Origin of the sequence: Kineococcus rugosus (assembly GCF_050871975.1) — a bacterium.
In the GTDB taxonomy this organism is placed as follows: Bacteria; Actinomycetota; Actinomycetes; order Actinomycetales; family Kineococcaceae; genus Kineococcus.
Genome location: NZ_JBJLSJ010000022.1, coordinates 1 through 55,690, shown reverse-complemented (window position 1 = coordinate 55,690; position 55,690 = coordinate 1). Strand labels below are relative to the sequence as shown.

At 73.6% G+C, this 55,690-nt stretch carries 58 protein-coding genes and 1 riboswitch (1 of these 59 cut by a window edge); of the genes, 30 read left to right on the top strand and 28 right to left on the bottom strand.

The features are described from left to right. The 3 genes in view from ACRYM6_RS13980 to ACRYM6_RS13970 are tightly spaced (at most 32 nt apart) and all read right to left on the bottom strand, a layout consistent with a single transcriptional unit that may run on beyond the window. A protein-coding gene (locus tag ACRYM6_RS13980; RefSeq protein ID WP_432543492.1) for a carbohydrate ABC transporter permease crosses the window boundary here: on the bottom strand, positions 1-121 show its beginning. 800 nt of this gene lie to the left of the window's left edge; 121 of the gene's 921 nt are visible here — the first part of the coding sequence; its start codon is at positions 119-121; its stop codon lies off the left edge, out of view. After that, positions 118-1,443, bottom strand: coding sequence for an ABC transporter substrate-binding protein (locus ACRYM6_RS13975; RefSeq protein ID WP_432543491.1), 1,326 nt, complete (start codon positions 1,441-1,443; stop codon positions 118-120). Before ACRYM6_RS13975 ends, ACRYM6_RS13980 begins: the two co-directional genes overlap by 4 nt. 32 nt (positions 1,444-1,475) lie before the next feature. After that, the gene (locus ACRYM6_RS13970; RefSeq protein ID WP_432543490.1) at positions 1,476-3,419 is read right to left on the bottom strand and encodes a glycoside hydrolase family 127 protein; all 1,944 of its coding nucleotides are present in this window, start codon (positions 3,417-3,419) and stop codon (positions 1,476-1,478) included. A gap of 139 nt (positions 3,420-3,558) precedes the next feature. On the opposite strand from ACRYM6_RS13970, the gene ACRYM6_RS13965 reads away from it, so the two are divergent. From ACRYM6_RS13965 to ACRYM6_RS13950, 4 genes are all read left to right on the top strand, one after another. After that, positions 3,559-4,554 (top strand): LacI family DNA-binding transcriptional regulator, encoded by a 996-nt coding sequence (locus ACRYM6_RS13965; RefSeq protein WP_432543489.1) that lies wholly within the window; start codon positions 3,559-3,561, stop codon positions 4,552-4,554. Between the two features lie 122 nt (positions 4,555-4,676). After that, entirely contained in the window at positions 4,677-5,483 is an 807-nt protein-coding gene (locus ACRYM6_RS13960) for an amino acid ABC transporter substrate-binding protein (protein WP_432543488.1), read from the top strand. 28 nt (positions 5,484-5,511) lie between these two features. Further along, positions 5,512-6,180, top strand: a complete 669-nt coding sequence (locus ACRYM6_RS13955) for an amino acid ABC transporter permease (protein ID WP_432543487.1) — start codon at positions 5,512-5,514, stop codon at positions 6,178-6,180. Continuing rightward, positions 6,177-6,950, top strand: a complete 774-nt coding sequence (locus tag ACRYM6_RS13950; RefSeq protein ID WP_432543486.1) for an amino acid ABC transporter ATP-binding protein — start codon at positions 6,177-6,179, stop codon at positions 6,948-6,950. Before ACRYM6_RS13955 ends, ACRYM6_RS13950 begins: the two co-directional genes overlap by 4 nt. Before the next feature lie 21 nt (positions 6,951-6,971). Here ACRYM6_RS13950 and ACRYM6_RS13945 read toward each other — a convergent pair whose 3' ends face one another. After that, positions 6,972-8,201, bottom strand: a complete 1,230-nt coding sequence (locus ACRYM6_RS13945) for an MFS transporter (protein WP_432543485.1) — start codon at positions 8,199-8,201, stop codon at positions 6,972-6,974. A 114-nt stretch (positions 8,202-8,315) separates the two neighbouring features. On the opposite strand from ACRYM6_RS13945, the gene ACRYM6_RS13940 reads away from it, so the two are divergent. After that, on the top strand, positions 8,316-8,918 hold the full coding sequence (locus ACRYM6_RS13940) for a TetR/AcrR family transcriptional regulator (protein ID WP_432543484.1): 603 nt from the start codon (positions 8,316-8,318) through the stop codon (positions 8,916-8,918). A gap of 30 nt (positions 8,919-8,948) precedes the next feature. On the opposite strand, the gene ACRYM6_RS13935 is transcribed toward ACRYM6_RS13940, so the two are convergent. Further along, positions 8,949-9,743, bottom strand: coding sequence for a MerR family transcriptional regulator (locus ACRYM6_RS13935; protein WP_432543483.1), 795 nt, complete (start codon positions 9,741-9,743; stop codon positions 8,949-8,951). A gap of 78 nt (positions 9,744-9,821) precedes the next feature. Here ACRYM6_RS13935 and ACRYM6_RS13930 point away from each other — a divergent pair, with 78 nt between their 5' ends. The 4 genes from ACRYM6_RS13930 to ACRYM6_RS13915 all read left to right on the top strand — a co-directional run bounded on the left by ACRYM6_RS13930 (position 9,822) and on the right by ACRYM6_RS13915 (position 13,688). Beyond that, positions 9,822-10,181 (top strand): nuclear transport factor 2 family protein, encoded by a 360-nt coding sequence (locus ACRYM6_RS13930; RefSeq protein ID WP_432543482.1) that lies wholly within the window; start codon positions 9,822-9,824, stop codon positions 10,179-10,181. A gap of 30 nt (positions 10,182-10,211) precedes the next feature. Then, positions 10,212-11,000, top strand: coding sequence for an SDR family oxidoreductase (locus ACRYM6_RS13925; RefSeq protein ID WP_432543481.1), 789 nt, complete (start codon positions 10,212-10,214; stop codon positions 10,998-11,000). 87 nt (positions 11,001-11,087) lie between these two features. After that, positions 11,088-12,194, top strand: coding sequence for an alpha/beta hydrolase (locus tag ACRYM6_RS13920; protein ID WP_432543480.1), 1,107 nt, complete (start codon positions 11,088-11,090; stop codon positions 12,192-12,194). 87 nt (positions 12,195-12,281) lie between these two features. Beyond that, on the top strand, positions 12,282-13,688 hold the full coding sequence (locus ACRYM6_RS13915; RefSeq protein WP_432543479.1) for a TonB-dependent receptor: 1,407 nt from the start codon (positions 12,282-12,284) through the stop codon (positions 13,686-13,688). 460 nt (positions 13,689-14,148) lie between these two features. Here ACRYM6_RS13915 and ACRYM6_RS13910 read toward each other — a convergent pair whose 3' ends face one another. Beyond that, positions 14,149-14,949 (bottom strand): hypothetical protein, encoded by an 801-nt coding sequence (locus ACRYM6_RS13910; RefSeq protein ID WP_432543478.1) that lies wholly within the window; start codon positions 14,947-14,949, stop codon positions 14,149-14,151. 222 nt (positions 14,950-15,171) lie between these two features. On the opposite strand from ACRYM6_RS13910, the gene ACRYM6_RS13905 reads away from it, so the two are divergent. Further along, the gene (locus tag ACRYM6_RS13905; RefSeq protein WP_432543477.1) at positions 15,172-16,368 is read left to right on the top strand and encodes an endo-1,4-beta-xylanase; all 1,197 of its coding nucleotides are present in this window, start codon (positions 15,172-15,174) and stop codon (positions 16,366-16,368) included. An 85-nt stretch (positions 16,369-16,453) separates the two neighbouring features. Beyond that, a complete protein-coding gene (locus ACRYM6_RS13900) occupies positions 16,454-17,476 on the top strand; it encodes a LacI family DNA-binding transcriptional regulator (RefSeq protein WP_432543476.1) in 1,023 nt (340 codons plus the stop codon). A gap of 30 nt (positions 17,477-17,506) precedes the next feature. On the opposite strand, the gene ACRYM6_RS13895 is transcribed toward ACRYM6_RS13900, so the two are convergent. Beyond that, positions 17,507-18,187: a GNAT family N-acetyltransferase gene (locus ACRYM6_RS13895; RefSeq protein ID WP_432543475.1), complete on the bottom strand. Its 681-nt coding sequence runs from the start codon at positions 18,185-18,187 to the stop codon at positions 17,507-17,509. Between the two features lie 145 nt (positions 18,188-18,332). On the opposite strand from ACRYM6_RS13895, the gene ACRYM6_RS13890 reads away from it, so the two are divergent. The 4 genes from ACRYM6_RS13890 (at position 18,333) to ACRYM6_RS13875 (ending at position 22,029) form a co-directional block, all read left to right on the top strand. Then, positions 18,333-19,001, top strand: a complete 669-nt coding sequence (locus ACRYM6_RS13890) for a TetR/AcrR family transcriptional regulator (protein WP_432543474.1) — start codon at positions 18,333-18,335, stop codon at positions 18,999-19,001. Between the two features lie 504 nt (positions 19,002-19,505). Beyond that, complete coding sequence (locus ACRYM6_RS13885; protein WP_432543473.1) at positions 19,506-19,928, top strand: hypothetical protein; 423 nt, start codon at positions 19,506-19,508, stop codon at positions 19,926-19,928. 245 nt (positions 19,929-20,173) lie between these two features. Then, a complete protein-coding gene (locus ACRYM6_RS13880; RefSeq protein WP_432543472.1) occupies positions 20,174-20,671 on the top strand; it encodes a flavoprotein in 498 nt (165 codons plus the stop codon). Positions 20,672-20,835: 164 nt separating this feature from the next. After that, positions 20,836-22,029: an erythromycin esterase family protein gene (locus ACRYM6_RS13875; protein ID WP_432543471.1), complete on the top strand. Its 1,194-nt coding sequence runs from the start codon at positions 20,836-20,838 to the stop codon at positions 22,027-22,029. A gap of 282 nt (positions 22,030-22,311) precedes the next feature. Here the strand turns inward: ACRYM6_RS13875 and ACRYM6_RS13870 are convergent, their stop codons facing one another. The 3 genes from ACRYM6_RS13870 to ACRYM6_RS13860 all read right to left on the bottom strand — a co-directional run bounded on the left by ACRYM6_RS13870 (position 22,312) and on the right by ACRYM6_RS13860 (position 24,301). Then, positions 22,312-22,878 carry a GNAT family N-acetyltransferase gene (locus ACRYM6_RS13870; protein ID WP_432543470.1) on the bottom strand — a complete coding sequence of 189 codons (567 nt, stop codon included), beginning with the start codon at positions 22,876-22,878 and terminating at the stop codon, positions 22,312-22,314. A 161-nt stretch (positions 22,879-23,039) separates the two neighbouring features. Next, the gene (locus tag ACRYM6_RS13865) at positions 23,040-23,435 is read right to left on the bottom strand and encodes a hypothetical protein (RefSeq protein ID WP_432543469.1); all 396 of its coding nucleotides are present in this window, start codon (positions 23,433-23,435) and stop codon (positions 23,040-23,042) included. A 215-nt stretch (positions 23,436-23,650) separates the two neighbouring features. Then, positions 23,651-24,301 (bottom strand): maleylpyruvate isomerase family mycothiol-dependent enzyme, encoded by a 651-nt coding sequence (locus ACRYM6_RS13860; protein WP_432543468.1) that lies wholly within the window; start codon positions 24,299-24,301, stop codon positions 23,651-23,653. Between the two features lie 238 nt (positions 24,302-24,539). On the opposite strand from ACRYM6_RS13860, the gene ACRYM6_RS13855 reads away from it, so the two are divergent. Then, positions 24,540-25,658 (top strand): hypothetical protein, encoded by a 1,119-nt coding sequence (locus ACRYM6_RS13855; protein ID WP_432543467.1) that lies wholly within the window; start codon positions 24,540-24,542, stop codon positions 25,656-25,658. 136 nt (positions 25,659-25,794) lie between these two features. Here the strand turns inward: ACRYM6_RS13855 and ACRYM6_RS13850 are convergent, their stop codons facing one another. Both ACRYM6_RS13850 and ACRYM6_RS13845 read right to left on the bottom strand, forming a co-directional pair. Next, positions 25,795-26,001: a hypothetical protein gene (locus tag ACRYM6_RS13850; RefSeq protein WP_432543466.1), complete on the bottom strand. Its 207-nt coding sequence runs from the start codon at positions 25,999-26,001 to the stop codon at positions 25,795-25,797. A 252-nt stretch (positions 26,002-26,253) separates the two neighbouring features. Continuing rightward, positions 26,254-26,595 carry a hypothetical protein gene (locus tag ACRYM6_RS13845; RefSeq protein ID WP_432543465.1) on the bottom strand — a complete coding sequence of 114 codons (342 nt, stop codon included), beginning with the start codon at positions 26,593-26,595 and terminating at the stop codon, positions 26,254-26,256. A 161-nt stretch (positions 26,596-26,756) separates the two neighbouring features. Here ACRYM6_RS13845 and ACRYM6_RS13840 point away from each other — a divergent pair, with 161 nt between their 5' ends. Both ACRYM6_RS13840 and ACRYM6_RS13835 read left to right on the top strand, forming a co-directional pair. Beyond that, entirely contained in the window at positions 26,757-27,008 is a 252-nt protein-coding gene (locus tag ACRYM6_RS13840; protein ID WP_432543464.1) for a type II toxin-antitoxin system Phd/YefM family antitoxin, read from the top strand. Then, on the top strand, positions 27,005-27,379 hold the full coding sequence (locus ACRYM6_RS13835; protein ID WP_432543463.1) for a type II toxin-antitoxin system VapC family toxin: 375 nt from the start codon (positions 27,005-27,007) through the stop codon (positions 27,377-27,379). Before ACRYM6_RS13840 ends, ACRYM6_RS13835 begins: the two co-directional genes overlap by 4 nt. 5 nt (positions 27,380-27,384) lie before the next feature. Here the strand turns inward: ACRYM6_RS13835 and ACRYM6_RS13830 are convergent, their stop codons facing one another. Together ACRYM6_RS13830 and ACRYM6_RS13825 are read right to left on the bottom strand one after the other, a co-directional pair. Continuing rightward, positions 27,385-27,738: a hypothetical protein gene (locus ACRYM6_RS13830; RefSeq protein WP_432543462.1), complete on the bottom strand. Its 354-nt coding sequence runs from the start codon at positions 27,736-27,738 to the stop codon at positions 27,385-27,387. 284 nt (positions 27,739-28,022) lie between these two features. Continuing rightward, positions 28,023-29,072, bottom strand: a complete 1,050-nt coding sequence (locus tag ACRYM6_RS13825; protein WP_432543461.1) for a LacI family DNA-binding transcriptional regulator — start codon at positions 29,070-29,072, stop codon at positions 28,023-28,025. A 144-nt stretch (positions 29,073-29,216) separates the two neighbouring features. On the opposite strand from ACRYM6_RS13825, the gene ACRYM6_RS13820 reads away from it, so the two are divergent. Genes ACRYM6_RS13820 through ACRYM6_RS13805 form a run of 4 tightly spaced genes read left to right on the top strand, consistent with a single transcriptional unit; the run spans position 29,217 to position 33,278 of the window. Further along, positions 29,217-30,539 (top strand): ABC transporter substrate-binding protein, encoded by a 1,323-nt coding sequence (locus ACRYM6_RS13820; protein WP_432543460.1) that lies wholly within the window; start codon positions 29,217-29,219, stop codon positions 30,537-30,539. Continuing rightward, a complete protein-coding gene (locus ACRYM6_RS13815; protein ID WP_432543459.1) occupies positions 30,539-31,528 on the top strand; it encodes a carbohydrate ABC transporter permease in 990 nt (329 codons plus the stop codon). Before ACRYM6_RS13820 ends, ACRYM6_RS13815 begins: the two co-directional genes overlap by 1 nt. Then, a complete protein-coding gene (locus tag ACRYM6_RS13810) occupies positions 31,525-32,424 on the top strand; it encodes a carbohydrate ABC transporter permease (RefSeq protein WP_432543458.1) in 900 nt (299 codons plus the stop codon). The genes ACRYM6_RS13815 and ACRYM6_RS13810 overlap by 4 nt, the downstream gene beginning before the upstream one ends. Positions 32,425-32,456: 32 nt before the next feature. After that, on the top strand, positions 32,457-33,278 hold the full coding sequence (locus ACRYM6_RS13805; RefSeq protein WP_432543457.1) for a PhzF family phenazine biosynthesis protein: 822 nt from the start codon (positions 32,457-32,459) through the stop codon (positions 33,276-33,278). Positions 33,279-33,302: 24 nt separating this feature from the next. Here ACRYM6_RS13805 and ACRYM6_RS13800 read toward each other — a convergent pair whose 3' ends face one another. Then, positions 33,303-34,697 (bottom strand): FAD-binding oxidoreductase, encoded by a 1,395-nt coding sequence (locus ACRYM6_RS13800; protein ID WP_432543517.1) that lies wholly within the window; start codon positions 34,695-34,697, stop codon positions 33,303-33,305. A 149-nt stretch (positions 34,698-34,846) separates the two neighbouring features. Between ACRYM6_RS13800 and ACRYM6_RS13795 the strand changes: the two genes are divergently transcribed. The 4 genes from ACRYM6_RS13795 (at position 34,847) to ACRYM6_RS13780 (ending at position 40,167) form a co-directional block, all read left to right on the top strand. Beyond that, on the top strand, positions 34,847-36,277 hold the full coding sequence (locus ACRYM6_RS13795; protein WP_432543456.1) for a GGDEF domain-containing protein: 1,431 nt from the start codon (positions 34,847-34,849) through the stop codon (positions 36,275-36,277). Between the two features lie 80 nt (positions 36,278-36,357). Continuing rightward, positions 36,358-38,676 (top strand): putative bifunctional diguanylate cyclase/phosphodiesterase, encoded by a 2,319-nt coding sequence (locus tag ACRYM6_RS13790; protein ID WP_432543455.1) that lies wholly within the window; start codon positions 36,358-36,360, stop codon positions 38,674-38,676. Beyond that, on the top strand, positions 38,673-39,335 hold the full coding sequence (deoC, locus tag ACRYM6_RS13785) for a deoxyribose-phosphate aldolase (protein WP_432543454.1): 663 nt from the start codon (positions 38,673-38,675) through the stop codon (positions 39,333-39,335). Before ACRYM6_RS13790 ends, deoC begins: the two co-directional genes overlap by 4 nt. A 52-nt stretch (positions 39,336-39,387) precedes the next feature. Then, entirely contained in the window at positions 39,388-40,167 is a 780-nt protein-coding gene (locus tag ACRYM6_RS13780; protein ID WP_432543453.1) for an HAD-IIA family hydrolase, read from the top strand. Positions 40,168-40,237: 70 nt separating this feature from the next. Here ACRYM6_RS13780 and ACRYM6_RS13775 read toward each other — a convergent pair whose 3' ends face one another. Both ACRYM6_RS13775 and ACRYM6_RS13770 read right to left on the bottom strand, forming a co-directional pair. Continuing rightward, positions 40,238-40,555: a tetratricopeptide repeat protein gene (locus tag ACRYM6_RS13775; protein WP_432543452.1), complete on the bottom strand. Its 318-nt coding sequence runs from the start codon at positions 40,553-40,555 to the stop codon at positions 40,238-40,240. Then, the gene (locus ACRYM6_RS13770) at positions 40,552-41,274 is read right to left on the bottom strand and encodes a TetR/AcrR family transcriptional regulator (protein WP_432543451.1); all 723 of its coding nucleotides are present in this window, start codon (positions 41,272-41,274) and stop codon (positions 40,552-40,554) included. The genes ACRYM6_RS13775 and ACRYM6_RS13770 overlap by 4 nt, the downstream gene beginning before the upstream one ends. Positions 41,275-41,320: 46 nt before the next feature. Here ACRYM6_RS13770 and ACRYM6_RS13765 point away from each other — a divergent pair, with 46 nt between their 5' ends. Beyond that, positions 41,321-42,112 carry an alpha/beta fold hydrolase gene (locus ACRYM6_RS13765; RefSeq protein ID WP_432543450.1) on the top strand — a complete coding sequence of 264 codons (792 nt, stop codon included), beginning with the start codon at positions 41,321-41,323 and terminating at the stop codon, positions 42,110-42,112. 24 nt (positions 42,113-42,136) lie between these two features. Here ACRYM6_RS13765 and ACRYM6_RS13760 read toward each other — a convergent pair whose 3' ends face one another. The 4 genes from ACRYM6_RS13760 to ACRYM6_RS13745 form a co-directional block, all read right to left on the bottom strand. Next, positions 42,137-42,493, bottom strand: coding sequence for a metallopeptidase family protein (locus tag ACRYM6_RS13760; RefSeq protein ID WP_432543449.1), 357 nt, complete (start codon positions 42,491-42,493; stop codon positions 42,137-42,139). A 4-nt stretch (positions 42,494-42,497) separates the two neighbouring features. Continuing rightward, entirely contained in the window at positions 42,498-42,779 is a 282-nt protein-coding gene (locus ACRYM6_RS13755) for a hypothetical protein (protein ID WP_432543448.1), read from the bottom strand. Positions 42,780-42,882: 103 nt separating this feature from the next. Then, positions 42,883-43,059 carry a CstA-like transporter-associated (seleno)protein gene (locus ACRYM6_RS13750; RefSeq protein WP_432543447.1) on the bottom strand — a complete coding sequence of 59 codons (177 nt, stop codon included), beginning with the start codon at positions 43,057-43,059 and terminating at the stop codon, positions 42,883-42,885. Beyond that, positions 43,056-45,266, bottom strand: coding sequence for a carbon starvation CstA family protein (locus tag ACRYM6_RS13745; RefSeq protein WP_432543446.1), 2,211 nt, complete (start codon positions 45,264-45,266; stop codon positions 43,056-43,058). The genes ACRYM6_RS13750 and ACRYM6_RS13745 overlap by 4 nt, the downstream gene beginning before the upstream one ends. Before the next feature lie 130 nt (positions 45,267-45,396). Between ACRYM6_RS13745 and ACRYM6_RS13740 the strand changes: the two genes are divergently transcribed. The 3 genes from ACRYM6_RS13740 (at position 45,397) to ACRYM6_RS13730 (ending at position 49,589) form a co-directional block, all read left to right on the top strand. Further along, the gene (locus ACRYM6_RS13740) at positions 45,397-47,688 is read left to right on the top strand and encodes an SDR family oxidoreductase (protein ID WP_432543445.1); all 2,292 of its coding nucleotides are present in this window, start codon (positions 45,397-45,399) and stop codon (positions 47,686-47,688) included. 118 nt (positions 47,689-47,806) lie between these two features. Then, complete coding sequence (locus ACRYM6_RS13735) at positions 47,807-48,556, top strand: lysophospholipid acyltransferase family protein (protein ID WP_432543444.1); 750 nt, start codon at positions 47,807-47,809, stop codon at positions 48,554-48,556. Between the two features lie 140 nt (positions 48,557-48,696). Beyond that, positions 48,697-48,887, top strand: a riboswitch (cyclic di-AMP (ydaO/yuaA leader). Next, a complete protein-coding gene (locus ACRYM6_RS13730) occupies positions 48,885-49,589 on the top strand; it encodes a transglycosylase family protein (protein ID WP_432543443.1) in 705 nt (234 codons plus the stop codon). Its footprint overlaps the riboswitch before it by 3 nt. 76 nt (positions 49,590-49,665) lie before the next feature. On the opposite strand, the gene ACRYM6_RS13725 is transcribed toward ACRYM6_RS13730, so the two are convergent. The 7 genes from ACRYM6_RS13725 to ACRYM6_RS13695 are packed head-to-tail and all read right to left on the bottom strand — an operon-like array spanning position 49,666 to position 55,496. Beyond that, positions 49,666-50,304: a TrmH family RNA methyltransferase gene (locus ACRYM6_RS13725; RefSeq protein WP_432543442.1), complete on the bottom strand. Its 639-nt coding sequence runs from the start codon at positions 50,302-50,304 to the stop codon at positions 49,666-49,668. 19 nt (positions 50,305-50,323) lie between these two features. After that, positions 50,324-51,499, bottom strand: a complete 1,176-nt coding sequence (locus ACRYM6_RS13720; protein ID WP_432543441.1) for an ABC transporter permease — start codon at positions 51,497-51,499, stop codon at positions 50,324-50,326. Then, positions 51,496-52,386 carry an ABC transporter ATP-binding protein gene (locus tag ACRYM6_RS13715; RefSeq protein WP_432543440.1) on the bottom strand — a complete coding sequence of 297 codons (891 nt, stop codon included), beginning with the start codon at positions 52,384-52,386 and terminating at the stop codon, positions 51,496-51,498. Before ACRYM6_RS13715 ends, ACRYM6_RS13720 begins: the two co-directional genes overlap by 4 nt. Before the next feature lie 59 nt (positions 52,387-52,445). After that, entirely contained in the window at positions 52,446-53,516 is a 1,071-nt protein-coding gene (locus tag ACRYM6_RS13710; RefSeq protein WP_432543439.1) for a sulfate/molybdate ABC transporter ATP-binding protein, read from the bottom strand. Next, complete coding sequence (locus tag ACRYM6_RS13705; RefSeq protein WP_432543438.1) at positions 53,513-54,310, bottom strand: ABC transporter permease; 798 nt, start codon at positions 54,308-54,310, stop codon at positions 53,513-53,515. The genes ACRYM6_RS13710 and ACRYM6_RS13705 overlap by 4 nt, the downstream gene beginning before the upstream one ends. Beyond that, the gene (gene modA / locus ACRYM6_RS13700) at positions 54,307-55,083 is read right to left on the bottom strand and encodes a molybdate ABC transporter substrate-binding protein (RefSeq protein WP_432543437.1); all 777 of its coding nucleotides are present in this window, start codon (positions 55,081-55,083) and stop codon (positions 54,307-54,309) included. The genes ACRYM6_RS13705 and modA overlap by 4 nt, the downstream gene beginning before the upstream one ends. Next, positions 55,080-55,496, bottom strand: coding sequence for a TOBE domain-containing protein (locus tag ACRYM6_RS13695; protein ID WP_432543436.1), 417 nt, complete (start codon positions 55,494-55,496; stop codon positions 55,080-55,082). The genes modA and ACRYM6_RS13695 overlap by 4 nt, the downstream gene beginning before the upstream one ends. Between the last annotated feature and the right edge of the window lie 194 nt (positions 55,497-55,690).

The following is a 55,690-nucleotide window of genomic DNA, read 5'->3' as shown; positions in this document are numbered from 1 at the left end:
ACACCACGACGAACGCCAGCGCGGGCAGGGTCAGCAGGAACCCCGTGCGGGCCGGGTGGGTGAGGGACTTCGGACGGTGGTCCAGTGCGGGTGAGGAGCCCGTTCTCGTCAGTGTCGTCACAGCTGCGCCTGTTCCAGGATGCGGTCGAAGTCCTTCTGGCCCTGCTCCAGCGCCCCGTCGAGGTCGCCGTCGAAGACGGCGCGGCGGAACGCGGCGATCCAGGGCGAGTCCTGCTGGTTGAACAGCAGGTTGTAGGCCAGCGTCACCGGCGCGTAGGCCCCGTCGATGCCGTCGAGGGGGGCCACCGCGAGCGGGAACTCCTCGCGGTACTCGGGGGTGGCGGCGTCGGAGCGGACGGGGATGTACCCGCCGGCGGGCAGGTTCGTCTGCTGCGGCAGGTCGAGGGCGAACTTCACGAACTTCCAGGCGGCCGAGGCGTTGGCGGCGCCGCGCGGGATGCAGAGGTTGTCCCCGCCGGCGAAGGTGGCCCGGCCGCCGTCGGGGCCGGGCAGCAGCACGACCCCCGTCTTGGCCCGCATCTCCTCGGAGGCGTTCAGGACGGCGAGGGAGAAGTTCGCCGGGAACATCCCCACGGTGCCGTCGCGGAAGTCCGCCCCCCAGCGGGCCCCGTCGCCGGAGAAGTTGGCCTGCGGCAAGAGCTCCTCGTCCCACATCGTCCGGTAGAAGCCGAAGGTGCGCCGGACGGCGTCGTTGTCGGCCATCGACCCGCGCTGCTCGCCCACCTCCCCGACGATGTTCGGGGCGTCGGCGGCCCACACGTGGGGCTGGACGACGAACCCGAGGATGCCGGCGGCGTTCCCCTCGATGGTCCAGCCGTGCACGTCGTCGCCGAGGCCGCTGATGGCGCGGGCCGCCTCGAGCAGCCCGTCGAGGTCCTGCGTGTGCTCGACGGGGTCCAGCCCGGCCCGCTCGAACAGCTCGGTGTTGTAGAACAGCGCCGAGTTGTCCGCGATGTAGGGGACGCCGTAGGTCCGCCCGTCGCGGGTCGCCAGCCCCAGCTGGCCGGGGTTGAGCCGGTCGGCGAAGCCGAGCTGCTCGACCAGCGGGGTGAGGTCGGTGAAGGAGTCGCGGTAGATGAACAGCATCGAGTTGATGTCGTCGATGTCCACCACGTCCGGGACGTTCCCGCCGCGGATGGCCGTGGCGAGCTTGGTGACGTACTGCCCGTCCAGGACGGGGGTGACCTCGACGGTCACCTCGTCCTGGGAGGCGTTGAAGGCGTCCACGACCTGCCGGACGGCGACGACGGTCGCCGCCCGGCACCACAACCGGACGGTCCCGGTCGCGTCCTGCCCGAAACCGGCCGCCGTGACGTCCGGTTCGGGCAGCTGGGACGCGCAGCCGGCCAGCGCCGGGGTCAGCGCGGCGCCGAGGGCCGCGAGCCCGCCCAGGCCCAGCACTCTCCTGCGGTGGAGCTCCATCGCCACTCCTCCAGGGTCGTCGGTCGGTTCCGTCAGGCCCGCGGCAACCAGACGCGCATGGCGCCCAGGTCGCGGTTCGCCCACGCGTAGTACGGGATCGCCGGCACGTGCCGGGTCTCCTCCGCGGCCTGCGGCGCGGGCTCGTCCCCGGCCGGGCGGTACAGCGGGCCGGTGGCGGCGGCGAGCGCCGCGTGCACGGGCAGCTGGAGCACGGTGACCCCTTCGAGGAGGTCGGGGCGGTGCTCGGCGGTCGCGCCGCGCAGCTCGGCGACGCGGACCCGCACGTCGTCGGCGGGCAGGTCGGCGGGCAGGTCGGCCTGCTCGACGGCGTAGACCAGCGGGCCGCGCTCGACGACGACGCAGCCGCGGGCGGCGTCGACGCGCGGGTCGGCCTCGACGACGCGGACGGTCATGGGCAGGACGAGCTCCACGACGTCGCCGACGGCGAAGGCGCGCCGGACCCGCAGGTACTCCCCCGCGGTCACCTCGACGGCCTCGCCGCCGACGGTGGCGGTGGCGCCCTGCGCCCAGCCGGGGACGCGCAGCGCGAGCTCGAACTCCCCGGGGGTGGCGGTGACCTCGACGCGGACGGTCCCGTCCCACGGGTAGTCGGTGGTCACCGACAGCGCGGCCCCGGCGGCCTCGATCGTGCCGGTGGTGAACTGGTGGACCTGCACCCCCGCGACCCCGTCCCGCTCGGAGCTGGTCGCGACGAGGGCGTCGAGGCTGGACAGGGTCCGCATGATGTTCGGCGGGCAGCAGGCGCAGTCGAACCAGGGGCGGCGGCCGTGGGCGACGCTGCGCTCCTCCTCGGGGTGCGCGCCGTGGCGCAGCTGGAGGGCGTTGACGTAGAAGTACTCCGTCCCGGCCAGTGACACCCCGGGCAGGAAGGCGTTGTAGAGGGTGCGCTCGACGAGGTCGGCGTAGCGGGCCTCGCCGGTGGCCAGCAGCATCCGCCACGTCCACTGCACGCTGCCGATGGCGGCGCAGGTCTCGGCGTAGGCGCGGTCGGGCCCGAGCTCGTAGTGGTCGCCGAACTGCTCGAAGTCCCAGCGCGAGCCGATGCCGCCGGTGACGTAGGTCTTGGAGGCGAGCATGCCCTCCCACTGGCGGGCCAGGGCGTCGAGCAGGCCGGTGTCGCCGGTCTCGGCGGCGACGTCGGCGGCCCCGGCGGTGAGGTAGACGGCGCGGACGGCGTGCCCCTCGGGCGAGGTCTGCTCGCGCACGGGGACGCGGTCGGAGAAGTAGGTGGGTTCCTTGCCGTGCAGGCGCTCGATGATGCCGGTGCCGCGGGCGTCGACGAACCAGCGGGCCAGGTCGAGGTAGGCCCGGGTGCCGGTCTCGCGGTACAGCTCCACCAGGCCCATCTCGACGACGGGGTGCCCGTCGACCTCCTCGACCTTGCCGGGGCCGAAGGTGGCGACGAGGTGGTCGGCGAGCTTGACGGCGACGTCGAGCAGGCCGGTCTCGCCGGTGCCGCGGTGGACGGCGACGGCGGCCTGGAACAGGTGCCCGGCGCAGTAGTGCTCGTGGCTCCAGGGCAGGTCGACGTAGCGGGCGCCCCGCCCCCGGACCTGCTGCACGGAGTCGAGGTAGCCGTCGGGGGCCTGGGCGGCGGCGACGACGTCGGTGATCTCGCGGATCCAGCCGAGGATCTCCTCGTCGGGTTCGCGGCCGTGCTCCCAGCCGGCGGCCTCCAGCCACTTGTAGACGTCGGAGTCCATGAAGATCGGGCCCTTGGCCTCGCCGTCCTCGACCCCGGCGGCGATCCGCAGGTTGCGCAGGTTCCCGGCGCTCTCCAGCTTCTCGTGGCCGGTGCGGAGGGCCTGGCGCCGGTTGGCCTGCATGCGGTCGAACCAGAACCCCGAGGTGGTGCGCGAGGCCCCCAGCGGGACGGGGCGCAGCGTGACGGCCGCGGTGGGCGTGGGGGCGGCGGGCGCGGTGGGGGTGGCGGGTCCAGCGGTGGTGCTGGTCATGGAGCTCTCCATCGAGTCGTCTGCGGGAAGCCGTGCCCGGAACGGACGGAACACGTTTTCTGCGTCGACCGTAGGAGTCCGCCCCGCCGCCGTCAAGAGCGCGGTACCGTGCTGCGATCCAGGCAGTCAGGAGTTGCAGATGACGGAAAGCCTCGTTCCGGTGCGGATCGTCGACGTCGCCGCGTTGGCCGGCGTGTCGCCCGGCACGGCCTCCAAGGCCCTCAACGGCACCGGCCAGCTGCGCGCCGAGACGCGCGAGCGGGTCCGCCGCGCCGCCGAGCAGCTCGGGTTCACCCCCGACCCCCTCGGGCGCGGCCTGTCCTCCGGGCGCAGCTACACCGTCGGGCTCATCACGACCGACAGCTTCGGCCGGTTCTCCATCCCGGTGATGCTGGGCGCCGAGAACGCCCTCGGCGCCGGGGAGATGAGCGTCCTGCTGTGCGACAGCCGCGACGACCCGCTGCGCGAGCAGCACTACCTGCGGACCCTGCAGGCCCGCCGGGTCGACGCCATCATCGTCACCGGCCGCCGCACCGACCCCCGGCCGCCGCTGGCGGCGAGCGTCCCGGTCGTCTACGCCTTCACCCCCTCCCAGGACCCCCGCGACACCTCCCTGACCGTCGACCAGGCCGGCGGTGCGGCGGCCGCCGCCACGCACCTGCTCGACCTCGGCCGCCGCCGGATCGCGCACGTCACCGGGCCCGAGGACCACCACGCCGCCCAGGTGCGCCGCGCCGCCGTGGAGACCACGACCGGGGACGCGCTCGTGGGCCCGGCGCTGCACGGGGACTGGAGCGAGCGCTGGGGCCGGCTCGCCGCCGACCTGCTGCTGCGCCGCCACCCCGACCTCGACGGCGTCACCTGCGGCAGCGACCAGATCGCCCGCGGCGTCTGCGACGGCCTGCGCGACGCCGGGCGCCGGGTCCCCGAGGACGTGGCCGTCGTCGGCTTCGACGACTGGGACGTCATCGCCCTGGCCTCCCGCCCGCCGCTGACCACGGTCAACCTGGGGCTGGAGGCGCTGGGCCGGCGCGCCGGGGAGCTGCTGCTGCGCGCCGTGGCCGGGTCCCCCTCCCCCGGCACCACGACGATGCCCACCCGCCTCGTCGTCCGGCAGTCCACCGTCCCCGCCTGAGCGCCGCCCGGCCGCTCCCCCCGCGCCCGACCGGGGGGCGCCGGGAATGCGGAGCCCCTAGGTTGTCGCTGCACGGACGGGCGCCCACGGTGGGCGCCCACCCACAGGAGGACACCCCACCCATGCGTCGCAGGACCCTCGGCACCCTCAGCGCCCTCGCCCTCACCGGCCTCCTCGCCGCCTGCGGCGGCGGTGGCGACGACACCACCGGCAGCGGCGACTCCGCCGGGTCCTCGCAGGAGGCGCTGACCTTCGGCACCGAGGGCACCTACGCCCCCTTCAGCTACCACGACGAGAAGACCAACGAGCTCGTCGGCTACGACATCGACGTCGCGAAGGCCGTCGGGGAGCAGCTGGGCCGCGACGTGGAGTTCTCCGAGAACAACTGGGACTCCCTGTTCGCGGGCATGGAGGCCAAGCGCTACGACGGCATCGCCAACCAGGTCTCGATCACCCCCGAGCGCGAGGCCAAGTACGTCTTCTCCAGCCCCTACACCGTCTCCACCGGCGTCGTGGTGACCCGCGCCGACGACACCTCGGTGACCTCGCTGGCCGGCATCGCCGGCAAGACCTCCGCGCAGTCCACGACGAGCAACTGGGCGAAGACCGCCACCGAGGCGGGCGCCAAGGTCGAGGCCGTCGAGGGCCTGACCCAGGCCATGACGCTGCTCAAGCAGGGCCGCGTCGACGTCACGGTCAACGACCAGCTCGCGGTCCTGGACTACCTCAAGACCTCCGGCGACACCGGCGTGAAGATCGCCGCCGAGACCGACGACCGGACCGAGCAGGGCTTCGTGTTCCGCAAGGACGAGGCCGAGACCGCCCAGCAGGTCAGCGACGCCCTCGACGCGCTGCGCGCCGACGGGACGCTGGCGGAGATCTCGCAGAAGTGGTTCGGCCAGGACGTCTCGGGGCCGGCCGCCGGCTGAGGCCGGGCGGGACGAGGAGGGCGGCGCGGTGGACCAGAGCACGTGGGACCTGGTGCGGGACTCCCTGCTGCCGCTGGCGAGCGGCCTGGTCCGGGGGACCATCCCGCTCACGGCGATCAGCTTCGCGGCCGGTCTCGTGCTCGCGCTCCTCGTCGCGCTCATGCGGCTGTCCAGCATCGGCGTCCTGTCGGCGGTCGCCCGGTTCTACGTCTCGGTCATCCGCGGGACGCCGCTGCTGCTGCAGCTGTTCATCATCTACTACGCCCTGCCCGAGTTCGGGGTGGTGATCGACCCCTTCCCCAGCGCGATCGTCGCCCTCAGCCTCAACGTCGGCGGCTACGCCTCGGAGGTCATCCGCGCCGCGATCCTCTCGGTCCCCAAGGGGCAGACCGAGGCCGCGCTGACCATCGGCATGAGCTACCCGACGACCATGCGGCGGATCGTGCTGCCGCAGGCGACCCGGGTCGCGGTGCCGCCGCTGTCGAACACCCTCATCTCCCTGGTCAAGGACACCTCGCTGGTGGCGAACATCCAGGGCGTCGAACTGCTGCGCAAGGCGCAGGAGATCGCCGCCCCCACCTACGAGTTCTTCGCGCTCTACAGCGTCGCCGCGGTCTACTACTGGATCGTCTGCCTCGTGCTGTCCTTCGGCCAGACCCGCGTGGAGACGCGGCTGAACAGGTTCGTGGCGAGGTGAGCGCGGTGGAACCCCTGGTCGAGGTCCGCGGGCTGCACAAGTCCTTCGGCGACCACCACGTCCTGCGCGGTGTCGACGTCCGCGCCGCGGCGGGCTCGGTGACCGTCCTCATCGGCCCCTCGGGGTCGGGCAAGACGACGGTGCTGCGGTCGCTGAACGCCCTGGAGGTCCCCGACGCCGGGTCCGTCCGCATCGGCGACGTGAGCGTCGAGTTCTCCCCCGCGCTGCGCGGCCGGGCGCTGCAGCGCGCGGCGACCCGGCTGCGGGCGCAGAGCGGCATGGTCTTCCAGTCCCACAACCTCTTCCCGCACCTGTCGGTCCTGCAGAACGTGATCGAGGGCCCGGTCGTGGTGCAGGGACGGCCGCGCGAGCAGGCCCGCGCCGAGGGTCTGGCCCTGCTGGAGCGGGTGGGGCTGGCCGAGAAGGCCGACCAGCACCCGCACCAGCTGTCCGGCGGGCAGCAGCAGCGCGTGGGGATCGCCCGGGCGCTGGCCGTCCGGCCGCAGGTCGTCCTGTTCGACGAGCCGACGTCGGCGCTGGACCCCGAGCTGGTCGGGGAGGTCCTGGCCGTCATGAAGGACCTCGCGGCCGAGGGCTGGACGATGGTGGTGGTGACCCACGAGATGCGGTTCGCCTCCCGGGTCGCCGACCAGGTGCTGTTCCTCGACGGCGGCGTCATCGTCGAGCAGGGTCCCCCGGCGGCGGTGCTGGAGGACCCCCGCGAGGAGCGGACCCGCCGGTTCCTGCACCGGCTCGTCGACCCGATCTGAGAGCCGTCGAGGCGGCGTGGTTCAGGCCCGTCCGGCGAGCTGCCCGGCCCGGGTCCGCCGCGCGACGACCCGGTTGAGGCGCTCGGACATGAGCAGGCCCAGGGCGACGAGCGCGGCGAGGAACAGCGGGAGGGTCCACATCCCCGCCCAGGTCGAGACGAGGCCGAAGGTGGGCGGCGCGAGGGTGGAGCCGGTGTAGGCGGCGGCCATCTGGACGCCGATGACGGCGTGGGAGTTGCCGCGGCCGAAGTTGACCGGGGTGGAGTGGATGATCGCCGGGTAGATCGGCGCGCACCCGAGCCCGGCGACGACGAGCCCGGCGAGGACGAGCACGTCGGTCCCCACGGGCAGCACGAGCAGGACGACCCCGAGGGCGACCACCGCGAAACCCCCGCGGATGAGCTGCCGGTCCCCGGCCCGGTCGGCGAGGAAACCGGTCAGGAAGCGGCCGGCGGTGATGCCCAGCAGGAACAGCGAGGCGAACGCGGCCGCCGTGGAGGGGGCGACCCCGCGGTCGACGACCAGGTACGTCGAGGCCCACAGGATCGAGGTGCTCTCCAGCGCGCAGTACGCGGCGAAGGCGACGAGGACCGGGACGACCCCGGGGATGCGCAGCGCGCGGGTGAGCGGGACGTGGGTGGGCGCCCCCGACGGCCCGGCACCGGGTTCCCCGCCGTCGGCGGGCGCGGCCGGCGGGACCGGGTTGACCCTCCCCCACAGCGGCAGGCTGGCGACCAGCACGACGGCGAGCACGGCCTGGGCGAGCCCGATGCTCAGGTAGGCGCTGGGCCAGCCCCGGCCGGAGGTGATCGCGTGGCTCATGATGAACGGGCTGATCGAGGCGCCCAGGCCCCAGAAGCTGTGCAGCCAGTTCATGTGCCGCGCGGCGTAGTGCAGCGCGACGTAGTTGTTCAGGGCCGCGTCGACCGCACCGGCGCCCAGGCCGTAGGGGACGGCCCACAGGCACAGCACCCAGAACGAGCCGGAGGCGGAGAAACCCACGAGGGCGGCCGCGGTCAGTCCGACGCTGACGGCGGTGACGAGCCCGGCGCCGAACCGGCGCGTGAGCCGTTCGGAGGCCAGGCTGGACAGGATGGTGCCGCCGGCGACGATCGTGGTCACGATGCCGGCGAAGGCCACGGGGACGTCGAGGTCCCGGTGCACGACCGGCCAGCCGGCGCCGACGAGGGAGTCCGGCAGCCCGAGGCTGACGAAGGCGACGTACACGATCGCCAGCAGGAGCGAGTACACGGCGAGGGGTCTGCCTCTCACGGGCGCGGGCGGGCGCGGGGATCCACGACCCGGTGGCCCGAGCCTACGCACTCTGTGGACGCTCGTACACACCCGTGGGTAGGGTCGGCCCCCGTGGACGCCGGGGGACGCACGCCGGGCTCGCGGCTCGGCCGCCGCAACGACCCCGACCGGCGCGACCGGATCATCGACGCCTGCCTGGAGGTCGTCTCGCGCGCCGGGGTCGCCGGCACCTCCCACCGCAAGGTCGCCGCCGAGGCCGGCGTCCCCCTCGGGGCGACGACCTACTACTTCGAGGGCATGGACGACCTCCTGGCGGAGGCCTTCACCCGGTTCGCCACGACCGTCAGCGACCGGTTCGAACGCCGCATGGCCGCCGCCGCCGACCCCGACGCCGCCCGGGGGGCGGTCGTCGCGATCGTCCTGGAGGGCGTCCTCGGCGACGACCGGGAACTCGTCCTGTCCCACGAGCTGCACACCCTCGCCGCGCGCGAACCGGCCTACCGCTCGATCACCACCGCGTGGGTGCGGCGCAACCGGGCCGCCCTCGGTCGCCACTTCGACCCCGTCACCGTGCGCGCGCTCGACGCCCTCATCGAGGGCCTGACCACCCGCCGCGCCCTCGACCGCGAGGCCCGCGACCCGGGCGAGGTCGCGCTCGCCGTCGCGCGCATCACCCGCGACGACCGGCCCGGCCCGGCCCCGGCGGGGGCCTGAGCCGCAGCGGGCCGGGCTGCCGCCGGGTCCTCACGCCACGCGGAACACCGGCCACCCGATCTCCGTGCGCCAGGCGGCCGGGTCGGCCGTGTCCCGGGGGCCGACGCGGTAGACCTCCCGCACCGCTCCCGCCACCGACATCGCGTTCTGCACGACCCAGGTGCCGAGCTCGCCGTAGGTCACCTCCACCCCGTCGTGCTCGCCGACGTGGGTGGTCACCGCGAGGTCCGCGGCGGGCAGCGTCACGGCGCGCACCCGCCCGGTGCGGGGCGGGCTGGGGGTCGGCAGGTAGACCAGCACCCGGCCACGGCCCTCCTCGAACAGCGCGTTGTCGTAGGTGCCGCCCGGCGGCCCGCTCGCGCCGTCGCCCACGGCCGCCTCCAGCTCGGCCATCGCGCCGGCGAACCACGCCTCGACCTCGCGCTCACCGATCACCGCCCCCACCGCCGCGACCGTGCGGGCGGGCTCGGCGCGCAGCTCGACCTCGATCGGCGCGGGGTCGGGCCGCAGCAGGCGGCGCAGCGAGGTGACCGCCACCCGGGTGCGGTCCAGCTGCTCCTCCAGGCGCTGGAGGTGCTCGGCGACCAGGGCCGAGCGGGCACCCGGGTCCGGGGTCCGCAGGATCCGCTGCACGTCGCTCAGGGGGACGTCGAGCTCGCGGAGGCGGTGGATGACCTGGGCGGTCGGGATCTGCTCGACGGAGTAGTAGCGGTAGCCGGTCGACCGGTCCACCACGGCCGGCTCGAGCAGGGCACCCTCGTGGTAGCGGCGCAGGGTGCGCACGCTCAGGTGGGTCAGCCGCGAGAACTCCCCGATGGTCAGCACCGGGCCAGTGTGGGGTCTCCCCCCGGGAGAGGGTCCACCGCTTGACCCTCCACCGCCGCGAGGCTCCACGGTGACGGCATGACACGCACCGAACCCCGTTCCGACACCCTCCCGAGCACCGTCCGGGAGTTCCTCGCCGCCAGCACCGTCCACGACGCCGACACGGCCTCGGCGTTCCTCGCGCCGGACCCGGTGGTCGTCGACCAGGACCAGACCTTCCGCGGCCGCGAGCAGGTCCACGCCTTCCTGCACGACGCCGGCTCCGAGTTCGAGTACACGACCGAGCAGGTCGGGGCCCGCCGCGTCGACGACGACCACTGGGTGGTGGTCCTGCGGCTCGAGGGCACCTTCCCCGGCGGCGTCGCCGAGCTCGACTACCGGTTCGCGCTGCGCGGTGGCCTCATCACCGAACTCGTCATCGCCAACCACGACGCCTGAACCAGAACCGGCACCAGGGGAAGAGGGAGAATGTCCAGCAACGAACGTGACCGCCTCGACGGCCGCCGCGCGCTCGTCACGGGTGGCTCCAAGGGGACGGGGAAGGCCGTCGTGGCCCGCCTGCGGGAGATGGGCGCCGACGTGTGGACGACGGCCCGGACGATGCCCGACGGGTACGAGCGCCCCGACCGGTTCATCGCGGCGGACACCGCGACCGTCGAGGGCGCGCAGCTCGTGGCGGACCGCGTCGCCGAGGCCGCCGGGCCGCTCGACGTCCTCGTGCACGTCGTCGGGGGCGCCTCGACGCCCCCGGGCGGGTTCGCGGTCATCACCGAGGAGCAGTGGCTGACCGAGATCGGCCTGAACCTCCTGGGCGCGGTGCGCCTGGACCGGGCGCTGCTGCCGGCGATGGTGGGAGCGGGCTCGGGCGTGGTGCTGCACTTCACCTCGATCCAGCGGGAACTGCCCCTGCACGAAGCGTCCCTGGCGTACGCGGCGGCCAAGGCGGCGCTGCGCACCTACAGCAAGGGCCTCGCCAACGAACTCGCACCGCGCGGGGTGCGGGTCAACGCGATCAGCCCCGGCGGCATCGAGACCGAGGCCTACGAGCGGTTCGTGGACCGGATCGCCGAGGGCAACGGGCTCACCCGTGAGGCCGCGAAGCAGAGCGTCTTCGACTCCCTCGGCGGGGTTCCGCTGGGACGGTTCGCGCGACCGGAGGAGATCGCCGACCTGGTCGGTTTCCTCGTCTCCGACCGCGCCGGCGCGATCGTGGGCGCCGAGTACGTCATCGACGGCGGCACGGTCCCGACCGTCTGACCCGGCGGGGCGGCGGCGAGACCGTCGCCGCCCCGTCCGCACTCCACCCGCAGACCCGCCGCAGACCCGCCGACGACGAGGAGCCCCGTGACCAGGAACGTCACCGACCCGTCCACCGCCCAGCCGGTCGGACCGCCGCCCCCCTTCGACCCCGAGCTCGTCCCCGTCCTGGACGTGCTGACGAGCGCCCGCCCCCCGGACGCGTACCGCCCGGACACCATCGCCGAGATGCGCCGGCCCGTCCCCGGCGTACCGGCCCCGACCGACGACGCGCTGTCGCGCGACGGCGCCTACCGCGTGGAGGAGAGGACCGTGCCCGGCCCGGACGGGGCCCCGGACGTGCCCCTGCTCCTCTGCCTGCCGCGGCGCGCGGGTGCGCCGGTCCCGGCGCTCTACTTCATCCACGGCGGCGGGATGATCGTCGGCGACAACCGGTTCGGCCTGCCCGAGGTGCTGGACCTGGCCGCACCGCTGGGGATGGCGGTGGTCTCGGTCGAGTACCGGCTCGCCCCCGAAACCCCCCACCCCGGTCCCGTCGAGGACAGCTACGCCGGCCTGCGCTGGCTGTCGGAGCACGCCGGTGAACTCGGCGTCGACCCCGGGCGCGTGGTCGTCGCCGGGATGAGCGCCGGTGGCGGACTGGCCGCGGGCGTCGCCCTCCTGGCCCGTGACCGCGGCGGCCCGGCGATCGCGGGACAGATGCTGCTGAGCCCCATGCTCGACGACCGCGGCGACTCGCCCTCGGCGCACCAGATGCGCGGCCTCGGCGTCTGGGACAGCCGCTCCAACCGGACCGGCTGGGACGCGCTGCTCGGCGAGGGCGTGCGCGGCGGGCCGGACGTGCCCGCGTACGCCGCGCCGGCCCGCGCCGCGGACCTGTCCGGGCTGCCGCCCACCTTCGTCGACGTCGGCTCGGCCGAGACGTTCCGGGACGAGGACGTCGCGTTCGCCGGCCGCCTGTGGCAGGCCGGTGGCCGTGGCGAGCTGCACGTCTGGCCCGGCGGTTTCCACGGGTTCGACGTCGTGGCCCCGGCCGCGGCGCTCTCGAAGGACGCGATCGCCGCCCGTGCGGCGTGGTTGCGCCGTCTGCTGGGCGCCACCCTGGCGCTGGGCTCGTCAGTGCTGCCGACCTCCGACCCGTGCCCGGCAGGTGCCGACCCCGCCGCGCTGCCGGACCCCTGCCGCGCCCGGTGAGGTCGAGGCGGCTCACGAGGTGACAGGCCGTGACCGGGTCCCCCAGGATGGGAGCTCGGACGTTGCCGTCACCTGGAGGACACCCGCATGGAGATCGCCGCCGACACGTTGCAGAAGGCCCTGCGGATCAACCTCGATCCCCGCTGGTACGGGACGATCGCCGAGATCGGTGCGGGTCAGGAGGTGGCGCGCTGGTTCTTCCGGGCAGGCGGGGCCGCCGGCACCGTGGCGAAGTCGATGTCGGCCTACGACATGGCCGTCAGCGACGCCGTGTACGGCAAGTCCGACCGCTACGTCTCCCTCGGGCGGCTGCAGGCGATGCTGCAGCACGAGCTCTCCCTCAACGTCGAGCGCCTCAGCGAGGCGCGCGGCGACGACACCTGCTTCTTCGCCTTCGCCGACACCGTCGTCGCCCGCAGCTACCGCGGCGGCAACGAGTGCCACGGCTGGATGGGCGTGCGGTTCCAGGCCCACCCCAACGACGAACCCAGCCAGATCGTGCTGCACGTGCGGATGCTCGACGACGACGCGGGGCTGCAGCAGGAGGCGCTGGGCATCGTCGGGGTGAACCTGCTGCACGCGGCGTTCTTCGAGCGCCACGAGCCGGACCAGGTCGTGGCCAGCCTGCTGGACCGGTTGTCCACCGGACGCATCGAGATCGACGTCATCCAGTTCCGCGGCATCGAGTTCCGTCACGTCGACAACCGGGTGATGGCCTTGCAACTGGTGCAGCTGGGCTTGTCGGGGGTGGCGATGTTCGGTCCCGACGGGGAGGTGCTGCAACCCTCCGAGGCACTGCGGAAGCACGCGGTCCTCGTCGAGCGCGGCAGTTTCCGCCCCCCGACGGTCGTCAACATCGACATGCTCACCTCCGCCGCGGAGAAGTTCGCGCAGGACGGCGCCGGGGGCGCCCCGATCCTCGCCCTGACCGAACTCACCATGCGGAACCTCCGGGCAGCCGGGGACAAGGTCGACCGCCGCGACTTCCTGGCCCGCGCAGACCTGCTCGGGGCGTGCGGCATGACAACGGTCATCACGGACTACTACGAGTACAACCGCCTCGCCGAGTACCTCCAGCGTCGCACCAAGGAGCGCATCGGCATCGTCATGGGCGTTCCCAGCCTGCTGAACCTCTTCGACGAGGACAACCACACGCACATGCAGGGCGGGATCCTGGAGAGCTTCGGCCGGCTGTTCAAGAACGACCTGAAGCTGTTCGTCTACCCCATGCAGGACCAGGGAACCGGCGCCACGGTCACCGTGGAGGACCTGCAGGTCGCACCGGACCTGCAACCGCTGTTCGACTACCTCGCCCGCCGCGGCAGCTTCGTCCACCTGGACAACTACCGGCCCGAGTACCTGCCGATCCTGAGCCGCGACGTCCTGCGCCGCATCGCGGCCGGGGACGACAGCTGGGAATCCATGGTGCCCGAGGAGGTCGCGTCGACGATCGTCAAGCGGGGGTTCTTCGGGTACAAGCGCCGGGACGACTGAGCGGGGACGACGCTCCGGCGGGCCTTCGCCCCTCCAGGGGTTCCGGCGGGGCATCGTGACGGGCGGGTCCTGCGGGTCCCGCAGGGCTCACGCACCGGACATCGAGGCGTCCTCGCGGTGGAGGCAGCCGTCGTCACCTCGTCCACCGCTCCGCTCGAGGTCGTCGACCGCGACGACCCGGAAACCGGGCGCCGGCCAGGTGCCCGTCCGGATCGAGGCGTCCGGGTCGTGCCACGACGACATCCACGCCGCCCGGTGGCAGCGCAGACGAGCAGACGTCCCCGACGGGCTGGGTCACCAGCCGACGTGGCGTCTGGCGCCGGAGGTGCCCGACGAACTCGACCAGCGGGGCTGACGACCGTTGGGGATCGGCCCCCTCGTGCCGACCTGACGAAGCACTGACAGCGGGGCCGCGACGGACGCACCGGACCAGACCGGTGGTGACGGTGACCGCGTCCCCTCAGACGTCGAGGTCGCCGCCGTCGAAACCCCCGTCGTCGAAACCCCCACCGTCGAAACCCCCACCGTCGAAACCCCCACCGTCGAAACCCCCACCGTCGTAGCCGGCGTCGGCGTACCCGGCGTCGGCGGCGTCACCGGTCTCGGCGGCCTCGTACCCCTGGTCGTACCCCTGGTCGTACCCCTGTTCCTCGCCGGCCTCGTACGCCTGGTCGTCGCCCCAGTGCTCGTTGCCGAAGTCGTCGGGGATCAGCGCGTCGGCGATGGCCGTGCCGACGAAGGCGCCCGCGACGCTCGTGAGCAGCGTCCCGCCCAGGCCCATGCCCCCGCCGAAGCCGCCTCCGAAGCCCCGTCCGAACCCGCCGCCGTACCCGCCGCCGTAACCCCCGCCGTAGCCACCGCCGTACCCGCCCCCGGGGCCGGCGGGGCCGTTGAAGACCTGCACCAGCGTCCCCGGCTGCCGCACCTCGGCGCGGGTGGCGGCCCGGGCCAGGCTCCGGGGGTCGTCCGCGTCGCGCTCGGAGGCCGGGACGACGGCGGACAGCTGCTGCAGGACCTGCCGGCGCTGCTCGGGGGTGAGCCGCGCGAACGCCTCGGCGTGCGCCTCCTCCACCTGGTCCGGCGGCGCCGTGCGCAGCATGTAGCGGTACCGCTCGACCGCCGCGCGGTCCGGGTCCTGCGGGGCGGGACCCCCGCGGCCGGCGGGCGCCGGCGGGGGGCACGGGGGGTGCTGCGGCGCCGGGTGGGGGACGTGCGCCGCGTCGCCCCGGCGGCGCCCGAACAAGCGGTCCAGCAGTCCCATGTCGTCTCCTCCTCGGTACCTGCGTGCGCGGGGAACCACACCACGCGCCGGGCCCCGGCGCATCCCGTACGCGTCGGGGACCGGGAGGACGGCCCTCACCGCGCTCGCGGACCGTCACCAGTCTTGACTGACCGCTCACAGGATCCTTAAGGTCCCCCCACGGCTTCCGGAAGTCTTCCGGAAGCCGGCTGCCCTGGCGACGAAGCCCTCGGAAGGCGACAGATGCGTCTGCACCGGAAGTCCCCCACCACCACCGCCCGACGTCTCGTCGGGCTCGCCCTCGCGCCGACGCTGCTGGCGCTCGCGGCGTCGACCCCGGCCGCGGCGGCCCCCCGCCCCGCCGCCGAGAAGGGGCAGGCCCAGGCCGCCCAGCGTCACGGCGGCCAGGACACCCTGCGCCGTTCGGCTCCCCGCGACCTCTTCGTGGGCACGGCCGTCGCCGGCGGCGGCCACCACGCCGAGCAGGACTACGCCGACCCCTTCGCCTACGACGTGGAGTACCGCGACCGCATGGCCGCGGAGTTCAGCTCGCTGTCCCCGGAGAACCAGGCCAAGTGGGAGTACATCCACCCCCGCCGGGACTTCTACAACTTCTACCCGATGGACGCCATCGTCCGCTTCGCGCAGGAGAACCACCAGGTCGTGCGCGGGCACACCCTGTTCTGGCACAGCCAGAACCCGGAGTGGCTGGAACAGGGGGACTTCACCGACGCCGAACTGCGCGCGATCCTCAAGGAGCACATCCAGACGGTCGTCGGGCGCTACGCGGGCCGCGTCCAGCAGTGGGACGTCGCCAACGAGATCGTCAGGGACGACGGCAGCGGGCTGCGCGTCGGACCGACGAGCGAGGGCGGGAACATCTGGATCACCCGCCTGGGCGAGGGGATCATCGCCGACGCGTTCCGCTGGGCCCACGAGGCGGACCCGCAGGCGAAGCTGTTCTTCAACGACTACGGCGTCGAGGGGATCAACGCCAAGAGCACCTACTACTACGACCTCATCCAGGACCTCAAGGCCGAGGGCGTCCCCGTCGACGGGTTCGCGATCCAGGGGCACCTCAGCACCCAGTACGGGTTCCCCGGCGACCTGCAGGCGAACCTGCAGCGCTTCGACGCGCTGGGCCTGGAGACCGCCGTCACCGAGCTCGACGTCCGGATGGTGCTGCCCGAGAACGGGGTCCCGACCAGCGCCCAGCAGGCGCAGCAGGCCGACTACTACCGCCGGGCGCTGCAGGCGTGCCTGGGCGTGGAGGAGTGCAACTCCTTCACCATCTGGGGGTTCACCGACAAGTACTCCTGGGTCCCGGTCTTCTTCGCCTCGGAGGGTTCGGCGACGGTCATGACCGACGACTACGAGCGCAAGCCCGCCTACTACGCGCTGCAGTCGGCGTTGCGCGCCGCCCGGACCGGCGGCCGCTGACGACCCGCGGCACGCCCCGGTCCGCACCGGGGCGTGCCGCACGGGCCCGCGCCCTAGGGTGATCACCTGAGGAGAGGGGGCACCGGTGGGCGAGTCCGGGCGCAGCGTGACGATCACGGAGATCGCCCGCGAGGCGGGGGTCTCCGTGCCGACCGTCTCCCGGGTGGTCAACGGTCGCGGCGACGTGGCGGCGGCGACCCGTGAGCGGGTCGAGGAACTGCTGCGACGGCACGACTACCGCAGACCGCAGCGCCCCCGGACGGTCGCGCGCGCCGGTCTGCTCGACCTCGTCTTCGACGACCTCGACTCCCCGTGGGCGGTGGAGATCATCCGCGGGGTGGAGGACGTCGCCCACGCGGCCGGGATCGGCACCGTCGTCTCCGCCGTGCACCGGCGCACCACCTCCGCGCGGCGCTGGCTGGGGAACCTGCGCACCCGGGCCAGCGACGGGGTCGTGCTCGTCGCCTCCTCCCTGGCCCCCGCCCTCGCGCGGGAACTGCTGGAGGCGACGGTGCCGGTCGTGGTCGTCGACCCGACCGGTGGACCGGTCGAGGGGGCGCCCTCGGTGGGGGCGACGAACTGGGCCGGTGGGCTGAGCGCCACCGAGCACCTCGTGCGGCTGGGGCACCGGCGCGTGGCGCACGTCAGCGGCCCGACCGGGATGCTGTGCAGCCGCGCCCGCCTGGGCGGCTACCGCGCCGGCCTGGAGTCGGCCGGCCTGGTCGTCGACCCCGGCCTGGTGCGCGAGGGCGACTTCTACCAGGAGTCCGGGCTGCGCGAGGGCACCGCCCTGCTCGCCCTGCCCGACCCGCCCACGGCCGTGTTCGCCGCCAGCGACCAGATCGCCCTGGGCGTCTACGAGGCGGTGCGCCGCGCCGGTCTGCGCGTGCCCGAGGACGTCAGCGTGGTCGGGTTCGACGACCTCACCCTGGCCGCGTGGGCCTCGCCGCCGCTGACGACCGTGCACCAGCCGCTGGTCCAGATGGGCGCGCTGGCCGCCCGCACGGTGCTGGCGGTGGGCGCCGGCGAGGAACCCGCCAACCCCCGGGTCGAACTGGCCACGACCCTCGTCGTGCGCGACAGCACCGCCCCGCCGCGGGCCGGCTGAACCGCCGGGGACGACCAGCGGTCGTCCCGCTCAGCCCACCACCACCGGGCCGCCCTCGGCGGGGCGAGGACCCGGCGCGGGTGCGTCGAGGCGGCGCCCCGCCCCCGCCGGCCGCCACATGGCGGTCGGCCGGGCGCCTCCCAGCCCGCGCACCGGGCCGACGGCCTGGAAGCCGTGACGCTCGTAGAGGCGGCGGTTGTCCGGGCTGGAGGCTTCGAGGTAGGCGGCCTCGCCGGCGCGGTCGATCCGGTCCAGCCGGGAGGTCAGCAGCGCCGACCCCACCCCCAGGCCCCGGGCTCGCGCGCGCACGCCGATCTGGGCGAGGTACCAGTGGGCGGCGAACGGCCGGTGCGAGGCCAGGACCGCTTGCGCGCGCGCGGCGCTGAGCAGTCCCCGCAGTCCCAGCGCGCTCCAGAACAGCGGGAGCTGCCCCGCCTGCCGGGCCAGGTCCAGCGGGCCGTGACCGGCGCCCGGCGGTTGCCAGACGGCCACCCCCGCGACGGAGCCGTCGGGGGTGCGGGCCAGGTCCACGCCGCCGCCGGCCAGGGTGCTGCTGCGCAGCAGGGCGAGGAACAGCGCGTCGAGGCGGCCGCGGCCGGTCGCCCGGCGCGCCGTCACCGCGCTCACCACGCGGTCGCCGTCGAACGCTTCGGCCAGCACGGCGGCGGCGGCGGGCGCGTCGGCCGCGGAGGCGGGGTGGATGGTCAGCACGGGGATCCCTTCGTCGAGGTGCCCCCAGTAAAACCTGGCCAGTTGGCCAGGTCAAGTGGCCAAGTCCGGTCGGGTGACGGCTCGGCCGGTTGGCCCGGCCGGACCGTCTTCGTTACCGTCCCCCCACCACCACGGAGGACGACGCATGGGCGAGAAGCAGACGGGCGACCGACCGGTCAGGCAGACGCACCGGTCCGCTCGGGAACGACGCGAGCAACTGCTGGACGCAGCGGTCGAGGTGGTGTCGGGCCGGGGCGTGAAGGGCCTCACGACCCGGGCGGTCACCGAGCAGGCCGGGGTTCCCCACGGGGTCTTCCACTACACCTTCGGTTCCAAGCAGGAACTGTTCAGCGCCCTCCTCGAACGCGAGGTCTCCAGCACCCTGGCCTCGGTGGCCGACGCCATGCGGGCGTGCAGCGACGTGGCCACGGCCCTGCAGGCGGCCCTGACGGCCCAGCTCCACCTCGTCCAGCGGAACCCCGACTACCACCTCGCCCTGAACGAACTGTCGCTGGCCCACCAGAGGGTCGACGCGGCGGCGTCGCTGAGCGAGTGGGAACAGCGCCAGTACCGCGCCAGGACGTGCGCCGACCTCCAGGCGTGGTCCCTCGAGCGCGGCCTCACCTGGACCGTCGACCTGGAGGACCTGGCCGCCTACCTGGTCGCCCTCGGCGCCGGCGTCGCCACCACCTGGCTCGCCGACCGCGACGACCGCAGCGCCCGGTCGGCCATCGCCGTCGCCGCGCAGGCCGTGAGCGCGTTGGCCGTGGTGGGCGCACACCGCGACGGGAGGCCGGCCACCGCCGGTTCGTGACGCCGGGGACCGGGGGGCCGCGGCTGCCTCCCCCGAGTCCCGGAGCGGGCGGAACCGCTGCGGGACAGGACCACCCGGCGACTCCGGACGCGGCGCCCCGACCGCAGGGCGACGGCCACCGGTGCCCGTGACCCGACCCTGCTCAGGTGTGGTGTCCCAGGACATCGGCGACAGTCGACGTGTCAGGACTCCGGTGACAGTCGCAGCACTGGAGCGCGGTGACGCTGAGAATGCTGCTGCTCGTCATCGACTTGCAGAGGGTGGTCGATCTGCTGCACGTCCCCGGGCCTCACCTCCAGCCGCTTCGAGCGGCCTCTCGCCGAGAGGCGACTGCCGGATCGACCACCACACGTCCACGGCCGCCGGGCCGAACAGCCCGGCGGCCGTGGTGCGTCCGGGCCAGGCACCGCCACGCTGAGGGCGCGACGACCGTGCGTCGCACGGCTCGCGGGATGACCGCGAGGTCGGTGGCGCCCTGTGGTCCATGATCGCCATGCTGGTCGCGTGCACCCCGAGCTGGACGCAGCGTTGGCGCCGTTGCTAGCGGACCTGCAGGTCGCCAGCGGAGTCGTGCCGACCGTGGACGACCGCGAGTGGCAGGACTACCCCGGGGCCGCCGGCTGCTGGCTGCACAGCCCCGACAGCACCGGCACAGGTGTGTGGGTCCAGACCGGGCAGCCGTTCACGGCACAGGTGCTCGCCCTGGCTGAACAGGTGCAGGAGTGGGCGGTGGAGGCGTTGTGGAAGCTCGAGCGGCCGGCGTCGTGGCCGGCGTGCCCGCACCACCCCGACCGGCACCCACTGGTTGCACGCGAGCATGACGACCAGGGGATCTGGGTCTGCCCCGTCCTGAACACCAAGGTCGCCACGATCGGAGCGTTGGCGGACTTCCGCATCCGCAAGCGGCACCTTCGAGGCCGCACCTGATCGCGGGATGACCGTGCGCCCGCGCGCACCGCGGGATGACCGTGCGCCCGCGCGCACCGCGGGATGACCGTGCGCCCGCGCGCCCCGCGGGATGACCGTGCGCCCGCGCGCCCCGCGGGATGACCGTAAAGTCACCGGTCGGTCCCGCGCCGTCCACGGCGCATCGCGCCACCCGCCTGGGCAGCGGTGTGCCAACGTGGTCGTTCATGAACCCGTCGGGCGATGCACCACCTCCAGCATTCACGTTGACGCTGCTCGTGAGCGCTTCACGCCCGCTGCGGTCACTGGACCACGGACTCCGCCTAGCCCGCGAACGAGGCGCTGGCCTCTGGGTCGGCGCCTCGGACAGCGCCTTGTCGTGGCTCGATCAAGACGCCGTCGAGGCATCGATCGGGAGACCGCTCCTGAACGCCGGGGAACCCCTGCCTGAAGAGCGCTCCACGGTCTGCGTGGCGCCGGCGACCTTTAACACGGTGAACAAGCTGGCGAGCGGGATCTCGGACACGCTGGTGACGGCAGTGGCTGCAGAAGCGATCGGGGCCGGGAACCCGGTGGTGGTGGCGCCTTCGATGAACACCGCCTTGTTGAGCCACCCTGTGACCGCGGAGAACCGACGTCGGCTCACTTCCTACGGGGTCCACCTGGTGTGGCCACGAGCGGGCAACGAGGACTCCGAGGACTTCAGCACGTGGTGGCAGACGGTCATCGACACGAGCGCGGTCGCGGGGTCATCGACGTCCTAGCCAGCGGGATGACCGGACGTGTGGTCGATCGGCGTGCTGAGCTGGAGCACTCCGAGGTACAGGTTGCTGACCCACCTCTCGGACTCGCGTATCAAGATGCGGCTGCTCCGCGGTCGGGTCCTTCGCTCGGTCACGGACCACGGCGACCGGGCTAGCGTGCCGACATGGACGCCGCGCTCACCCGTTGGATGCAGACGGCTCGCGAGAGGGCGTCGACCTCCGGCGCTGAGCCGGCCGACCGCGACCACACGAGGCGGGTCCTGGCTCTGGGTGAGCCGAATCACGGCAGCCGGGAGGTGTTCGCCCTGAAGTCGCGCCTCATCGTGGAAGCGGCCCGGGCAGGCGGGCTGACGCACGTGGCGATGGAGGCGTCCACTGACCGGTGCCTACCGCTCGGGGAGTACGTGGCCGGCAGGCGGGCGTGGGACGACTCGCTCCTGCTGGACATCGGGTTCTGGACGTGGCGCACCGAGGAGGTGCGTGATCTGCTGCACGCGCTGCGGGCCCACAACGACAGCGGTGCTTCCCCGGTCGCCTTCGTCGGTGTGGACCCGCAACTGCCCACCGCTTCCGCGGAAATGGTCCGCGCCGCTCTGCAACGGGCCGGCACGCTTGATGCGGCGAGCACCAGGCTCCTCGACATCCTGTCGCTGATGAGGGTCGGCGACGCGCTGCCGTCCGGCGCGGCGCACCTGCTGCGGGACATCACCGCGCATCTGGACACCGAGGAGGAGGTTTGCGCCTTCGCCGCGCTTGGGGATGCCGCCCGCCTCGCCTCGGGTGAGGCGGGCTTCGCGGCAGTGGCCGCGCGGGATGCGCTCATGGCTGAGCGCGTTCTGCGCCTGGTGCAGGCTCCGGGTGCCCGGGTGGCGGTGTGGGCCCACAACGCCCACGTCGCCAAGCGGCCGTACGGCGGGGGGCGGGTCCGGTCGATGGGGCAGCACCTGGCCGAGGCGCTGGGGCCGCGGTACTGGGCGCTGGGGGTGTTCGCAGGCAGCGGGAGCTTCCGGGCTTACACGCGCAGGCCGTTCGGCCGCGTGAGCGCGGCGCCTGAGGTCGTGCGCTGGCCCGGCCCGGGGCGGGGGACCTTGGAGTCGGTGCTCGAGGAGGCCGGCGGCGGGGGAACGTACGTGCTGGACCTCGCCGCTGCTGCGACAGCGGTGGGCCCGGCCCCCGCTGATCTCTCCCGCGCGTGGCCGGTGCGCACCGCGGGCTCGCTCGTCAGCACCCTTACCTGGAGGTGGCAGCACGACACCTGCTGCCCGGGGGAGGATCTCGACGCGCTGGCCTTCGTGCCCACCGTCACCCCGACGACCCCCCTCCCGGAGGGGGACTGGAGACCTCCCTTCCGGCGGTAGCCGACGGCCTACATCGTGAAGAGGCGGTCCTAGGACGCACCCCGGGTCTTCGGTCACGCGGTGATCGTTGGAAGGGCGTCGCTGCTTCGAATCGCAGGGAGCACCGCCGCCGGCGGCGCCTGCGCAGCGCGGTGCCGCGTCCCGATCCGCAGGGACGTGCAGGTGATCCATGCCCCCCGGCTTCCACCCGGACATCGTCACGATCGCGACGTCGCCGGCCGCTGGCGATCACGCACAACGCGGGATGACCGGAAGGGCCGTGAGCCGTCCCGGCGCTCTGGATCACCCGGGCGTTCTGTCCTTCAGCGGCTTCTCGTAGCAGACGAACTCCACGTCGTCGGCGAGGACGACACCGGTCTTGGTGAAGCCGCCGGCCATCGCCACGCGGTGTGAGTGATCGTTGCCCGGCTCGATGCGGACGACTGCTGTTCGGGCCGGGGTGCTGGTCGCGAGCCAGTCGCACACGAGCAGCACTGCTCGTGCGGCCAGCCCCCGTCCTCGCCAGGCAGGGAAGATGGCGTAGGAGAGGTTGACCCGCTCCGGAGCACCGTCGAGCAGGCCAAGGTTGGCCTCCACGCCTCCTACCAGCGCTCTTGTCGCTTCATCGAAGATGCCGAAGTGACGGCGGGGACCGTCGTTGGTCCACTCGCCGTGGTTCTCACCGATCCAGGCAGTCACGCGCTCGAGCGTGGAGTGATGCCCCTCGTTGAGCCAGCGCACCTGGTCTTCGTCCTCTCCTGCGAGGTGAGCTGCTGCGTCCTGCAGCCGCAAGCAGTGGAGCATGACGACCTCGTCACGCAGAACCGCGAAGGGTTCCTGGAGGACGTCATGGTCGGCTTGAAGCGTCATTCGGACTCCTCGTTCGGACGGGTGTGCACCGTGAGCGAGGCTGCCAAGAGATCGGCCGAGGATCACTCGCTTTCGCCACGACCGCGAAGTCGCCGGCGGCCAGCGGCAGCGCGCACAACGCGTCATGACCGAGCGATGCCCGATCGGCGTAGACCAGGCTGCTAGGGCTGTTCACCGGTGGGTGCAGCAGTGAGGGTGCCGTCTGCTCCCACGACGGCACCGGCTCTCCAGACGATCGGCCCGCAGCCGTTCCCGTTAACGTCGTGCCGGCTGGTCGTCAGTTCCGTGGTGGAGTCCGCCAGGACCGCACCGTCAGCGGCCACCACCTTCAGGTGGGCGGTGACGGGATCGGTGCCCAGCTGGTCGTTCTCGGCGTCGAACCAGATGCTGTCGTAGTCGTCGACCACGCCGTCGTGGCAGACGTCGTCGGCGCAGAATGTGGCCTGCCAGGGCAGTGGAGCGGTAGTGGGCAGGGCTGAGGCCTCAAAGAGCACCCCGCTGGCTCCGCCTGCGGTCGAGCAGGACTTCGATTCCAGGCTGCAGCCCGACAGCAGCACCAGCAGTCCGCAGCCGAGAGGCAGCCACCAGCGGGGTCTCATGGGCCTTCGACGTAGCGTGCTCGTGCAGCGTTCCACTGGCCTGGAGCACGGACGTCGATGGCGAGGCCGTGGGTCCTTGCGTCCGGACATCGACATGACCGCAAGATCATCGAGGGCCATGACCGCTCGGATCGCGGGATGACCGTGAAGTCATCGACTTCCACGCCGTGAGCTCACAAGGGCGCGGATCGCGACTGCAGCACCTCGAGGCCGGGTCCGCTCAGCTCCCTGTAGAAGTCGCTACGCCCAGCCATGGCCATGATCAGGGCCAAGGTCGATCCGCTCACCAGTGGTCCCTGGCCGGCGGTGAAGGGCCCGTCGCTGGCTTGCAGTAAGAGGCCCTGGACCGCGGTGCGGCTGTTGACCGCGAAGTCGCGAGCGGCGTAGAAGCGCGCCACGGCGGTGAGCGTCGACACGGGGGGTGTGCTCGCAATCCCCAAGGGACGGCGGATGTCCTGGGCGTGGACGACGACTTCCCCCAGCCACGCCGCGACCGGCCCCATCGGGGCAGTGGTACTGGTGATGAGGGTCGTGAAGCGGTCCAAGGTCGCGGCCGGAGTGGGGCCCCGCTGCTCGCGAAGTCGGCGCTGGTTGTGCACGCCGGCGTCGAAGCGGGTGGTGAGCATGCTGCGCAGCCAGCGCATCCTGCCGGTGCTGGCCGCCGCGCTGAGGTGGGCTAGGACGTCTTCGACGGTCCATCGCGTGCACAGGGAGGGCGTGGCCCACTGCTCTGCGGTGAGGTCGGCCAGGTCCTGGGCCAGGGCGGCGCGTTCGGTGTGGGTGGCCGACCACAGGTCCGTCGTGGTGGGGACGGCGTCGAGCACGTGGGTCTCCGATCAGGTGGGTGATCTTCAACTTGGCCGACTCCGAGCCGGAGCGGAAGTCATCGGTTGTCGACGATCTTGGGCGGGTCTGCCTCGCTGGGCGTGAGGCGACCTGCTGGTCTGCGGGGTGACGGTGCGCTCCGCGCGCACCGCGGGATGACCGGTAGTTCGTCGGTGCGCCGAAGGGTCGACGCACCGTGCGTACCGTGGACCTGACGTCGAGGCGGAGGAGCCTGTGATGAGGGGTCCGATCAGCGCTTTCGCTGTGGCCAGCTTGCGCGTCAACAACCCCGACCTGCACAACCGCACCCCGCAGCTGCTGCTCGAGACCGGCGAGGGCATCGCCTGGCGGCTGCTGGCGGACCTGCACCCGCTCGAGGCCGGACCGGGACCGAACCTGAACTCATTGTTCCTCAGTCCCTCCGGGCAGACCCTGCTGGGCCGGGTCCCCGCCGACGGCGAGAACACCACCGATGGGCGCCGCTACACACCGCGCACGGAGGAGCGGCTGGTCCTGATCGACGTCGCCACCGGCCGGCAGCGGCCGACACCGTTCACCCGGCGCGGACGCACCCAGCAGCTGCACTACGGCCTGGCCCCGAATGAGCGAGACCTGGCCGTCGCAGACACCTACGCGACCGCCGAGGTGGGACGGATCACCGTGTCGGTGCTGCGCGGGCCGGACCTCGCGGTCAGCGCGCAACGAGTGTTCGAGCGTGCCTACATGCGCTCCAGCCAGCGCGACGCCCAACTGCAGTGGTCCCCTGATGGCCGGCTGGTGGCGCTCTGGATGCAGCCGCCAGGAGCCTCCTGTGAGGCGCTGCTGGTGCTGGACGCCGCGACGCTGGAGACAGTGCTGCAGGTCGAACCTTCGAGAAGTCGGGAGTCGGTGCACCTGGGCGGGTCGGCGTCCTGGTCGCCGGACAGCCAACGGCTGGTGATCGTGAACGAGGACTACCAACGGATCCTGCACCTGGGCGACGGGCGGCAGGAGAAGCCGGCGTGGCTGAACGGGCCGCGGGGCGACCCGCCGCGCCAGGCGCAGATCCTGGGGCTGCTGCCCGATGACCGGGTGCTGGTGCAGCGGCAGCGGGGTACCCGGCTGCGGTTGAGCGGGGTGGATCTAGCGACGGGCAAGGGGCCGGTCCTTGCCGATGTGGCGGTGGCCGAGAACGACGCCTACCTGCAGATGGCGGTATCGCGGCAGTGGGAAGACATCGCCCCCACACCTCGTCGGCGGGCTAAGGCTCCGGGTGCGGTGACCGCAGCGGGTCCTCCTACCTCAGTCGGCCCGCAGCGCGACGAGCGACAGCGCTGGCGGGCGTCGCGCTCTGCGACCACTCGCATCTCGTCATGACCGCAAGATCATCTGGAGCCAAGAGCGCTCGGATCGCGGGATGACCGGGAAGTCGGCCGGTGATGCCGTAGCGCCTGGCGCGGACGTGGCGGTGTGAGGGGCCGGGGTGCTCTCTTCGCCACCTGGGGGCTTGCGCTCAGACGCGGACGTGTCGCTCGTGCTCGCGCTGGTGGTGGTCGTGCTGGTAGTGGTCATGCTGGTAACGCTGGTCCTGCGTCCACAGCCAGACCTGTCGGTAGGCGCGCACCACACTCCAAAGGGCCACGAGGGCGAAGGGGACCACGAGCCAGCCCGGCAGGGTGAGGTAGAGCAGGGGAAGCACCGGCAGCCACAGCAGGGCCATGAGGCAGTCGGCAAGGACCCAAGCCCCGTGCCGGGGCGCTGGGCGTGCCCGCTGGCGGTGTCGTCCGGCTCCGGCGGCTGGTGAGAGCTGTTCGCGCGCCATGGGATCAGGGTGGTACCTGGTGCAGGCAGGTGCACGCTGGCGCGAGCCGGTGCCTGGTTCCTATGCGCCCCGCGGGATGACCGTGACGTCGCGCGTAGCGCGACATGATCCCGAGGTCGACGGTGAATCGAGCGGCGCGGACAGCTCGCTTCAGGGAGCGGGCCGTCGTCGCAGCTGCAGCGGCTGGTGGTTCAACGGGCCGTTGCGGGCTTCGACGAGGACTTCGTCGCCCTGCTGCACCCGTACCTGCAGGGTGCCGGCGCCCAGGGGGGCCCGGGTGCCGCGGTAGCGCCAGAACGCTTCGAGCGTGTGCTGACCCGGCTCGAGGGGGAAGACGCTGGTGCGACCCCACGCCAGGGCATGCTCGCTGCCCTCCAGGCGCAGGTACGGCCTGGCGGCGAGTCTGAGCAGCAGGGCGTTCACCCAGTGGGGTCGCGCCAGGAAGCTCAGGCGCGCTCCGGGCTGGCCGGTGCCTCGGGCGGTGTCGCTCACGGCTTCACTCTTGCACCGGTCGCAGCGCGCTCTTCGGCATGAGCGCGATGTCGCTGGCCGCTGACGATCACGCTCAACGCGGGATGACCGTGAGGTCGCGGCTGCGGCCGACACCCCGTGCGCACGTGGACTTAGTCCGACTTAGTCCTTATCGTGGAGCCGTGACGCAGACGGTGAACGTGCACGAGGCGAAGACGCACCTGTCACGCCTGCTCGAAGCGGTCGAACGGGGCGAGGACGTGGTGATCGCCCGTTCGGGCAAGCCCGTGGCCCGCCTGGTGCCTGCCCGCTCGCGCGGAACGCGTCGTCCGGGGGCGTGGAAGGGGCGAGTGGTCATCGCCGACGACTTCGACGACACCTCCGAGGACCTGGTGGCCGCCTTCGGCGAGGGCGACGTCGAGCCGCACCCGTGACGGCTCTGCTGCTCGACACCCACGTCCTGCTGTGGTGGCTGAGCGATGACGAACGACTGCCCGAGCGCATGCGAGTTGCCGTGGCCGACGGCGAGAACGAGGTGTTCGTCTCCGCGGCTTCAGCGTGGGAGATGTCGATCAAGGCTGCGCTGGGCAAGCTGACCGCCCCGGACGGTCTGCGCGAGGAGTTGCAGCAGCAGGGGTTCACCGAGTTGCCGATCACCGTGGACGACGGCCTGGCCGCCGGCGCCCTGCCGCGCCACCACGACGACCCCTTCGACCGCGTGCTCATCGCGCAGGCCTCCCGGCGCGGGCTGCGACTGCTCAGCGTCGATCGACGCTTCAGCGACTACGACGTCCGGCTCCTGTGAGCCGGTCATCGACGCCCACGACAGCGCCATGACCGTGACGTCGCGCTGTCCTGCTGGGGATCCTCGTTGGCTGCTTCCTCGATCCAGTCGACGGCTGCATCGGACAGTTGCAGACCATCGGGTCCGACCTCGCCCACCCACCACGCCTGCGCGGGTACGCGGCCGGCTACTCGCTCGATGTCCCGCACGACGGACTGGGTGATCGCCTCCCCGTTGTGGGCGATGAGCCAGTCGCGAGAGTCCTGCTTCAGGTGGGGCCACCACGTCTCCAAGCTCATGGCGTCGATGCTCCCTGCCGGGCAGCGTGGCGGCAACGGTCCGGTGCAGCGCTCCTCGCGCGAACGCGACAGCGTGGTCATCGACACGACCGCGACGTCCGTGACCGCGACGTCGGGGCGGTGCAGTGAGCCGCTGACGGCTCCGCTGGTGCTGCTCGCCGGGCCGTGGTCGCCCGTCGGCCTCCGCGCTCACCGCGTTCGGGTCACCAGGTGCAGGGGAGGTCTGCGCTGCGCGCTGGCCGTCTGAGGGCAGCAGGGCGGGCTCGGAGGACCGGGGAGTGTCACCACCAGGACGGCTGGGAGTGTCACCGATGTCCTGGTGCAGAACCGTCACCGACGTCCGGGTGCACCACACCCGCCCCCGCTCAGGCGCTGCCGCGCGGCACGAACACGTGCTCGACCCGGCGCGTCTGCGGGGCCGGGCCCGGCGGGCTGCGCAGCGCCTCCACGGCCAGGTCGACGGCCTGCCGGGCCACCTCGTGCATGTCGACGGCCAGGGTCGTCAGCTGGGGGGTGACGAACGTCCCGAGCGAGAGCCCGTCGATCCCGGCGAGCCGCACGTCGCCGGGCACGGACACGCCGTGCTCGGTGAGCGTGGACAGCGCACCGACGGCGAGGATGTCGTTCCAGGCGAACACCGCGTCCGGCAGCCCGCGCGCGATGAGCCCGCGGGTCGCGGCGCGGGCCGCCTCGACGTCCTGGTCGCCGGCCTGCGCGAACCCGACCTCCACCCCCCGGGCGCGCAGCGCCGCGGCGATGAGCCGACCGCGCTCGCTCACCGCGCGGCGGCCCCCGTCGAGGACGACGGCCGTGCGCACCCCGGTCGCGGCGAGGTGCGCCGCGGCCTCGCGCAGCGCCGCGCGGGGGTCGAGCCGGACGGCGTGCGTGCCCGGCAGCAGCCCGTCGGGCGCCGGGTCGACCGCGACGACCGTCATGCCCGACAGCGCGTCCGCCCACCGCTCGCGGGACCCGAGGTAGCCGATGACGGCGTCGACCTGCCGGGCCAGGTCCGCCAGGACCCGCAGGTCGTCCTGGGCGTGCAGGGTGTCGACGAGCACGACGTTCCAGCCCAGCTCACCGGCGTAGCGGACCGTGGCGGCGGCGAACTCGGGGTAGTACGGGTTCGCGAGGTCGGACACGACGAGGCCGAGGGTGTCGTGGGCGGCCCGGGCCAGCCCCCGGCCGAACCGCGACGGCCGGTAGTTCAGCTCCTTCGCGGCGGCCAGGACGCGGGTCTTGGTCGCGACGCTGATGCCCTCCATGTCGTTCATCGCACGGGTCACCGTCTGCCGCGAGACCCCCGCGGCCGCCGCGACGTCCTCGATGGTCACCCCGACCCGCGCGGGCCGGCGCGCGCGGCGCACCGCGACACCGGCCGGCCGGTCGTCCTGCCGGTCGTCCCCTGCTGCCCTCACACCGACCCCGCTCCTCCCGACGACGCGACACGCATCATCGCGCGCCTTGACAGCCACCGTCGCCGGTGGCACCGTCCTAGCACTCCGTGAGCGCTCACGGAAGCTCGGCTCGACGGTCTCGACGAAGAGAGTGGGCTGGTCCGGTTGCACGTCACGTCGTCCTCGCCGGGGAACTCCCCCGGCCGTTCCCACTCCCGGCGCGCGTTCCTGCGGGCCGGGGTCGCCGGTGCCGCCGGCATCCCCCTGGCCGCCGGGCTCACCGGCTGCGGCTCGGGGACGTCCATCTCCAGCGACCCGGGCGAACTGGTGCTCTGGTACTGGAACCGGTCGATGGCCCCCAGCCTCCTGGAGACGGCCGCCGCCGGCATCCCCGGCACCACCAAGCGGCTGCGTGCCGACGTCATCGGCGGCGCGTTCGACAACAAGCTGCGCACCGGTTTCGCCGCCCAGGCGTACATCCCGGACCTCACCGCCGTGAACTCCAACGCCGCCCTGTACTTCCCCAGCGAGGACCAGTTCGTCGACCTCGACGACTACGGGGCGCAGGACTACAAGGACGACTACTACGAGTGGAAGTGGAACCTCGGCCGCACCCCCAGCGGCCGGTTCCTGTTCTTCCCGATGGACACCGGCCCCACCGGCTTCTTCTACCGGACGGACCTCTTCGCCGCGGCCGGGATGCCGTCCGAACCCGAGGAGGTCTCGGCCGCCGTCCGCACCTGGGACGACTGGATCGCCTTCGGGCAGCAGCTGCGCGAGACCAGCGACGTGGCCCTCATCGCCAACGCCGTCATGGTCTTCAACCAGTACGTCAACGCCTCCCCCGAACGCTACTTCGACGCCGACGACCGGCCGCTCTATCACGAACCCGGGTCCGCGATCCGGACCGCGTGGGACACCGCCGTCAAGGCGGTCCGGGCGAAGGTGACCCGCAACCTCCAGGTCGAGAACGAGCAGAACGCGGCCTGGAACTCCGGCAAGCTCGGCGGCCACATCGAGGGCGCCTGGTGGATGAAGGTCGCCTCCGACACCACCCCCGACCTCGCCGGGAAGTGGCGCATCGCCCAGCAGCCGGGACTGCCCGGCAACTCCGGCGGGTCCTTCCTCGCCGTCCCCAAGACGTCGAAGGACCCCGCGGCGGCGCTGGCCTTCGCCCGCTGGCTGACCCTGCCGGAGAACCAGGCGCAGTCCTACAACGAGGTCCAGCTCTTCCCCTCCGCCCCCGGCGCGTTCGACGCCGGCATGGCCGACTCCGGCGGCTTCTTCGGCGACCAGGACCCGCTGGCGTTCTTCAGCACCGCCGCCGAGAACGTCCCCACGACGTTCATCAGCACCTACGAGAAGCAGATCGAGGCCTTCCGCGACCAGCTGCGCGTCGTGGAGTCCGCAGGCAAGGACCCCGACCAGGCGTGGGACGAGGCGGTCACGGCCGTGGACAAGGTCCTCAAGAAGCGAGGGGTCATCTGATGGCGCTCACGATGCGGCCCACCGCGTCCCGGCAGGTCACCGACGGCGTCGCCGTGCACCGCCGCGGGCTCCGGTCGTTCTGGCCCCAGTACGCGGCCGTCTCGCCGTTCTACCTGCTGTTCCTCGTCTTCGGCGCGTTCCCGATCCTCTTCTCGGTGTATCTGTCGTTCACCGACTGGGACGGCATCGGCGACATCAAGTTCGTCGGCCTCCAGCAGTACGCCTACCTGCTGCAGGACACCCGGTTCTGGAACGCCGTCTCGAACACCCTCATCATCTGGGTGATCTCGACGGTGCCGATGCTGTTCCTGGCGCTGCTCATGGCGTTCCTGCTGCACCAGAACATCCGGATGAAGGGCTTCTACCGGGTCGCCTTCTTCATCCCGAACGTCACCAGCATGGTCGCCATGGCCATCGTCTTCGGGTCGGTGTTCTCCGACAGCTTCGGCATCGTCAACTCCACCCTGACCGCCCTGGGCCTGCCGACCGTCGCGTGGCTGTCGACCGACTGGGGCATCAAGATCACGATCGCCGCGATGGTGATCTGGCGCTGGACCGGCTACAACGCGATCCTCTACCTGGCCGCGCTGCAGGCCGTCCCCGACGAGCTGTACGACGCCGCGAAGGTCGACGGCGCCGGGTTCTGGCGCACGTTCTTCTCCGTCACCATCCCCATGCTGCGCCCGGTGATCCTGTTCACCGTCATCACCTCCACCATCGGCGGCCTCGGGCTGTTCACCGAGCCGCAGATCCTCTTCGGCGCCGCCAACGGCAACGGCACCGTCGGCGGGGTCGACGAGGCCGGCATGACCATCGTGCTCTACCAGTACGACCAGTCGTTCTCCCAGCTCGACTTCGGGTACGGCTCGGCGATCGCGTGGGCCCTGTTCGCCCTCGCCGCCGTGTTCGCCATCATCAACTGGCGGCTGCTGCGGGACCGCGACGCGGTCCCGAAGGTGTCGCGCCGCACCAAGGAGGTGGCGAAGTGAGCGCGCCGGAACTGACCCGGACCCCGCGGGCGAACCGGGAACGACCCACCGTCGTCAAACCCCGCCGGAGCCGGCAGTGGGTCCTGGGCCGGGTCGTCACGCACGCCTGCATCCTCGTCGGTGTCCTGCTGTCGCTGTTCCCGTTCTACTGGCTGCTCGTCATGGCGACCAGCACCACCGGGCAGATCTTCGGGTACCCGCCGAACCTGCTGCCCAGCACGCACCTGCTGGAGAACCTGCGCAACGTCGTCTCCAACATCGACCTGCTCGGGGCGATGCTCAACTCGTTCATCGTGGCCGGCTCGCTCGCCGTGCTCGTGGTGCTGCTGGACTCCCTGGCCGCGTTCGCGTTCGCCAAGTACCGGTTCCCGGGGCGCAACGCGCTGTTCGCGGTGCTCCTCGTGACGTTCCTCGTCCCGGGCAACCTGTCCCTCGTGCCGAGCTTCGTCCTCATGTCCGAGCTGGGCTGGATGGGCGAGCTGCAGGCCCTCATCGTCCCCGGTGCGGCCAACGCGTTCGGCATCTTCCTGCTGCGGCAGTTCGCCCAGGCGTCGATCCCCGACGAGCTCATCGAGTCCGCCACCCTGGACGGGGCCGGGTTCTTCCGGACCTGGTGGTCCATCGCGATCCCGATGCTGCGCGGTGGACTGGCGTTCCTGGGGATCTTCACCTTCGTGACGGCCTGGAACGACTACATCTGGCCGCTGGTCGTCCTGGTGAACCCGGGCCGGCAGACCCTGCAGACCGCGCTGGCCCAGCTGAACTCCGTCTACACCACCGACTACGGGATGATCATGGCCGGGGCCGTGGTGAGCGTCGTGCCCCTCATCGGGATCTTCCTCATCGGGTCGCGGCACTTCATCGCCAACATCGCCGCCGGCGCCCTCAAGGGCTGACCCGCCACGGGGCCGCGCAGTAGGGTCCCGGCGTGGACGTCCTGCGCTACGCCGCCTTCACCGACGACCCCGCCGGGGGCAACCCCGCCGGGGTCGTCCTCGACGCCGGGACGGCGACCGCCGGGCAGATGCTGGCGGTCGCCGCCGAGGTCGGGTACGCCGAGACCGCGTTCGTCGTCGGCGGCACCGGCCGCACGGTCGCGATGCGCTACTTCTCCCCGCACGCCGAGGTCCCGTTCTGCGGGCACGCGACCGTCGCGACGGCCGTGGCCCTGGCGGAGCGGTCCGGGCCCGGCGACTACTCCTTCGACACCCCCGTCGGCCGGGTCGAGATCGTCGTCGACGCCGGCCGGGCGTCCTTCACCAGCGTCGACCCCGTGGTCACCGCGCTGCCCGACGACGCCCTGCGCGACGTCCTCGACCTGATCGGCCTGGACCGCGACGACCTCGACGGGCAGCACCCGCCCCGCGTCGCGAACGCCGGGAACCCGCACCCCGTGCTCGTCGTGCGCGACGCCGCCCGCTTCGACGCGTTCACGGTCGACCCGCAGCGGGCGCGGCGGGTGCTGGACACCCACGGCTGGCCCGCCACCCTCACGGTCGTCCACCGCCGCGGCCCGCTGGAGTTCGAGGCCCGCAACGTCTTCCCCGTCGGGTCGATCACCGAGGACCCGGCCACCGGGTCGGCCGCGGCGGCCCTCGGGGGCTACCTGCGCGACCTCGGCCTCGTGCCGGTCCCCGCGACGGTCACGATCCACCAGGGCCGCCACGTCGGCCGGCCCGGGGTCCTCACGGTCGACGTCCCCGCGCGGGGCGGGATCGTGGTGACGGGCTCGGCCGTCCCCATCCCCTGACCCGCGCCCCGCGGTCGCGGGGGGTCAGCCGGTGACGAGCTGGAGGCGGCGCGACTGGTCGGAGGCGAACTTCCGCTCCGGGTCCACCTCGTCGCGCACCTTCCGCCACGCGGGCAGCTCGGGGTACATGCGGGCGAAGCGGTCGGCCGTGGTGCGCGAGTCCTTCGCCAGGTACAGCCGGCCCCCCGCGTCCAGGACCATCTCGTCGAGCAGGTCGCACAGCTGCCCCAGGCCCTCCTTCACGGGCAGGTCGACGGCCAGCGTCCACCCGCGCGTGGGGAACGACAGCGGGGCGTCGTTCGCGTCGCCGAACCGCTTGAGCACGTTCAGCGCGGAGATGTGCCCGGACTCGACGATGGCCTCCATGCTCGACTTCAGCAGGTCGGTCCGGTCGAAGGGGACGACGAACTGGTACTGCAGGAACCCGTTGGGGCCGTAGGCCCGGTTCCAGTCCGCGAACAGGTCCAGCAGGTGGTAGAACTGCGTGATGTTCTGCACCACACCGGACTTCGTCTTCGACTTCCGGTAGTAGAACTCGTTCAGCGCCTTCGCCGACAGCCGGTTCAGCATCCCGGAGGGGAACAGGTCCGGGAAGGTCGCCAGCTGCGGGGCGTCGAACTTCAGCGGGTCCTTGCGCAGCTCCGGCGGCAGGTCCGACAGCTTCGCCGAGGAGCCGCGCAGCAGGAAGCCGCGGCCCATGTGCTTGCCCTTGGTGACCGAGTCGAACCACGTCTTGGAGTACGTGTACTTCTCGTCGTTCGTCTGCAGGCGCTCGAGCATGTCGTCGAAGTCGGGCGTCTGCTCGACGTCGGCGATGAAGTACGACGTCTCCACGCGGTCCAGGCGGATCCTCGCGCGCAGCACGATGCCCGTCAGGCCCATCCCGCCCGTGGTCGCCAGGAACAGGTCGCGGTCGGGGCCGTCCGGGGTGAGGGTGCGGACCTGCCCGTCGGCCGTCAGCAGGTCCAGGGACAGGACGTGCCGGGTGAACGTGCCCTGCGTGTGGTGGTTGCCGCCGTGGATGTCCGCGCCGATGGCGCCGCCGACGGTGACCTGCCGCGTCCCGGGCAGGACGGGCACCCACAGGCCGTGCGGGACGACGGCGCGCAGCAGCTTGTCCAGCGAGCAGCCCGCGTCGACGTCGGCGACCGCGGCGTCGACGTCGATGTCGTGGATGCGGTTGAGCGCGGTCATGTCGACGACGAGACCGCCCGCGTTCTGGGCGGGGTCGCCGTAGGATCGGCCCAGGCCCCGGGCGATGACGCCGCGCGGGCCGGCGGTGCGGACCGCCTCGGCGATGACGTCGAGGTCCTCGGTGCGCAGCACCGTGGCCGTGGTCGGGGCCGTCCGCCCCCACCCGGTGAGGCGCCGGGACGAACGGGCGGGCCCGTCGGTGTCGGGGACCGCGCGGGACTTCAGGCCAGGGATGCTCACCACGGGGCGAGCCTAACCGCCGGGCGCCGCCGCCCCCCGGACCGCACCGCGGGGCGGGCAGCGGCGCGGACAGCGGGACGGGGTCCCACGAACGGCGGCATCAGCCGGGGGCGCGGCGTGCCGATGCTGCGGGCATGCTCCCCGACCGCCCGTCGCTGCGGCCGACGGTGATCACCGCCGCGGTCGGGGTCGCGGGCGCCGCCGCGGCCGCCGCCCCCGCCCCGGGCTCGCTCGCGGCCTCCCTGCTGTACGTCGTGCCGGTGCTGTTCTGCACGGTCGCCGTGGCCGTGGCGGTCCCCCGCGTCCCGGCCGGCTTCCGCCACCCGTGGCGCTGGCTGCTGGTCGCGCAGGTGCTCTACCTGGCCGGGGAGGTCCTGTTCCTCGTCTCGGAGCTGCGGGGCGAGGAGCGGTGGCCGACGCCCGGGGACGTGTTCTACCTGCTGGCCTACGTGCCGATGGCGGTGGGGCTGCTCGGCCTGAACCGGCAGCGGGCCAGCGTCCGCTACCGCGGCAGCCTCCTCGACGCGGGCGTCCTGTCGCTGTCGGCGGCCACCTTGTTCGGGGTCTTCGTGGTCCTGCCCGTCGCCTCCGACGGCTCCCAGCCGCTGCTGGTGCGGGTCGTCAGCTCCGCCTACCCCGTCGCCGACGTCCTGCTGGTCTTCCTGATGGCGCGGCTGCTGACCGGCCCCGGCGCCCGCCCCCCGGCCTTCTGGTTCCTCGTGGTCGCGATGAGCTGCACGATCGCGGCCGACGTCCTGTGGAACCTGCAGCAGCTCACCGTCGGCGGCCTCGGCAGCGGCCGGCTCCTGAACACCCTGTGGCTGCTGTACTACGCGGGGATCGCGGCGGCCGCCGTGAACGCCCGCCGGACCTGGGACCACCACCCCGCGACCGACACCACCGGGGGCCTGACCGCGCCGAAGCTGTTCGTGCTGGCGGTGGCCGCGGCCCTGCCCTCGGCGGTCCTGGTCACCCTGTCGCTGCTGCACCACGCCGTCCCGGCGGGGTGGCTGGCCGCCGGGTCCGTCGCCCTCATCGCCCTCGTCGTCGCCCGGGTCTGGGACCTGCTGCAGCAGCTGCGCGCGCAGTCGCACCGGCTGGCGGCGCTGGCCCGGACGGACCCGCTGACGGGCATCGCGAACCGCCGCACGCTGGAGCACGAGCTGCACCGGGTGTGCTGCGCGGACCGCGACGACGACGTGTTCGTCGCGCTGCTCGACCTCGACCACTTCAAGGCCTACAACGACTCCCGCGGCCACCAGGCCGGTGACGAGCTGCTCAAGGCGGCGAGCGCCGCGTGGGCCGACGCCCTGGGGCACGGCTTCCTCGCCCGCTGGGGCGGGGAGGAGTTCGTGGCCGTCGTCACCGGCGACGCCGAGGACGCGGCCCGCCGGGTGGACGCGCTGCGGGCGGTGGTCCCCGACGGGCAGACCTGCTCGATCGGGCTGGCGCGGTGGGAACCGGGCGAGCCGGTGGCCCGGACGCTGCGCCGCGCCGACGAGGCCCTGTACGCGGCGAAGTCCGCGGGCCGGGACCGGCTGGCGCGGGCCGTCCCCACCGCCTGAGCGGTCCCGCGCGACGCCGGCACCCGTTCGGCACCCGTTCGGCGCATCGCCTCCGGCGCCGGGCGGCCGATCTCCTAGGGGTGTCCAGCAGAACCGACCGCCGACGCGCACCCGCCGGGGACGCCCCGTGGGTCGTGCCGCGGCCCGTGCGCGTCCTGCTGCGGCTGCTGGTCGCCGCGGTGGTGCTGTGGACGCTGAGCCTGCTGCCGGGCGTCCGCCCGTCCGGGCAGGTGGTCCCGCTGCTGGACGTGTGGCTGCGGAACGCGCTGTGGCCGCTGTTCGCGGTGCTGGCGGTGTGGCGCGCGGTCGCGGTCCGCACCGACCGGCTGGCCTGGTCGTTCCTGGCCGCGGCCGTGACGGTGGGGTCGGTCCTGTCCTTCGCGTTCTACGCGGTGCTGCCGCGCGTCCCGTCGGAGGCGCTCGCGGCGGTGGTCGACGTGGGCTGGCTGGCGATGTACCCGCTGGCGTACGCGGGGTTCGTCCTGCTGCTGGGCGGGGGCCGGTTGCGCCGGGCGGTGTGGCTGGACGCCCTGCTGGCGGCGTTCGCGGGCGGGTCGCTGGCCGCGCTCGCCCTCATCGGGCGGCTGCTGACCCTGGACCCCCGCGGTCTGGTGCCCGCGCTGGTGCACCTGGCGTACCCGCTGGGCGACCTGCTGCTGCTGATGGTGGTGGCGTCGGTGTTCGGGGCGCTCGGGTGGCGGGCGGGCCGGGCCTGGACGTTCCTGGGGCTCGGCTTCGCCGTGCAGTCGATCGCCGACGCCGCGTACGCGGCGGGGGCCGCCTCGTGGCGGGTCGGCACCCTCGTGGACTCGTGCTGGACGACGTCGCTGCTGCTGGTGGTCGTCGCGGCCTGGCAGCGGCCGCAGCCGGCGACGGCGCGGACCGGCGGGCAGGGGCACCTGGTGACGGCGGCCGTCTCGGCGGTGCTGTGCGTCGCGGTGCTGTTCACCGCGACCGTCCTGGAGGTGCCGCCGGTCGTGAGCCTGCTGGCGCTCGGCGGGGTGCTCACGAGCGTCGCCCGCACGGGCGTGGCGTTCCGCCAGGTCCGCGACCTGGCGGTGTTCCGCAGCCAGGCCCGCACCGACGAGCTGACCGGCCTGGCGAACCGGCGCCGGTTCACCGAGGCGCTGTCGGCGGCGCTGCGGCGCACCGCGCCGGGGCGGCCGGCGGTGCTGCTGGTGGACCTGGACCGCTTCAAGGAGGTGAACGACAGTCTCGGGCACGCCGCCGGGGACGAGCTGCTGCTGGAGGTCGGCCGCCGGTTCGCCACCGCGCTGCGCCCCGGCGACCTGCTGGCGCGGTTCGGCGGGGACGAGTTCGCGGTCCTGACCCGCGAGGGCGGCGGGGGGAGCGCGGCGGCGCTGGCGGCGCGGCTGTCGGCGGCGCTGTCCGGGCCGTTCGTGCTGTCCGGGGTCCGGGTGCACGTGGGCTCCAGCACCGGGGTCGCGGTCTCGGTGGACGGCTCGGAGGGCGCGGCGGAGCTGATCCGGCGCGCGGACGTCGCGATGTACCGCGCCAAGGCCGACCGGTGCGCCGTCCACCAGTACGCCGACGCCCTCGACGAGCTGAGCCGCGACCGGCTGCGGCTGGTCGACGAGCTGCGCACGGGCATCGAGGGCGGTCAGCTCGTCCTGCACCACCAGCCGAAGATCGCGGTCGCGTCGGGCCGGGTGACGGGCGTGGAGGCCCTGGTGCGCTGGCAGCACCCCGAGCGGGGCCTGGTGCCCCCGGACGTGTTCCTGCCGCTGGTCGAGGACGCCGGGCTGTCGTCGGCCCTGAGCGCGCAGGTCCTGCGGATGGCGCTGCGGGACTGCGCCCGGTGGCACGCCGGGGGGCTGCCGATCAGCGTCGCGGTGAACCTGTCGACGTCGGAGCTGCTGGACGAGGACCTGCCCCGCCGGGTCGCGGCGATGCTGCGCGAGGTGGGCCTGACGGGGTCGGCGCTGGTGGTGGAGATCACCGAGAGCGTGTTCATGGTCGACAAGCGCACCTCGGTGGCGGTGCTGAGCGCGCTGCGGGACCAGGGGATCCGGATCTCCATCGACGACTACGGCACCGGGTACTCCTCGCTGGCGTACCTGCGCGAGCTGCCGCTGGACGAGCTGAAGCTGGACCGCTCGTTCACGCAGGACCTCGACACCGACCCCCGCACGGCCGCGATCGTGGCCTCGACGGTGGCGCTGGCGCACTCCCTGGGGCTGGCGATGGTCGCCGAGGGCGTCGAGAGCGACGCCGTGCTGGAGCGGCTGCGCCGCGACGGGTGCGACCTGGCCCAGGGTTTCCACGTGAGCCGGCCGCTGCCCGCGGACGCGCTGGAGGCCTGGTTCGCGGAGCTGGGCCCGCAGCGGTCCTGGCGGTCGGGCCCCCGGGCGGGCCGGGTGGCAGACTCCCCGGCGTGAGCCCACGCACCCGTACCGAAGTGGCCCGACTGGTCGACCACACGCTGCTCAAGCCCGAGGCGACCACCGCGGACGTCGCGGCGCTGGTCGCCGACGCCCGCGAGCTGGGGGTCCTGGCGATCTGCGTGTCGCCGAGCTTCCTGCCGGTGGCCGGCACCGGCGACCTCGTCGTCGCGACCGTCGCCGGGTTCCCGTCCGGCAAGCACACGAGCGCCGCGAAGGCCGCCGAGGCCGCGGCGGCCGCCGCCGCCGGGGCCCACGAGGTCGACATGGTGATCGACGTGGGCGCGGCGCTGGAGGGCCGGTTCGACGCCGTGCGCGAGGACGTCGCCGCCGTCCGCGCGGCCGTCCCGGCGCCGACGGTGCTGAAGGTCATCGTGGAGTCGGCGGCGCTGCCCGACGCGGCGCTCGTCGCGGTCTGCGAGGCCGCCGAGGCCGCCGGCGCGGACTTCGTGAAGACGTCGACGGGTTTCCACCCCACCGGCGGCGCGACGGTCCACGCGGTCGAGGTCATGCACGCCACCGTCGGCGGCCGCCTCGGCATCAAGGCCAGCGGCGGGATCCGGACCACCGAGCTGGCCCTGGCGCTGCTGGACGCCGGCGCGACCCGGCTGGGTCTGTCGGGGTCGGCGGCGGTCCTGGCCGGCCTGCCCGACTGACTCGCCGACCGACTCGCCGAACGACCGGCCGACCGACGTGGAGGGGAACGAGATGAGCGACGAGCGCGGCATCGAGTGCTGGCTGACGGACATGGACGGGGTGCTCGTCCACGAGGAGCACGCCCTGCCGGGGGCGGCGGAGTTCCTGCAGCGGCTGGCCGACTCCAGCCGCCGGTTCCTGGTGCTGACGAACAACTCGATCTTCACCCCGCGGGACCTGGCGGCGCGGTTGTCGCGCAGCGGCATCGAGGTCCCCGAGGAGAACATCTGGACGTCGGCGCTGGCGACGGCGGACTTCCTGTCGCGGCAGCTGCCGGGGGGTTCGGCGTACGTCATCGGGGAGTCGGGGCTGACGACCGCGCTGTACGAGGCGGGGTACACGACGACCGACACCGACCCGGACTACGTGGTGCTCGGGGAGACCCGGACGTACTCGTTCGAGGCCATCACGAAGGCGATCCGGCTGGTGGAGAAGGGAGCGCGGTTCATCGCGACGAACCCGGACGCGACGGGCCCCTCGAAGGAGGGTTCGCTGCCGGCGACGGGTTCGGTGGCCGCACTCATCACCCGCGCCACGGGCGCCGAGCCGTACTTCGTGGGGAAGCCGAACCCGATGATGTTCCGGTCGGCGATGAACCGGATCGAGGCCCACTCGGAGACGACGGCGATGATCGGCGACCGCATGGACACCGACGTCGTCGCCGGGATCGAGGCGGGCCTGCGGACGTTCCTGGTGCTGACCGGTTCCACCAAGCGCGAGCAGGTGCAGCGGTTCCCGTTCCAGCCGCACACGGTCGTCGACGGCATCGGCGACCTGATCGACCTGATCTGAGCGGGGTTCGAGCGGGTCCGTCGTGACCGGGCGGGTGCCCGGTCACGACGGTCCGGAGCTCAGGGACGGATCAGACCTCGGCGCCGAGGACGTGCGCCATGACGCGGTGCCCGCGCGCCTCCTGGTGCCGGCTCTGGCGCTCCAGCGCGCGCGAGAGCAGCAGGTGCGCGAAGGCGTCGGAAGGGCTGCGCCGCACCAGGTCCCGGGCCTGCTCCTCGGCCTTGCCGAGCATGGCCGCGCCGAAGTAGCTGCGGGCCAGCAGTTCCCGCAGGGAACGGTCGTCGGGGTGACGGTCCACCAGGGGTTCCAGCGACCGGACGGCGTCGGTGAACCGGCGCTCGTCGAAGGCGTCGCGGGCCATCTCGAAGCTGAGCAGGTCGATGTTCACGCGCTGTCCAACCCCGCCCCGGGGACGCTTGTTCCTCTCCGGCGGCGGCGCGGGGTGGACCACCGGGGAGCCGGTCCGCGACCGGCCGGGGCGAGGAACCCCAGCGCGAGCCGGGCCACCTCGGTCAGCTCCCCCCGGCCCGCTCCGAGCTCGGCGCGGGCCGAGAGCCCCTGCCACAGCGTCTGCACCAGCCCGGCCAGCGCGACCGGGTCCGTCCCCTCCGCCAGTTCCCCGTCCGCCACGGCCCGCTCGATGCGTGCCTGCAGCTTCGCCTCGTCGGCGCGCTGCAGGTCCGCGGCGTAGGTGCGCACGTCCAGCGTGGTGGAGGTGTCGGCCACGGCCGCGCTGCTGGTCAGGCACCCCGGGTGACCGTCCTGGGTGCGGGTGAACTCCTCCACGGAGTCCACGAGCACGCGCTCGAACACGTCGGCGATGGACGGCTGGGCCACGGCCCGCTCGTAGACGGCGCTATAGCGCAGGGCGTAGGTGCGCACCGCCTCGTCGAACAGCTCGCCCTTGCTGCCGAAGGCGGCGTACAGGCTGGAGCTGGAGATGCCCAGCGCCTGGCTCAACGCCCGGGTGGAGGTGCCGGAGAAGCCGTGCCGCCAGAACAGGCACGCGGCCCGGCGCACGGCGTCGTCGCGGTCGAAGGCGCGGGGCCGGCCGGCAGGTCGCCCCGGAGGCTCGTGGAGCGCCGCCGTGTCGTGCGTGGTGGTCACGTTGACGATCGTAGAGCGATCGCTCCACAATAGGTTTGTGGAGCAGATGATCCAGAAACGAGTCGACGTCGACGGCAGCTGGGTCAGCCTCGACCTGCGCGGCGAGAGCGACGGGCCCTCGATCGTCGTGGTCCCCGGCGCGATGGCCGACGCGGCCGCCTGGGCCCCGGTGGCGCGGCACCTGACGTCGTGGCCGACCGTCGCCGTCCTCAACCGGCGGGGCCGGGCACCCTCGGGCCCGCTCACCGACCGGTACGACCTGTCCACCGAGGTCGCCGACCTGGCAGCGGTCCTGCGCGCCTCCACCGACGTGCGCGCGGTGTTCGGGTGGAGCTACGGCGGCCTGATCGCGCTGCACCTGGCCAACGCGCTGGACGTCGCGCACCTCATCGCGTACGAGCCGGTCACCGCACCCTTCGGCGCTACGGCCCTGCCGGACCTGCGCCGCGCCCACGAGGCCGGTGACCTGGACACCGCCCTCACCGTCGCTCTCGAGCAGGTCGCCGGCACGGACCCAGCAGCTGTCGCGCAGCTGCGCGCCGACGAGACGACCTGGCAGCAGCTGCGCCGCCTGGGAGCAGCCGCCTACGCCGAGACCTCGGCCATCGACGCAGCCCCGCAGCCGGCGCAGCTGGCCACCCGCGCGGCTCGAGTGGACCTGATCATCGGCGAGCGCAACCGCGGGCGCGCACCGTACGGGACGTCGTTCGAGGACGTCGCGCGCCTGGTCCCCGCCGCGCGGGTCCACGAGCTGCCCGGCCAGGGGCACCTGGCGCACCTGGAAGCCCCCGGGCAGCTGGCCAGCCTGGTCGACCGGCTGTCCGGCGACCCCGGCTGACCGGCCCGGGACCGGCCCCCGCGCTCAGGCCCAGCCGAGCTCGTGCAGCCGGGCGTCGTCGATGCCGAAGTGGTGCGCGATCTCGTGCACGACGGTGACCCTGACCTCGGCGACCACCTCGTCGCGGTCCCGGGCGATCGCCAGGGTGGGGCGGCGGAAGATCGTGATGCGGTCCGGCAGCGCCCCGGCCGCCCACCAGGACCCGCGCTCGGTCAGCGGGGTGCCCTCGTAGAGGCCGAGCAGGTCGGGGCCGAACCCGGCGGGCGGGTCGTCCTCGACGAGGACGACGACGTTGTCCATGGCGCGCGCCAGCTCCTCGGGGATCTCGTCGAGGGCGTCGGCGACGGCCTCCTCGAACTCCTCGCGCGACAGGTCGACCACCGGGTCAGCGGACCACGGCGACCCGGCGGTTGTCGAGGACCCGGACCGGGACCCGGCCCCAGCGCGCGCGCTCGACCAGGACGGAGTCGACGACGACGACGGCCCCGACCAGGGCCGCCTCGGCGTGCAGCCGGACCAGGACGAGGTCGCGCGCGAACGCGGCGTCCTCGGCGCGGACCGTCCCGGCGTGGACCAGGCCGGACTCCACGCCGGTGCTCGCGGCCCCCGCGGGGAACCTGCGGTGGGCCACGACGGTCACCCGGTAGCGCTGTCGTCTGGTCGGCATGGACCGATCGTCACCGCGTCGGCGTCGCGTGTCGAGCATCGCGTCTCAGCTCCGTCTCAGGTCGGGGTCCCCGCCCGGGTCACGGCGCGGGGGCCGGGACGGTTCAGCAGCAGCGGCCGCCGGGGACCGCGGCCTTCGCGTCGGCCCGGCGGCGCTCGAAGACGGCGCGGCTGACGGGGGCCTGCCCGTGGCCGGCGCAGTGCCGCAGGTACGCCTCCCAGCGGTCCTGGCCGTCGACCTGGCGGACGACCCAGCGCAGGACCGCCAGCGCCCGCCTCACCGCCGGTCACCGACCTCGCGGCCGGTGTCGCGGCCGGTGCCGTGGCCGATCTCCTCGCGCAGCCGCGCCAGCTCGCGGCGCTCGGCGGCGGTGACGACGATCCCGGCGGGTTCGACGAGGCGGGACGGCACCGCGGGTTCCTCGGTGGTCGGCAGCTGCCCGGCCCGCAGCGCTCGGGCGATCACGACGGCCGCGTTCACGGCCACCACGACGACCAGGACCGCGAACACCGACTGCAGGACGCCGTTGACGGTGGAGTTCGTGACGACCTGCTGCATCTGCGCGGCGTCCTTCGCCGGGGCCAGGACCTCCCCCGCGGCGAGGGCGTCGGCGTACCGGGCGCGCTGGGCGAAGTAGCCGATGGCGGGGTTGTCGGAGAACACCTTCTGGTAGCTCGCCGTCATGGTCGTCACGAGGTCCCACACCAGCGGCACGGCCGTCACCCACACGTACCGGACGCGGCCGTGCTTGACGAGCAGCACCGTGACGAGGGTCAGGGCGATCGCGGCCAGCAGCTGGTTCGCGATCCCGAACAGCGGGAACAGCTGGTTGATCCCGCCGAGCGGGTCGGTGACGCCGGTGTAGAGGAAGTACCCCCAGGCGCCGACGACGGCGGCGCTGGCGATGACGTTCCCCGGCCGCCACGACAGGTCACCGAACTTCCGCCACACGTTGCCGATCGTGTCCTGGAGCATGAACCGGCCCACGCGGGTCCCGGCGTCGACGGCGGTGAGGATGAACAGCGCCTCGAACATGATGGCGAAGTGGTACCAGAACGCTTGCAGCCCACCGCCGAACGCCTGGTGGAACACCTGCGAGATGCCCAGCGCGAGGGCGGGGGCGCCGCCGGTGCGGGAGACGACGCTCTCCTCCCCCACCGCGTCCGCCGCGCCCTGGAGGGTCTCGGGGGTGGCGACGAAACCGAGGCCGGTGACGAACTCCGCCGCCGTCCGCGGGGTGCCGCCGGTGGCGCCGGCCGGGGAGTTCACGGCGTAGTACAGCCCCTGGTCGATGACGGAGGCGGCGATGAGGGCGCTGATCGCGACGAAGCTCTCCATGAGCATCCCGCCGTACCCGATGAGCCGCACCTGCCGCTCCTTGGCGACCATCTTCGGGGTGGTCCCGGAGGAGATCAGCGCGTGGAAGCCCGACAGCGCCCCGCAGGCGATGGTGATGAAGACGAACGGGAACAGCGACCCGGCGAACACCGGGCCGTTCCCCTCGCGGGCGAACGACGTGACGGCGTCGTTGGCGAGCACCGGCCGCGCCACGACCAGGCTCACGGCGAGCAGGACGATGACGCCGATCTTCATGAACGTCGAGAGGTAGTCGCGCGGGGTCAGCAGCAGCCACACGGGCAGCACCGAGGCGACGAACCCGTAGACGACGAGGGCGACGACGAGCGTCTCGGGCGACAGGGTGAGGGACGCGGCCAGCCCCCACGTCTCGACGTACCCGCCGCCGACGATGGCGGCCAGGAGCAGGACGACGCCCAGGGCGGTCGCCTCCAGCACCTTCCCGGGCCGCAGGTACCGCAGGTAGACGCCCATGAACAGCGCGATGGGGACGGTCAGGGCGATGGAGAACACGCCCCAGGGGGACTCGGCGAGGGCGTTGACGACGATGAGCGCCAGCACCGCCAGGATGATGATCATGATGGCGAAGACGGCGATGAGCGCGGCGACGCCGCCGACGACCCCGATCTCCTCGCGGACCATCTGGCCCAGGCTCTTGCCGCCGCGGCGCATGGAGAAGAACAGGACCGTGAGGTCCTGCACCGCCCCGGCGAAGATCACGCCGACGACGATCCAGATCGTCCCGGGCAGGTAGCCCATCTGCGCGGCCAGCACGGGCCCGACGAGGGGCCCGGCGCCGGCGATGGCGGCGAAGTGGTGGCCGAACAGGACCCGCCGGTCGGTGACCTCGAAGTCGACGCCGTTCTCGTACCGCTCGGCCGGGGTGGCGCGGCGGTCGTCGGCGCGCAGCACCCGGTGGGTGATGAACCGCGAGTAGAAGCGGTAGGCGATGGCGTACGAGGCCAGCGCCGCGAAGAGGATCCACAGGGCGTTGACGGACTCCCCGCGCGCGAGGGCCAGGACCGTCCAGCAGGCCGCGCCCACGACGGCGACGGCGCTCCACGCGGCGATCGAGCGGGCCGAGGGGCGTCTGCGCGCCACCTCGAGGTCGTCGGGCTGCAACCGGGACACGTTCCGCCTCCTCGCGGTCGTCCTGAGCGTCTGCTGAGCAGCGTGGCACACCCGGTCCCGGCGCACCCTCCCGCGGGCGGTCCGGGTGACGTGTCGCGGTGGGGGTCCGCATCCGTGGCAGGATTCCCGCGTGCGATTGGCTGACGAGCTCGACGGCAAGCGTTTCCTCCTGACCGGGGTGACGGGCTTCATCGGTGAGGCGTTGCTGCAGCGTCTGCTGGTCGACCTGCCCGGGACGACCGCGGTGGCGCTGGTGCGCCCCAAGCCCGGCCAGAGCGGCGAGGACCGGCTGCGGTCGGTGCTGCGCAAGCCGATCTTCCGCGCCGCCGGGGAGGCCGACGACCTGCTCAAGACGCGGGTCGAGGCGCTCGAGGGCGACCTGTCGAACGTGCCGGAGCTGCCCTCCGACATCGACGTCGTCGTGCACTGCGCGGGGGACGTGTCGTTCGACCCGCTCATCCAGGACGCCTTCACCACGAACGTCGTCGGCACCCGCTCGCTGGTGGAGCGCACGCTGGAGGCCGGCGAGCGCGGTCACCGCGCCGTGCACTACGTGCACGTCTCCACGGCGTACGTGGGCGGCCGGCGGCGCGGGGCGGTGCCCGAGCGGGCCGTGCAGCACGACGTCGACTGGCGCAGCGAACTGGAGGCGGGCCTGCGGCTGGCCGCGCGCATCGAGGAGGACTCCCGGCTGGAGGGGCGGCTGCGGGAGTTCCTGCGGGCCGCCGAGCGCGACCACGGCCGGGCCGGGCCGCTGTCGGTGGCCGCCGGGGCCGAGGAGCGGCGCGTGGCGTGGGTCACCGCGCAGCAGAAGGCGGCGGGCAAGGAGCGCGCCCGGACGCTGGGCTGGACGGACTGCTACACGTTCACCAAGGCGATGGGCGAGCGGTTCGTCGAGGAGGTCGCGGCGCCGGTGGTCCCGACGACGATCCTGCGCCCGAGCATCGTCGAGTCGGCCGTGAGCCACCCGCACCCGGGGTGGATCGAGGGCTTCAAGATGGCCGAGCCGATCATCCTGGCCTACGGCCGGGGTGAGCTGACCGAGTTCCCGGCCGCCCCCGACTCGGTCCTGGACGTCGTGCCGATCGACCACGTCGTCAACGCGATCCTCAAGGCGTCGGCGACCCCGCCGCCGCTGTCGCAGCCGGCGTACTACCACGTGACCTCGGGCAGCCGGAACCCGCTGACGTTCCGGGACGTGTACGAGTTCATCCGCGAGTACTTCACGAAGCACCCCTTCGACTCCTCCCCCGAGGTCATGCCGACGTGGGACTTCCCCGGCGGCCGGGCCGTGGAGCGCAAGGTGCGCGCCGGGGAGCTGCTGACGGGCGCCGGGGACCGGCTGCTGGCCCTGGCCCCGCGCTCGCCCAAGGTCCGGGACGTCTCCCTGCGGCTGGACAAGGCCCGCCGGCAGATCGAGTTCGCCCGCCGCTACATGGACCTGTACAAGGCGTACACCGAGGCCGAGCTGCGGTTCGTCGACGACAACACCCTGGCGCTGCACCGGGCGCTGGACCCCGCGGACGTCGAGCTGTTCGGCTTCGACACCTCCACGGTGGACTGGACGCACTACTGGCTGGAGTCGCACTGCCCGTCGGTGACGACGCAGATGCGCAAGTACGAGGAGATCCGCCGCCGCCGCACGCAGGCCGAGCAGCGCGGGCCCCGCGAGCTGCGGCCGGTCGCCGAGGGCGCGCCGCCCGTGCTGGCCGTGTTCGACCTGGCCGGGACGCTGCTGCCGGGCACGGTCGTCGACTCCTACCTGACGCTGCGGCTGTCCTCGCTGGACGCCCCGGCCCGCATCGCCGAGTTCGGTCGCGTCGTGCGGCACCTGCCGGGCTGGATCGCCTCCGAGCGCCGCGACCGGGGCAGCTTCCTGCGCTCGCTCTTCCGCGGGTACGCGGGGGTCGACCTGGACGCGCTGGAGGCGTACGTCGACGACGTCTACGCCCCCGCCTTCCTGGAGCAGGTGTCCTCCGACGCGCTGCGGCGCATCCAGGCGCACCGCGACGCGGGGCACCGCACGATCCTCATGACCGGTGACGTGCGGCAGGTGACCCGCCCGCTGGCGGGGCTGTTCGACGAGGTGGTGTGCACCGAGCTGGACGAGCAGGTGACCGACGGCCACCGCCGGGCCAGCGGGTTCCTCACCTCCCCGCCGCTGGTGGGCGAGGCGCGCGCGGCGTGGCTGCGCCGGTACGCCGAGGTCGAGGGCGCGGACCTGTCGGCGAGCTACGCCTACGCCGACTCCCACGTCGACCTGCCGCTGCTGAAGACCGTGGGCAACCCGACGGCCGTCTCCCCCGACGTGCCGCTGTTCCGGGTGGCGCGGGCCTCGCGCTGGCCGGTGCAGGACTGGGCCGCGTCCTCGCCGGCGCGCCGGCTGCGGGTGCCGCAGCAGGTGCTCGCAGGCACGGACTGACCGGGGTCGCGGCGGTGCGGACCCCTGCGGGCCGCGGGGGGCGTGGCAGGATGCGTCTCGTGAACTCCGCGCCGCCGCTGACCGTCGGTGTGTCGAGGACCGGAGGATGGCGAGGCTGATGGGATTCCCGCGACCGACCCGCATCGTGCGTGCTCTGCCGTTGCTGCGCAAGCGTTCCCAGGGGGCGCCCGAGCCCGGGGGCGGGAGCCGCTCGGTGCACCGCAACGACTGGGTGCGCTCGGCGCCGGCGACGCTGGTCCGGTCGACGCTGCAGCGGGTCCTGATGACCCCGGTGATGCGGTCGCAGGTGACGATCCACGTCCACGACGTGGAGGTCCTGGACCGGCTGGGGACGGCGGCCGTGCTGGTCGCCAACCACTCCTCGCACCTGGACGCGCCCGTCATCCTGGAGGCGCTGGGGCCGCGGCGCCGGCGCCGGGTGGCGATCGCGGCCGCCGCCGACTACTTCTTCGACGTGTGGTGGCGGGCGGCGCCCTCGGGCCTGGTGATCGGGACGTACCCGCTGGAGCGGCGCGGGGGCCGGGGGCCGAACCAGTCCTCGCAGCTGCTGCACGACGGCTGGAGCCTGGTGATCTTCGCCGAGGGCGGGCGCAGCTACACCGGGGAGATGCGGCCGTTCAAGAAGGGCGCGGCGTACCTGGCGCTGGAGGCGGGGGTGCCGGTGGTGCCGATCGCCCTGCGGGGGACGTTCGACGCGATGCCGCCGCGGCGCAACTGGCCGGTCCCGGGGCGTCCCCCGATCCACGTGACCTTCGGGGAGCCGCTGCACGGCCGCGAGGGTGAGCGGGCGGGCGACTTCACGTCCCGCATCGAGGAAGCGGTCGCGAAGCTGCTCGCCAACTCCTGACGGAGCGTGATGTGCACCACACTCGTGGTGCACATCCCGCCCGGTGGCGGGGGTTCCGGTCACGAACCGGTCTCCGGACGGTGTACGGCGGGCCTCGGACGCGTTACCGTCAGGACGTCTCCGGGGCCACTCGGGGACACGGCCGCGGAACGCCGAGTCCTGCCCACCGCGCGCCGGCAAAGAGCCCGTGGGCAGGAGCGGGGGACCCAAGGTTCCTCGGACGACCGCCCCGGCGGGAGTCCTCGGGGTGAAGCCGCGCCCGCGCGGCCGGGTCAACCAACCTTCGACCCGAACCCGACAGCTGACCTCGCAGGCGTTGGAGGTCACCATGTCTGCGATCCGTCGCGCCCCCGCGCGCCACCGCGCGCCCCGCACCACCACGTCCCTCCGTCGCGGGCTGCTCGCGACCGTCGCGGCCGGCGCCGCCGGCGCGGCCCTGCTGGGCCCCGTCTCGACCGCCTCCGCCGCCCCGGTCTCCGAGTGGGACCGCCTCGCCCAGTGCGAGTCCGGCGGCAACTGGCACATCAACACCGGCAACGGCTACTACGGCGGGATCCAGTTCAGCGCCCGCACCTGGACCGGCTTCGGCGGCGGCCAGTTCGCCCCCCGTGCCGACCTCGCCACCCGCGAGCAGCAGATCGTCACCGCCGAGCGCGTGCTCGCCAAGCAGGGCTGGCGCGCCTGGCCGTCCTGCTCCCGCAAGCTGGGCCTGAGCGGTGCGGCCGACCCGGTCGGCATGGAGCAGGCGCTGCTGCACCCCGCGCCCGCCCCGGCGCCCGCCCCGGCGCCCGCGCCGGCTCCCGCCCCGGCTCCCGCCCCGGCCCCCGCGCCCGCCCCGGCTCCCGCGGCGGTCGTCGAGTCCGCTCCCGCCCCGGTGCGCACCCACACCGTCGCCCCCGGCGAGACGCTGTACCGCATCGCCGTCAACAACGGCGTCGTCGGCGGCTACGTCGCCGTGTGGAACGCCAACCGCGGCGCGATCGGCGACAACCCCGCGCACATCCGCGTCGGCCAGGTCCTCGTCCTGCCCTGACCCCCCGCGACCGGGACCGAGCCCCGGCGGTCCAGGACGGCCCCACCGCCGTCCTGGACCGCCGGGGCTCGTCACGTCACGGGCAGGCGGTGGGCCGCTGGCCGAAGACGTGCCGGCGCACCCAGGCGTGCATCGCGACCGCCGCGGCGGCCCCCACGTTGATCGAGCGCGTCGACCCGAACTGGGCGATCGCCAGGACGTCGACGCAGTGCCCGACGGCCTCCGCGGTCAGCCCGGGGCCCTCCTGCCCGAAGAGCATCACGCACGCGCGCGGCAGGTCGTACGTCTCCAGCGGCACCGACCCCTCGACGTTGTCGATGCCCACGATCGGCAGGTCCCGCTCGGCGGCCCAGGCGGCCAGGGCCGCCACGTCGGCGTGGTGGTGGGTGCTGAGGTAGCGGTCGGTGACCATCGCGCCGCGCCGGTTCCAGCGGCGGTTCCCGACCACGTGCGCGCCGGCGGCGTTCACGGCGTTCGCGGTGCGCACGACGGACCCGATGTTCGCGTCGTGCTGCCAGTTCTCCACCGCGACGTGCAGCGGGTTCCGGCGGGTGTCGAGGTCGGCGACGATCGCCGCGTTCGACCAGTAGCGGTACTCGTCGCCGACGTTGCGGCGGTCCCCCTCGCGCAGCAGCTCCGGGTCGTACCGCGGGTCGTCGGGCCAGGCCCCTTCCCAGGGTCCGACGCCGACGACCCGCTGCTCCTGCTCGCTCACCCGGGGATCCTCCCAGGTGTCAGGCGACCTTCTTCCAGGCGGACTTGAAGCCCAGCGAGCGCCCCGTCTGGAGCAGGCTGTTCTCGTACAGCCGCCGCGCGACCGCCACGAACAGCAGCGCGGTGACGGCGATGACGCCCAGCGACAGCAGCGGCTCCCACAGCGCGACGTCGCCCTGGACGACCCGCTTGGGCATGACCATCGGCGAGGACAGCGGCACGTAGGACAGGGCCGTCTGCAGCGTCCCCGGCTCGTTGACGGCGAACGAGGCGAGGAACGGCAGCATCACGAACATCTGCACCGGCATGGCGGTGGACTGCAGGTCCTCCAGCCGGCTGGCCATGGACCCCGCCGCCGCCCACAGGCACGACAGCATCGCGAACCCGAAGACGAAGAACACCAGGAACCAGGCCGCGGCGGTGGGGATGCCGGGGATCGACTCCAGCAGCTCCGGCTGGGCGATCCGCAGGGCGATCACCCCGGCGGCGACGAGCAGCAGGACCTGCCCGAACGCCAGCAGGCCGTTGCCGAGGATCTTGCCGATGAGCAGCTGCCGCACAGGGACGGTGGTCACCAGCAGCTCGATGACGCGGGTCTGCTTCTCCTGCACGACGCTCTGCGCGATCGAGTACCCGAAGATGACGACGATCTGGAAGAACAGGACGGCGAAGGCCAGGCCGAGCAGGTAGACCGTGAACGGGTCCACCGCGTCGGGGGCCAGCAGCACCGTGGTCGGCGGCGGCAGCGACAGGACCGCCCGCACGTCGTCGGCGCCGACCCCGAGGGCCTCGAACCCGGCGACGGTCTGCGCGGCGTCGATCCGCGCGGTGAGGACGCTCGCGAGGGTGTCGGACACGGTGCGGTCGCCGACGATGGTCGTCCCGGCGTCGGTGACCAGCACCGCCGCGTCGACGTCGCCGTCCCGCACGGCCTGCTCGGCGGCGGCCGCGTCGGGCTGGTCGCGCAGCACGACCCGGTCGTCGGAGCTCTCCCCCGGCTGGGCGGTCTCCACGTAGGGGCGCGAGTCCCCGGTGACGGCCACGTCGTAGTCGTTCGAGCCGCCCGAGATCACCCCCGGCAGCACCGCGGCGAGCGCGACGATGACGAAGAGCAGCGCGGTGGAGAAGATGAACCCCTTGTCCCGCAGTCGCTCGGTCATCTCGCGCTGGGCGACGATCCACCACTGCCCCTTCACCGGGACACCTCCTGGAACAGTTCGGACAAGGTGGGCAGCAGCGGCGCGAACGACCGGACGGGCCCGCGGCGGACGGCTTCGGCCAGGACCCGCTGGTCCAGGTCGCCGGCGTCGTCGGGCAGCTCCAGGACGACGCCGTGCCGGCGGCGCTCGACGACCCGGACCCCGGGGACGTCGCGCAGCCAGTCGAGGTCGGTGTCGGCGACCAGCTCGTAGCGGGACCCGCCGCGTTCGCGGCGCAGCTTCTCCGGCTCGCCGGAGGCGACGACCCGGCCGCCGTGCAGGATCACCAGGTCGTCGCAGAGGCGGTCGACGAGGTCGAGCTGGTGGCTGGAGAACAGCACCCCGACCCCGGCGGCGGTCTTCTCCCGCAGCAGCTCGGCCATCGCGTCGACGGCGAGGGGGTCCAGGCCGGAGAACGGCTCGTCGAGGACGAGCAGCTCGGGGTCGTGGATGAGGGACGCGGCGACCTGCACGCGCTGCTGGTTCCCCAAGGACAGCGACTCCAGCTTGTCGCGGGAGCGTTCCCCCAGGCCCAGGCGGTCCAGCAGCTCCTGGCCGCGGCGCGCGGCGGCGGCGCCGTCGACGCCGTGCAGGCGGGCCAGGAACACCAGCTGCTCCAGGAGGCGGCCCTTGGGGTAGAGGCCGCGCTCCTCGGGCATGTAGCCGAAGCGGCGGCGGGTGGCGAGGTCGGGGACCTCCCCGCGGAACGTCACCGACCCGGAGTCGGCGGCGAGCACCCCCAGGGCGATCCGCATCGTGGTGGTCTTCCCGGCACCGTTCGCGCCGACGAAGCCGACCATGCGCCCGTCGGGGACGCTGAGGCTGACGTCGTCGAGCGCGAGTCGGTCCCCGAACCGGCGGGTGATGTTGTCGAGGACGAGCACGCCGCCGAACCTATGCGTCTGCTGGGAGGGGACGCGTCCACCGAACGTCTACCCGGCCCTCACCTCGTCGGGTGGACCTGCACGGCGGTCGCCTCGACCGCGAGGTGGACGGTCGCGCCGGGGCTGAGGTCGAGCGCGGCGGCCGCGGCGACGGCCACGTCGGCCAGCACCTCCCCGGCCGCGGCCCGGGCCCGGACGCGGACGACGTCCCCGCGCGGGCTGACGTCGACGACGTGCGCGGGCCACCCGCGGGCGCCGCCCCCGGGGTCGGCGGCGGGGTCGGGGTCGGGGGCGTGGACGGCGACGGCGGACGGGCTGAACAGGGCGACGCCGCGCTCGCCCGCGGCGCCGTGCACGCGCCCGCCGACGGTGGTGCCGTCGTCGGTGCGCAGCCCGTCGGCGGTGAGGGTCCCCGGCAGCAGCACCAGCCCGGCCAGGCGGGCGCCGAACGCGCTGCGCGGCGCGGTGAGGACGTCCTGGACGGCGCCGCGCTCGACGACGCGGCCGCCGTCGAGGACCACGACGCGGTCGGCGAGGGCGAGGGCGTCGAGGGGGTCGTGGGTGACGAGGACGGCGGAGCGGTCCCCGCCGCGCAGGACCCGGCGCAGCACCTGCCGCACCTCGGGGGCGGCGGTGACGTCGAGCGCGGCGAGCGGTTCGTCCAGCAGCAGCAGCCGCGGCCCGGCGGCCAGGGCGCGGGCCAGGGCGACCCGCTGGGCCTGCCCGCCGGACAGCTCGTGGGGGCGGCGGCCGGCGAGGGCGGTGGCGCCGACCTCGGCGAGCAGGTCGGCGGCCCGGTCCCGGGCCCGGCGCCGGGACGCCCCGGCGCTGCGCGGGCCGAACGCGACGTTGCCCGCGACGTCCAGGTGCGGGAAGAGCAGCGCGTCCTGGGCGAGCAGCCCGACGCCGCGCCGGTGCGGCGGGACGAAGGTGCCGCGGTCGTCGGACAGGACCCGGCCGTCGAGGACGACGCGGCCGGCGGTGGGCCGCAGCAGCCCGGCCAGCAGCGCCAGCAGCGTCGACTTCCCCGCCCCGTTGGGGCCCACGACGGCCAGGACCTGCCCGGGCGCGACCTCGCAGCGCACGGCCAGCGCGCGGGGGGCGAACCCGACGTCGGCCTCCAGGCTCACGGGCCGGCCCGCCGTCCCCGCACGGCGACGACCACGACGACGGCGACGACGACGAGCAGCAGCGACAGCGCGGCGGCGGCGTCGGGGTCGGTCTCGCGCTGGAGGTAGACCTCCAGCGGCAGGGTGCGGGTGACGCCCTGCAGGCTCCCGGCGAACGTGAGCGTCGCGCCGAACTCCCCGAGCGCGCGGGCGAAGGCGAGCACCGCGCCGGACAGCAGCCCGGGGCCGACGAGCGGCAGCGTGACGCGGAGCAGCACGCGGCTGGGCCGCGCGCCGAGGGTGGCGGCCACGGCGTCGTAGCGCGGGCCGGTGCTCCGCAGGGCCCCTTCGAGGCTGAGGACGAGGAACGGCAGCGACACGAACGTCTGCGCGACGACGACGGCGGCCGTGGTGAACGCGATCTCGACCCCGGCGACGGACAGGGCCGGCCCCAGCAGCCCGCGCCGTCCCAGCGCCCACAGCAGCGCCAGGCCGCCGACGACGGGCGGCAGGACCAGCGGGAGCAGCACGACCGACCGCACGACCCGCAGCCCGGGGAACGTGCCGCGGGCCAGGACGAGGGCCAGCGGGACGCCCAGCAGCAGGCACAGCGCGGTGCTGGCGGCGGCGGTGCGCAGGCTCAGCAGCAGCGCGGCGCGCGCCGGGCCCGACGTCAGCAGCGGCAGGAGGTTCGGCCAGTCGACCCGGCTGAGCAGCCCGGCGAGCGGGAGGACGGTCAGCGCCAGCCCCAGCGCCGCCGGGACGTACACCCAGCGCGGCGGCGCGCTGCCCGGTGCGGCGCCGCGGGCCCTCACGGGGCCCCGAACCCCGCGGCCCGCAGCGTCGCCCGCCCCTGCGGGCCGGTGACGGCGGCGACGAAGGCCGCCGCCAGGTCGGCGTCGGCGGCGCCGGCCAGCGCGGCGACCGGGTAGGTGGTGACGGCCCGCGCGGACTCGGGGAACGCGACCCCGGTGACGGCGTCCCCGGCGGCGGCGACGTCGGTGACGTACACGAGCCCGGCGTCGGCCTCCCCGGAGGTGACCTTGCCGAGGACGTCGGTCACCGAGGACTCCTCGCTGACGGGCGAGAGCGTCACGCCGGTCACCTGCTCGACGGTCCGCGTCGCCGCCCCGCACGGGACCTGCGGGGCGCAGACGACGACCTTGAGCCCGGGCGCGGCCAGGTCGGCGAACCCCGTGACGCCCGCCGGGTTGCCCGGCGGGGTGGCGATCCGCAGGACGTTGGTGGCGACGTCGACGGGGTCGCCGGCGGTGAGGCCGGCGTCGGCGACCTCGGCCATGGTCGCCTCGTCGGCGGAGGCGAACACGTCCGCGGGCGCCCCCTCGGTGATCTGGGTGGCGAGGTCGGAGGACCCTGCGAAGGAGAAGGCGACGTCGACGCCCGGGTGGGCCCGCTCGAACGCGGCGCCGATCCCGGTGAAGGCCGCCCGCAGCGAGGCGGCCGCGAACACCGTCAGCGTCGTGGTCGGGGTGCCCCCGGCCGGGGAGCCGCAGGCGGTCAGCAGGGCGCCGGCGGCGGCGAGGGCGAGCAGCCGCCTCCCCGGCCTCGTCCCCGGCCCCGGCCTCACGAGGTGCCGCCGGGGGTCTCGACGATGACGGTGGTGGCCTTGACCACGGCGGTGGCGCGCGAGCCGGGGGCCAGGCCGAGCTCCTCGACGGCTTCGCGGCTCATGAGGGACACGACCCGGTGCGGGCCGCACTGCATCTCGACCTGGGCCATGACGCCGTCGGCGACGACGCGGGTGACGAGCCCGGCGAAGCGGTTGCGGGCCGAGCGGGCGACGGCGGTGGTGTCGGTCGCGGCGGCGGCGGAGGCCGCGGCGTGCCGGACGGCGAAGGCGGCCAGCGTGGCGCCGTCGACGACGGTGCGGCCGGCCGCGTCCTTGCCCGCGGGCAGGGTCCCGGCGTCGGTCCAGCGCCGGGCGGTGTCGTCGGAGACGCCGAGGAGGTCGGCGACCTCGCGGACGCGGTACTGGGGCACCCGACGAGGTTAGCCGCAGGTGCGGCCCGCGGGGGCTCCGGGAGCCGCGGGTGCGGTCAGCGGAGGACGGTCAGCGGAGGACGGTCAGCGGAGGACGGTCAGCGGAGGACGGTCAGCGGAGGACGGTCAGCGGAGGACGGTCAGCGGAGGACGGTCAGCGGAGGACGGTCAGCGGAGGACGGTCAGCGGAGGAC

Excerpts from the sequence above, each read along its gene's own strand:
- ACRYM6_RS13830 (WP_432543462.1), bottom strand. The coding sequence starts at position 27,738 with ATGACCACGCTGTCGCGTTCGCGCGAGGAGCGCTGCACCGGACCGTTG.
- ACRYM6_RS13905 (WP_432543477.1), top strand. The coding sequence starts at position 15,172 with ATGCGTCTGCACCGGAAGTCCCCCACCACCACCGCCCGACGTCTCGTC.
- ACRYM6_RS13930 (WP_432543482.1), top strand. The coding sequence starts at position 9,822 with ATGACACGCACCGAACCCCGTTCCGACACCCTCCCGAGCACCGTCCGG.
- ACRYM6_RS13960 (WP_432543488.1), top strand. The coding sequence starts at position 4,677 with ATGCGTCGCAGGACCCTCGGCACCCTCAGCGCCCTCGCCCTCACCGGC.
- ACRYM6_RS13755 (WP_432543448.1), bottom strand. The coding sequence starts at position 42,779 with ATGCCGACCAGACGACAGCGCTACCGGGTGACCGTCGTGGCCCACCGC.
- ACRYM6_RS13965 (WP_432543489.1), top strand. The coding sequence starts at position 3,559 with ATGACGGAAAGCCTCGTTCCGGTGCGGATCGTCGACGTCGCCGCGTTG.
- ACRYM6_RS13890 (WP_432543474.1), top strand. The coding sequence starts at position 18,333 with ATGGGCGAGAAGCAGACGGGCGACCGACCGGTCAGGCAGACGCACCGG.
- ACRYM6_RS13970 (WP_432543490.1), bottom strand. The coding sequence starts at position 3,419 with ATGACCAGCACCACCGCTGGACCCGCCACCCCCACCGCGCCCGCCGCC.
- ACRYM6_RS13875 (WP_432543471.1), top strand. The coding sequence starts at position 20,836 with ATGGACGCCGCGCTCACCCGTTGGATGCAGACGGCTCGCGAGAGGGCG.
- ACRYM6_RS13915 (WP_432543479.1), top strand. The coding sequence starts at position 12,282 with ATGGAGATCGCCGCCGACACGTTGCAGAAGGCCCTGCGGATCAACCTC.
- ACRYM6_RS13815 (WP_432543459.1), top strand. The coding sequence starts at position 30,539 with ATGGCGCTCACGATGCGGCCCACCGCGTCCCGGCAGGTCACCGACGGC.
- ACRYM6_RS13735 (WP_432543444.1), top strand. The coding sequence starts at position 47,807 with ATGGGATTCCCGCGACCGACCCGCATCGTGCGTGCTCTGCCGTTGCTG.
- ACRYM6_RS13765 (WP_432543450.1), top strand. The coding sequence starts at position 41,321 with ATGATCCAGAAACGAGTCGACGTCGACGGCAGCTGGGTCAGCCTCGAC.
- ACRYM6_RS13855 (WP_432543467.1), top strand. The coding sequence starts at position 24,540 with ATGAGGGGTCCGATCAGCGCTTTCGCTGTGGCCAGCTTGCGCGTCAAC.
- ACRYM6_RS13975 (WP_432543491.1), bottom strand. The coding sequence starts at position 1,443 with ATGGAGCTCCACCGCAGGAGAGTGCTGGGCCTGGGCGGGCTCGCGGCC.
- ACRYM6_RS13780 (WP_432543453.1), top strand. The coding sequence starts at position 39,388 with ATGAGCGACGAGCGCGGCATCGAGTGCTGGCTGACGGACATGGACGGG.
- ACRYM6_RS13925 (WP_432543481.1), top strand. The coding sequence starts at position 10,212 with ATGTCCAGCAACGAACGTGACCGCCTCGACGGCCGCCGCGCGCTCGTC.
- ACRYM6_RS13850 (WP_432543466.1), bottom strand. The coding sequence starts at position 26,001 with ATGGCCCTGCTGTGGCTGCCGGTGCTTCCCCTGCTCTACCTCACCCTG.
- ACRYM6_RS13910 (WP_432543478.1), bottom strand. The coding sequence starts at position 14,949 with ATGGGACTGCTGGACCGCTTGTTCGGGCGCCGCCGGGGCGACGCGGCG.
- ACRYM6_RS13730 (WP_432543443.1), top strand. The coding sequence starts at position 48,885 with ATGTCTGCGATCCGTCGCGCCCCCGCGCGCCACCGCGCGCCCCGCACC.
- ACRYM6_RS13795 (WP_432543456.1), top strand. The coding sequence starts at position 34,847 with ATGCTCCCCGACCGCCCGTCGCTGCGGCCGACGGTGATCACCGCCGCG.
- ACRYM6_RS13870 (WP_432543470.1), bottom strand. The coding sequence starts at position 22,878 with ATGACGCTTCAAGCCGACCATGACGTCCTCCAGGAACCCTTCGCGGTT.